At 46.1% G+C, this 57065-nt stretch carries 59 protein-coding genes, 1 tRNA gene, 4 pseudogenes and 1 riboswitch (1 of these 65 only partly in view); of the genes and pseudogenes, 16 read left to right on the top strand and 48 right to left on the bottom strand.

Features of this window, described 5'->3' with window-relative positions; translation table 11 throughout:
- Positions 1-117: 117 nt before the first annotated feature.
- Positions 118-1845 carry an iron uptake porin gene (locus QH73_RS14180; protein ID WP_039713279.1) on the top strand — a complete coding sequence of 576 codons (1728 nt, stop codon included), beginning with the start codon at positions 118-120 and terminating at the stop codon, positions 1843-1845.
- Between the two features lie 38 nt (positions 1846-1883).
- Here the strand turns inward: QH73_RS14180 and uraD are convergent, their stop codons facing one another.
- Positions 1884-2420 carry a 2-oxo-4-hydroxy-4-carboxy-5-ureidoimidazoline decarboxylase gene (gene uraD / locus QH73_RS14175; protein ID WP_201278142.1) on the bottom strand — a complete coding sequence of 179 codons (537 nt, stop codon included), beginning with the start codon at positions 2418-2420 and terminating at the stop codon, positions 1884-1886.
- Between the two features lie 112 nt (positions 2421-2532).
- Positions 2533-2892, bottom strand: a complete 360-nt coding sequence (gene uraH / locus QH73_RS14170) for a hydroxyisourate hydrolase (RefSeq protein WP_039713281.1) — start codon at positions 2890-2892, stop codon at positions 2533-2535.
- A 292-nt stretch (positions 2893-3184) separates the two neighbouring features.
- Positions 3185-3264, top strand: a riboswitch (Glutamine riboswitch).
- Positions 3265-3303: 39 nt separating this feature from the next.
- On the opposite strand from uraH, the gene QH73_RS14165 reads away from it, so the two are divergent.
- Positions 3304-3618, top strand: a complete 315-nt coding sequence (locus QH73_RS14165) for a hypothetical protein (RefSeq protein ID WP_132867036.1) — start codon at positions 3304-3306, stop codon at positions 3616-3618.
- A 38-nt stretch (positions 3619-3656) separates the two neighbouring features.
- Here QH73_RS14165 and QH73_RS14160 read toward each other — a convergent pair whose 3' ends face one another.
- Together QH73_RS14160 and QH73_RS14155 are read right to left on the bottom strand one after the other, a co-directional pair.
- Entirely contained in the window at positions 3657-4154 is a 498-nt protein-coding gene (locus QH73_RS14160; protein WP_039714460.1) for an AAA family ATPase, read from the bottom strand.
- Between the two features lie 105 nt (positions 4155-4259).
- The gene (locus QH73_RS14155) at positions 4260-5561 is read right to left on the bottom strand and encodes a glucose-1-phosphate adenylyltransferase (RefSeq protein WP_039714461.1); all 1302 of its coding nucleotides are present in this window, start codon (positions 5559-5561) and stop codon (positions 4260-4262) included.
- Between the two features lie 213 nt (positions 5562-5774).
- On the opposite strand from QH73_RS14155, the gene QH73_RS14150 reads away from it, so the two are divergent.
- Complete coding sequence (locus QH73_RS14150; RefSeq protein WP_165587699.1) at positions 5775-5921, top strand: hypothetical protein; 147 nt, start codon at positions 5775-5777, stop codon at positions 5919-5921.
- Between the two features lie 92 nt (positions 5922-6013).
- Positions 6014-7465: a glycoside hydrolase family 13 protein gene (locus tag QH73_RS14145; protein ID WP_039713282.1), complete on the top strand. Its 1452-nt coding sequence runs from the start codon at positions 6014-6016 to the stop codon at positions 7463-7465.
- A 52-nt stretch (positions 7466-7517) separates the two neighbouring features.
- On the opposite strand, the gene QH73_RS14140 is transcribed toward QH73_RS14145, so the two are convergent.
- The 10 genes from QH73_RS14140 to QH73_RS14095 all read right to left on the bottom strand — a co-directional run bounded on the left by QH73_RS14140 (position 7518) and on the right by QH73_RS14095 (position 14613).
- Positions 7518-8123 (bottom strand): exopolysaccharide biosynthesis protein, encoded by a 606-nt coding sequence (locus QH73_RS14140; protein ID WP_039713283.1) that lies wholly within the window; start codon positions 8121-8123, stop codon positions 7518-7520.
- A gap of 109 nt (positions 8124-8232) precedes the next feature.
- Entirely contained in the window at positions 8233-9189 is a 957-nt protein-coding gene (locus QH73_RS14135; RefSeq protein ID WP_052289736.1) for a lipid kinase, read from the bottom strand.
- Positions 9190-9521: 332 nt separating this feature from the next.
- Positions 9522-10181: a Na(+)/H(+) antiporter subunit B gene (locus tag QH73_RS14130; protein WP_039713284.1), complete on the bottom strand. Its 660-nt coding sequence runs from the start codon at positions 10179-10181 to the stop codon at positions 9522-9524.
- On the bottom strand, positions 10178-10756 hold the full coding sequence (locus QH73_RS14125; protein ID WP_039713285.1) for a DUF4040 domain-containing protein: 579 nt from the start codon (positions 10754-10756) through the stop codon (positions 10178-10180). Before QH73_RS14125 ends, QH73_RS14130 begins: the two co-directional genes overlap by 4 nt.
- On the bottom strand, positions 10749-11033 hold the full coding sequence (locus QH73_RS14120) for a monovalent cation/H(+) antiporter subunit G (protein WP_039713286.1): 285 nt from the start codon (positions 11031-11033) through the stop codon (positions 10749-10751). The genes QH73_RS14125 and QH73_RS14120 overlap by 8 nt, the downstream gene beginning before the upstream one ends.
- Positions 11034-11148: 115 nt before the next feature.
- On the bottom strand, positions 11149-11409 hold the full coding sequence (locus QH73_RS14115; protein ID WP_039713287.1) for a hypothetical protein: 261 nt from the start codon (positions 11407-11409) through the stop codon (positions 11149-11151).
- Positions 11406-11798 (bottom strand): Na+/H+ antiporter subunit E, encoded by a 393-nt coding sequence (locus tag QH73_RS14110; protein WP_039713288.1) that lies wholly within the window; start codon positions 11796-11798, stop codon positions 11406-11408. Before QH73_RS14110 ends, QH73_RS14115 begins: the two co-directional genes overlap by 4 nt.
- The gene (locus QH73_RS14105) at positions 11777-13222 is read right to left on the bottom strand and encodes a cation:proton antiporter (protein ID WP_039713289.1); all 1446 of its coding nucleotides are present in this window, start codon (positions 13220-13222) and stop codon (positions 11777-11779) included. Before QH73_RS14105 ends, QH73_RS14110 begins: the two co-directional genes overlap by 22 nt.
- Positions 13219-13554: a cation:proton antiporter subunit C gene (locus QH73_RS14100; RefSeq protein ID WP_039714463.1), complete on the bottom strand. Its 336-nt coding sequence runs from the start codon at positions 13552-13554 to the stop codon at positions 13219-13221. Before QH73_RS14100 ends, QH73_RS14105 begins: the two co-directional genes overlap by 4 nt.
- A 579-nt stretch (positions 13555-14133) precedes the next feature.
- Positions 14134-14613, bottom strand: a complete 480-nt coding sequence (locus QH73_RS14095; protein ID WP_039713290.1) for a phosphate-starvation-inducible PsiE family protein — start codon at positions 14611-14613, stop codon at positions 14134-14136.
- Positions 14614-14999: 386 nt separating this feature from the next.
- Between QH73_RS14095 and QH73_RS14090 the strand changes: the two are divergent.
- Positions 15000-15443, top strand: a pseudogene (locus QH73_RS14090) (IS1/IS1595 family N-terminal zinc-binding domain-containing protein); the annotation flags it as partial.
- A gap of 151 nt (positions 15444-15594) precedes the next feature.
- Here QH73_RS14090 and QH73_RS14085 read toward each other — a convergent pair.
- From QH73_RS14085 to QH73_RS14035, 11 genes and pseudogenes are all read right to left on the bottom strand, one after another.
- Entirely contained in the window at positions 15595-15927 is a 333-nt protein-coding gene (locus QH73_RS14085; RefSeq protein ID WP_039713291.1) for a P-II family nitrogen regulator, read from the bottom strand.
- 97 nt (positions 15928-16024) lie between these two features.
- Positions 16025-17155, bottom strand: coding sequence for a sodium-dependent bicarbonate transport family permease (locus QH73_RS14080; RefSeq protein ID WP_039713292.1), 1131 nt, complete (start codon positions 17153-17155; stop codon positions 16025-16027).
- A gap of 140 nt (positions 17156-17295) precedes the next feature.
- Positions 17296-17517 (bottom strand): annotated as a pseudogene (locus QH73_RS14075) (SulP family inorganic anion transporter); the annotation flags it as partial.
- A gap of 712 nt (positions 17518-18229) precedes the next feature.
- Complete coding sequence (locus QH73_RS14070; RefSeq protein ID WP_052289737.1) at positions 18230-19096, bottom strand: nitrate ABC transporter ATP-binding protein; 867 nt, start codon at positions 19094-19096, stop codon at positions 18230-18232.
- A gap of 99 nt (positions 19097-19195) precedes the next feature.
- A complete protein-coding gene (locus QH73_RS14065) occupies positions 19196-21199 on the bottom strand; it encodes an ABC transporter ATP-binding/substrate-binding protein (RefSeq protein ID WP_039713293.1) in 2004 nt (667 codons plus the stop codon).
- A gap of 70 nt (positions 21200-21269) precedes the next feature.
- A complete protein-coding gene (gene ntrB / locus QH73_RS14060; RefSeq protein ID WP_039713294.1) occupies positions 21270-22106 on the bottom strand; it encodes a nitrate ABC transporter permease in 837 nt (278 codons plus the stop codon).
- A gap of 83 nt (positions 22107-22189) precedes the next feature.
- Positions 22190-23536, bottom strand: coding sequence for a CmpA/NrtA family ABC transporter substrate-binding protein (locus tag QH73_RS14055; protein WP_039714465.1), 1347 nt, complete (start codon positions 23534-23536; stop codon positions 22190-22192).
- 767 nt (positions 23537-24303) lie between these two features.
- Entirely contained in the window at positions 24304-27198 is a 2895-nt protein-coding gene (locus tag QH73_RS14050) for a glycerol-3-phosphate acyltransferase (protein ID WP_039713295.1), read from the bottom strand.
- A gap of 107 nt (positions 27199-27305) precedes the next feature.
- Complete coding sequence (locus tag QH73_RS14045; protein ID WP_165587698.1) at positions 27306-27443, bottom strand: hypothetical protein; 138 nt, start codon at positions 27441-27443, stop codon at positions 27306-27308.
- A gap of 150 nt (positions 27444-27593) precedes the next feature.
- Positions 27594-27920 carry a hypothetical protein gene (locus tag QH73_RS14040; protein ID WP_039713296.1) on the bottom strand — a complete coding sequence of 109 codons (327 nt, stop codon included), beginning with the start codon at positions 27918-27920 and terminating at the stop codon, positions 27594-27596.
- Between the two features lie 466 nt (positions 27921-28386).
- A complete protein-coding gene (locus QH73_RS14035; protein WP_039713297.1) occupies positions 28387-29445 on the bottom strand; it encodes a Gfo/Idh/MocA family protein in 1059 nt (352 codons plus the stop codon).
- A 338-nt stretch (positions 29446-29783) separates the two neighbouring features.
- Here QH73_RS14035 and QH73_RS14030 point away from each other — a divergent pair, with 338 nt between their 5' ends.
- Complete coding sequence (locus QH73_RS14030) at positions 29784-30047, top strand: hypothetical protein (protein ID WP_165587697.1); 264 nt, start codon at positions 29784-29786, stop codon at positions 30045-30047.
- 3 nt (positions 30048-30050) lie between these two features.
- Positions 30051-30740 carry a 7-cyano-7-deazaguanine synthase QueC gene (gene queC / locus QH73_RS14025; RefSeq protein WP_039713298.1) on the top strand — a complete coding sequence of 230 codons (690 nt, stop codon included), beginning with the start codon at positions 30051-30053 and terminating at the stop codon, positions 30738-30740.
- Between the two features lie 60 nt (positions 30741-30800).
- Here the strand turns inward: queC and QH73_RS14020 are convergent, their stop codons facing one another.
- Together QH73_RS14020 and QH73_RS14015 are read right to left on the bottom strand one after the other, a co-directional pair.
- Positions 30801-32243, bottom strand: a complete 1443-nt coding sequence (locus tag QH73_RS14020) for a hemolysin family protein (RefSeq protein ID WP_052289738.1) — start codon at positions 32241-32243, stop codon at positions 30801-30803.
- 177 nt (positions 32244-32420) lie between these two features.
- Positions 32421-33143 carry a hypothetical protein gene (locus QH73_RS14015; protein WP_039713299.1) on the bottom strand — a complete coding sequence of 241 codons (723 nt, stop codon included), beginning with the start codon at positions 33141-33143 and terminating at the stop codon, positions 32421-32423.
- A gap of 146 nt (positions 33144-33289) precedes the next feature.
- On the opposite strand from QH73_RS14015, the gene QH73_RS14010 reads away from it, so the two are divergent.
- Positions 33290-33362: transfer RNA gene (locus QH73_RS14010), tRNA-Ile, on the top strand.
- A 283-nt stretch (positions 33363-33645) separates the two neighbouring features.
- Here the strand turns inward: QH73_RS14010 and QH73_RS14005 are convergent.
- On the bottom strand, positions 33646-34011 hold the full coding sequence (locus tag QH73_RS14005; RefSeq protein WP_039713300.1) for a hypothetical protein: 366 nt from the start codon (positions 34009-34011) through the stop codon (positions 33646-33648).
- Between the two features lie 234 nt (positions 34012-34245).
- Between QH73_RS14005 and pyrE the strand changes: the two genes are divergently transcribed.
- Positions 34246-34821 (top strand): orotate phosphoribosyltransferase, encoded by a 576-nt coding sequence (gene pyrE / locus QH73_RS14000; RefSeq protein ID WP_052289739.1) that lies wholly within the window; start codon positions 34246-34248, stop codon positions 34819-34821.
- Between the two features lie 196 nt (positions 34822-35017).
- Here pyrE and QH73_RS13995 read toward each other — a convergent pair whose 3' ends face one another.
- The 3 genes and pseudogenes from QH73_RS13995 to glpK all read right to left on the bottom strand — a co-directional run bounded on the left by QH73_RS13995 (position 35018) and on the right by glpK (position 37736).
- Entirely contained in the window at positions 35018-35671 is a 654-nt protein-coding gene (locus QH73_RS13995; RefSeq protein WP_039713301.1) for a cadmium resistance transporter, read from the bottom strand.
- Positions 35672-35782: 111 nt separating this feature from the next.
- Positions 35783-36138: pseudogene (locus QH73_RS13990) on the bottom strand (DOPA 4,5-dioxygenase family protein).
- Between the two features lie 89 nt (positions 36139-36227).
- Positions 36228-37736: a glycerol kinase GlpK gene (gene glpK, locus QH73_RS13985; RefSeq protein ID WP_039713302.1), complete on the bottom strand. Its 1509-nt coding sequence runs from the start codon at positions 37734-37736 to the stop codon at positions 36228-36230.
- 184 nt (positions 37737-37920) lie between these two features.
- On the opposite strand from glpK, the gene QH73_RS28820 reads away from it, so the two are divergent.
- From QH73_RS28820 to QH73_RS13975, 3 genes are all read left to right on the top strand, one after another.
- The gene (locus QH73_RS28820; RefSeq protein ID WP_286194111.1) at positions 37921-38055 is read left to right on the top strand and encodes a hypothetical protein; all 135 of its coding nucleotides are present in this window, start codon (positions 37921-37923) and stop codon (positions 38053-38055) included.
- A complete protein-coding gene (locus QH73_RS13980) occupies positions 38052-38291 on the top strand; it encodes a hypothetical protein (protein WP_039713303.1) in 240 nt (79 codons plus the stop codon). Before QH73_RS28820 ends, QH73_RS13980 begins: the two co-directional genes overlap by 4 nt.
- Before the next feature lie 66 nt (positions 38292-38357).
- A complete protein-coding gene (locus QH73_RS13975) occupies positions 38358-38507 on the top strand; it encodes a hypothetical protein (protein WP_165587696.1) in 150 nt (49 codons plus the stop codon).
- Here the strand turns inward: QH73_RS13975 and QH73_RS13970 are convergent.
- The 14 genes from QH73_RS13970 to QH73_RS13910 all read right to left on the bottom strand — a co-directional run bounded on the left by QH73_RS13970 (position 38504) and on the right by QH73_RS13910 (position 51128).
- A complete protein-coding gene (locus QH73_RS13970) occupies positions 38504-39103 on the bottom strand; it encodes a GUN4 domain-containing protein (RefSeq protein ID WP_039713304.1) in 600 nt (199 codons plus the stop codon). The genes QH73_RS13975 and QH73_RS13970 overlap by 4 nt on opposite strands.
- Positions 39104-39288: 185 nt before the next feature.
- Complete coding sequence (locus QH73_RS13965; RefSeq protein ID WP_039713305.1) at positions 39289-40254, bottom strand: TIGR03885 family FMN-dependent LLM class oxidoreductase; 966 nt, start codon at positions 40252-40254, stop codon at positions 39289-39291.
- A 116-nt stretch (positions 40255-40370) separates the two neighbouring features.
- Entirely contained in the window at positions 40371-41552 is a 1182-nt protein-coding gene (locus QH73_RS13960) for an ABC transporter permease (RefSeq protein ID WP_039713306.1), read from the bottom strand.
- A 205-nt stretch (positions 41553-41757) separates the two neighbouring features.
- A complete protein-coding gene (locus QH73_RS13955; RefSeq protein WP_201278139.1) occupies positions 41758-42897 on the bottom strand; it encodes an efflux RND transporter periplasmic adaptor subunit in 1140 nt (379 codons plus the stop codon).
- Entirely contained in the window at positions 42875-43441 is a 567-nt protein-coding gene (locus QH73_RS13950) for an acyltransferase (RefSeq protein ID WP_039713307.1), read from the bottom strand. The genes QH73_RS13955 and QH73_RS13950 overlap by 23 nt, the downstream gene beginning before the upstream one ends.
- Entirely contained in the window at positions 43441-44019 is a 579-nt protein-coding gene (locus QH73_RS28815) for an acyltransferase (RefSeq protein ID WP_039713308.1), read from the bottom strand. The genes QH73_RS13950 and QH73_RS28815 overlap by 1 nt, the downstream gene beginning before the upstream one ends.
- A gap of 133 nt (positions 44020-44152) precedes the next feature.
- On the bottom strand, positions 44153-45316 hold the full coding sequence (locus QH73_RS13940) for a hypothetical protein (RefSeq protein ID WP_039713309.1): 1164 nt from the start codon (positions 45314-45316) through the stop codon (positions 44153-44155).
- Between the two features lie 17 nt (positions 45317-45333).
- On the bottom strand, positions 45334-45870 hold the full coding sequence (locus QH73_RS13935) for a glycosyltransferase (RefSeq protein ID WP_052289740.1): 537 nt from the start codon (positions 45868-45870) through the stop codon (positions 45334-45336).
- Between the two features lie 435 nt (positions 45871-46305).
- Positions 46306-47556, bottom strand: coding sequence for a sensor histidine kinase (locus QH73_RS13930; protein ID WP_201278138.1), 1251 nt, complete (start codon positions 47554-47556; stop codon positions 46306-46308).
- On the bottom strand, positions 47474-47707 hold the full coding sequence (locus tag QH73_RS28185; RefSeq protein ID WP_236147009.1) for a hypothetical protein: 234 nt from the start codon (positions 47705-47707) through the stop codon (positions 47474-47476). Before QH73_RS28185 ends, QH73_RS13930 begins: the two co-directional genes overlap by 83 nt.
- Positions 47704-48504 (bottom strand): response regulator transcription factor, encoded by an 801-nt coding sequence (locus QH73_RS13925; RefSeq protein WP_201278137.1) that lies wholly within the window; start codon positions 48502-48504, stop codon positions 47704-47706. Before QH73_RS13925 ends, QH73_RS28185 begins: the two co-directional genes overlap by 4 nt.
- Before the next feature lie 54 nt (positions 48505-48558).
- Positions 48559-50121 (bottom strand): alpha-amylase family protein, encoded by a 1563-nt coding sequence (locus QH73_RS13920; protein ID WP_236147008.1) that lies wholly within the window; start codon positions 50119-50121, stop codon positions 48559-48561.
- 13 nt (positions 50122-50134) lie between these two features.
- Positions 50135-50347, bottom strand: coding sequence for a hypothetical protein (locus tag QH73_RS13915; protein ID WP_132867032.1), 213 nt, complete (start codon positions 50345-50347; stop codon positions 50135-50137).
- A gap of 16 nt (positions 50348-50363) precedes the next feature.
- A complete protein-coding gene (locus tag QH73_RS13910) occupies positions 50364-51128 on the bottom strand; it encodes a M48 family metallopeptidase (RefSeq protein WP_039713310.1) in 765 nt (254 codons plus the stop codon).
- A gap of 321 nt (positions 51129-51449) precedes the next feature.
- Between QH73_RS13910 and QH73_RS13905 the strand changes: the two genes are divergently transcribed.
- The 3 genes and pseudogenes from QH73_RS13905 to QH73_RS13895 all read left to right on the top strand — a co-directional run.
- On the top strand, positions 51450-51602 hold the full coding sequence (locus QH73_RS13905) for a hypothetical protein (RefSeq protein ID WP_165587695.1): 153 nt from the start codon (positions 51450-51452) through the stop codon (positions 51600-51602).
- Complete coding sequence (locus QH73_RS13900) at positions 51599-52327, top strand: GDSL-type esterase/lipase family protein (RefSeq protein WP_039713311.1); 729 nt, start codon at positions 51599-51601, stop codon at positions 52325-52327. The genes QH73_RS13905 and QH73_RS13900 overlap by 4 nt, the downstream gene beginning before the upstream one ends.
- A 53-nt stretch (positions 52328-52380) precedes the next feature.
- Positions 52381-52512, top strand: a pseudogene (locus QH73_RS13895) (IS630 transposase-related protein); the annotation flags it as partial.
- 195 nt (positions 52513-52707) lie between these two features.
- Here QH73_RS13895 and QH73_RS13885 read toward each other — a convergent pair.
- The 3 genes from QH73_RS13885 to QH73_RS13875 form a co-directional block, all read right to left on the bottom strand.
- Positions 52708-53328, bottom strand: coding sequence for a TMEM165/GDT1 family protein (locus QH73_RS13885; RefSeq protein ID WP_039713312.1), 621 nt, complete (start codon positions 53326-53328; stop codon positions 52708-52710).
- Between the two features lie 379 nt (positions 53329-53707).
- Positions 53708-55435, bottom strand: a complete 1728-nt coding sequence (locus tag QH73_RS13880; RefSeq protein ID WP_039713313.1) for a succinate dehydrogenase/fumarate reductase flavoprotein subunit — start codon at positions 55433-55435, stop codon at positions 53708-53710.
- A gap of 138 nt (positions 55436-55573) precedes the next feature.
- Positions 55574-55888, bottom strand: a complete 315-nt coding sequence (locus QH73_RS13875; protein ID WP_015152727.1) for a hypothetical protein — start codon at positions 55886-55888, stop codon at positions 55574-55576.
- A gap of 422 nt (positions 55889-56310) precedes the next feature.
- Here QH73_RS13875 and pstS point away from each other — a divergent pair, with 422 nt between their 5' ends.
- Positions 56311-57065, top strand: partial view of a phosphate ABC transporter substrate-binding protein PstS gene (gene pstS, locus QH73_RS13870; protein WP_039713314.1) — the 5' portion only. 295 nt of this gene lie beyond the right edge of the window; 755 of the gene's 1050 nt are visible here — the first part of the coding sequence; it begins with the start codon at positions 56311-56313; its stop codon lies off the right edge, out of view.

Raw genomic sequence — 57065 nt, 5'->3', positions numbered from 1 at the left:
CGAGTCTAATTCTAGAGTGCGATCGCCACTCTCAAGCTATTTTTTTTCAATTTTAATTGTGGTCATAGCAAGACAGGATACTATCTGTCATTGCTAAGTTTGTGTGTGTGAGGAGTTATGAATTCAGCTTGTGTTTGTCAAGTCAAAGCGACAGCTAAAATTTCATTATGGGTGAATTTATTAGTAGTAGGTCTTTCAATTGGCGTGCTACCAGTAGAGGCAAATGAGAATAATTTAGAATTATCTCAGACCGATACAGATACAATGGCACAAGTCACATCTGTATCTCAGCTTTCAGACGTACAGCCTACAGATTGGGCATTTCAAGCATTACAATCTTTAGTAGAAAGATACGGTTGCATTGCTGGCTATCCCGATGGAACTTATCGCGGTAATCGCGCTTTAACTAGATATGAATTTGCGGCTGGGTTGAGTGCTTGTTTAGACAGAGTTAACGAGCTGATTGCTACAGCCAGCGCCGATGTAGACAAACAGGACTTAGACACTTTGCAAGCTCTGCAAGCAGAATTTGCGGCAGAAATTGCTACTATGCGCCGTCGCGTCGATGCTTTGGAAACACAAACAGCAGAATTAGAAGCAAATCAATTTTCCACGACGACAAAACTCACTGCTAATATTTTCCTCAACGTGACTGGAGCTTTTGCTGATGAAGATATAACGGCAGAGGGAACCAGTGTTTTTGTTCCGGCGCGGGGAGCCGATGGTAGACCTGTACGCCGGACGATTACTGACGACCCTAATGTTACCTTCAGTGACTACCTTTTCCTCAATTTCAATACTTCATTTACAGGTAAAGATAGCCTCGTCACTCAACTCGTAGCCGGGAATGGGAATTCTCCTGCAAATACATTTGCTTCCGCTGGTTTATTTAATACCTTTGGCGTACCTTACACGGATCAAAAAGGTGTCACGGGTGCGGATAATAATGTCGTCGTGCGCGAATTATTTTATAGTTTTCCTGTTGGGAAAAGTCTACAATTTACAGTTGGTCCTCGCGTTAACTGGTTTCGTCATTTTGATAATAACCGCTTCACTTTTTATTTAAACGGAGCAAGTAGCTACAACTCGATTGGTAGTACTTTACTCAATTCTGTCGATCGCGGTTCGGGAGCAGTCGTAGCCTGGGAAATTAACGACCAATTTAAGTTAACTACTGGTTATTTAGGCGAGAATACAGAATTTCTTTCCGGTTCTGCGTTCAATACTTCTAGTAATCCTAGCCAAGGTTTATTTAAACCAACTAATACAATTACAGCAGAATTAGCCTTTGCTCCTAGCAAAAATCTGAACTTGAGATTTCTCTACAACCGTTCCCATATTCAAGCAGTAAACGGACGAGTAGGTGGCGCAATTGGCGAACCGATTTATGGTTTTGTCGATGATGGGTTTGGCGGTTCAATTGAAGATGCCACAGCTGACACTTTGAACTTTAACTTTGACTGGTTAGTAACTCAAGGCATTGGTTTATTTGGACGTTATACCTATGCCAGCACTGATATTAAACCCACAACTGCCGGACGACCGGATGGAGAAGTTGACGTACAAGCAATTCAAGCAGGGTTAGCATTTCCCGATTTAGGTAAAGAAGGAGCGCTGTTAACATTTTCATATCTCAGACCATTTGCTGTTTTAGACGGTCGAAACTTTTTAGTTTCTGGTGGTGGCGATGGCGGCATACAATATGAGTTTGAGGCAACTTACTATTATCCAATTACGGATAATATTGCTCTGGTTCCTGCGTTTTATTTGATTGCCAATCCGAATAATTTCAGCGACAACCCTAATATTTATGTAGGGAATTTACGCGCTCAATTTAAGTTTTAAAAAATCAAACATTGGTAGGGGCGCACAGATGTGCGCCCCTACTGTGATACGATCGCGTCTAAACGAAATTTAGCGATTTGAAATATTTCTGCTAGTGCTTGGTTTCTTTCTATGTCACTAGAATTCTGCAACCGTTGTTCAAAAGTGTCGAGAATGCTATCTTTTGTGTGGTTTTTAACAGCAATAATAAACGGAAAATCAAACTTCTTTTTATAAGCGTGGTTTAGAGATAAAAAGCGATCGTATTCTTCAGGTGTAAGACGGTCTAATCCTACACCAGCCTGTTCTTGTACCGATGTCATCGCCATTTTTGCTTTACTACCTAAGTCAGGATGTGCCTGAATGAGTTCTATTTGTGCGTCTTGACTGGCAGTTCTGACAACATCTACCATTTTCTGATGTAACTGAGCTATATTTTGAAAAGGTCGCTCGTACCAAGCATGATAAGCGATCGCAGGTGTATCTTCAAACACCGCTCCCAAGGTTTTTACAAACTCATCTTGGCTCATTTGGTTCAGTTCTGCCAGAGATTTCATCATCAAGTTACCTAGAAAAGAATTGTCACGCAAAGACACATACGCGAAGCGTTCTCGAAAAGTATTCTTTGCGCCTTCGCGCGGACACTTTCCTCAACGGGGGGAACCCCCGCACGGAAGTGTCCTTGTCTTTGCGTGACCCAAATTAAGCTTAGCTACCTCGATACGTACTATAAGACCAAGGAGAAACGAGTAAGGGAACGTGATAGTGAGAATTAGGATCGGCGATTCCGAATTGTAGCGGTATGCGATCGAGAAAAGCTGGCTGAGGTAGGTTATCTATATGTTTGGTAAAATAATCACCGACTGAAAAGATGAGTTCGTAAACACCAGTTTTCAGTTCTTCATCAGCTAATAATGGTGCGTCTGTACGACCATCGTTATTCGTATGAATGGTTTTCAATAGTTGTCTTTTTCCGTCTGAGCTAATCGACCACAATTCAATTGTCATTTGTCTAGCGGGACAACCTTGAGCTGTGTCTAAGACATGAGTAGTAAGTTTGCCTGCCATAGTTATAAATATAAATATAAATTGCGATCGCGCCAACTACGTGTAACAGCTTGGCTATAAGAATATTAATTTTCACTCAGTTACATAATTTTGAATACTGTATACACTTCTCGCATTTTGTTCTGTGTAGATCGATACACGTTGCTCTTGAAAACAGAATAAATGTAGATAAATCTGAAAATGCGAAGAGTAATATCGTACTTATTTGCTATTGTGTCAAGTTTTCCTGACTATTTAGTCGATATTTCGACCGATTTGAAGAAGATTTAGTTACAATAGATACAGAAAACAAATCGTTCATCTCTCTAAAAAACACTCTTCATTAGATGCTGAGAGAGACGGAAGTAAGGAGATATCCAGAAGGAACGCACGCGAAGTTATTACCTGATTCCTTCAGGAGGCGAGATTGTAATGAATTATCACCAAAACATTCAAAAACTAGAACAAATTTACAACTACAAACCAGAACCGCAGCACAATCGACCAACTTGCAAATCGTGGTTGAAAAAGATATGGCGATCGCTCGTTACAGCTTTAAGTCAGAATGCAGAAATGCGAGTATGGAAAACCGAAGATAAAACAGGTCGTTTGTTGTGGAAGCTTTACGACCCGATAACAGGCGAAACGTTTGATTTTAACTCAGAGAATGAAGTTAGAACTTGGATTGAAGAATCATACAATCGTCCGCCAGTGGCAGAAAGATGCTTCCGACCCTTTTGCAGCTAGATAGGCGGTGGGAGCGCAGGCTGTGCGTTCCTACTACCCTAATTTGGTAAAGCGGCTGAAGTGCAAGCCGACAATCGACTGGAACGTAGCAAACAATCTAATCCTTCCGATAAACTCGGTGGAGCATCGCGCAGTTGACGATGCATTCGTAATATAACCTCTTCAGGCACTTGGCGATCGCGTCGTCGATTCCGCGCCAGACACAACCATACAGGAGTATCGACCCACAGTCCTACAATCTGCTCGAACCCCGCAGCACGGGCGTAAACGATAACTTCTCGCCGATGTCTGCGTTGGGCATTAGTCGCATCGTAAATTGCTGCACCGATCTCGCCGCGAGAGATTTGAATCGTAGCTTGGTGAAATTGTCGTTGCACCTCGCGCCAAACTAGCATCCACTCGCCCTGAATTATCTCATCACCGAATAGGCTTTTTCTAATTTTGTCAGTCGAGATGAGTTTTAGTTTTGGGTTTGCTACGACAAACTGTCGTGCCAACGTTGATTTCCCACTCCCTGGTAAACCAACGAGCAAAATGAGGGAGCGGGGAGTAGAGAGTAAACCCGCGTACGACTTATCTACTGCCCCCGAGCTTGCGGGGGTTGGGGGATCGTGCTTCCACTCACCACTCACCACTCACCACTAAATCACAGTTCCATCGGAAATCACGGCGTTTTTCAGCACGACTACGATGCCACTGCGGATATAGAAACCTTCGCTTTCTCGATCTGCTTCTTCGATCCGGTCTTTATTGATGATGCGGACATCACAACCGATCCGGGCATTTTTGTCAATAATTGCCCGCCGGATAATGGTGTTAGCACCAATTCCCAGGGGAACGTTCTCGATTTCGCCATCTGCACAGACTGTCTGTCTTTCTTCTATATGGGGATCGTAGAAATCTGCCCCCATGAGTAGCGCATCTTCTACAATTGAGCCAGCTTGGATGATCGATCGCACGCCCAAGACTGAATGATGTACGCGACAGTTTTTCAAAATACAACCGTCACCGACGATTGATTCTGTCACCTGACAATCCATCATTTTAGTAGGAGGCAAGTAACGAGCGCGAGTGTAAATGGGCGCTTCTTCCTCGTAGAAGCTAAAAGCCGGATAGGGTTGTTTTGTTAACGATAAGTTAGCATCGTAGAACGCCTCAATCGTTCCGATGTCTTCCCAGTAATCGTTAAATAAGTAAGCTTGAATGTTGTACTCTTTTGCACAAGCTGGCAGAATTTCCTTTCCGAAATCAGTTTGTTCTGGCGCTTCTTTCAGCAACTTGATTAAGACATCGCGCTTGAAAACATAAATTCCCATCGAAGCAATGTATGGTTTTTGCTTCGCCTCTTCTGGATCTAGCCCCAATACTGTAGTATCGACCTGCATGTTCAGCAGTGCATCACCTTTGGGTTTTTCGCTAAAGTCGATTACCCGTCCCGCACTGTCAATTTTCATCAAGCCAAAGTCAGAAGCGCGACGTTGTTCGATTGGGATGACGGAGAGAGTCACATCAGCACCAGTTTCGCGGTGACGCTCGACAAATTGGCGATAGTCCATGCGATAAAGGTGATCTCCCGATAAGATCAAATATTCGTCCACGTTCCACTCTTCCATCAACCAGAGATACTGACGCACTGCATCTGCCGTACCCTGGAACCAGTTAGTGCTGTACTGCGTTTGTTGAGCCGCCAGGACTTCTACAAAGCCTTCAGTAAAACCAGAAAAGGTGTATGCACGGGCGATGTGGCGATTGAGTGAAGCCGAGTTGAATTGTGTTAATACGTATATCTTGTAGATCTCTGAGTTAATACAATTACTGACAGGAATATCGATTAAGCGGTACTTCCCTGCTAATGGTACGGCTGGCTTAGCTCGCAGCTTAGTCAGCGGATAAAGACGAGTTCCGGCACCGCCACCGAGAATAATTCCTAGTACTTTTTTCACAAATTCCTCCCGACTGCCTTTCGTTCCCAAAATTAGTGTAGAGGACTAGGTGTAAAAGTTGTTAAGAATCTAGAGGCAGAAATTTGTCAGCACTACAAATAAAGAATTCCTGGGAGTCTGGGGCGATCGCATCAACTCGGCTTTGGCAGGCATAGAGTAGATGAGTAGCAGCGATCGCACTTCCCAAACCCCAAAATCATCGTAAAATTTGGTGTGGTGTTACCGCTAGTCGTAGTTTTCCCCATCTTTAGGGAGCGGGGAGCCGGGAGCAGGGAGCTGAGGGAGCTGAGGGAGCTGAGGGAGCTGAGGGAGAGAGCGATGACCAACTACCAACTACCAACTACCATTGACAACCGATAACGGTCAAAAAGCGATCGCGACATTCACCCCCTGGTTAGAGCCGCAGAATGGAGAGTATTTGTACCTTGTCAATGAAGGGCTAGAAAGTGACTATGGAGATTACCACCCCAGACTGGGTAAAACACGCTGTTTTCTATCAAATTTTTCCCGATCGCTTTGCTAAGAGTCAACAACCCCGCAAGCGGCTGTTAAAGAACGCTACTTGGGAAGAATGGGAAGAAATGCCCACTCTCCAAGGCTACAAGGGTGGCGATCTCTGGGGTGTGATGGAGCAATTAGATTATTTGCAAACATTAGGCATTAACGCCATCTACTTCACCCCGATCTTTCAATCTGCTAGCAATCACCGCTATCACACCCACGACTACTATCGAGTCGATCCGATGTTAGGCGGAGATGAAGCTTTTCAAGAATTGCTAGAAGCCTGTCACAGTCGCGATATTAAGGTGGTTTTGGATGGAGTATTCAATCATGCCAGTCGGGGCTTTTTCTTTTTTCACGACATTCTCGAAAATGGTTCCTACTCTCCTTGGGTAGATTGGTTCAAGATTGAAAAATGGCCCCTGTGTCCCTATGATGGCGATCGCCCCGCTAATTACGAAGGCTGGGCAGGAAATCGCGCTTTACCCGTGTTCAATCACGATCATCCAGAAGTGCGAGAATACATTATGGAGATTGCCGAATATTGGCTGAAATTCGGCATCGACGGCTGGCGGTTAGATGTGCCGTTTGAAATTAGAACACCTGGTTTTTGGCAAGAGTTTCGCGATCGCGTCAAAGCCATCAACCCCGATGCTTATATTGTTGGCGAAGTGTGGGAAGATTCGCGCGAGTGGCTGGACGGCACGCAATTTGACGGTGTGATGAATTACTTGTTTGCCGCACCGACAATCGCTTTTACGGCTGGCGATCGCGTGGATATGACACAAGTACAAGACCGTTCCTACTATCCCTATCCACCCTTGTTTGCGGCTGAATATGCCACAAAAATGCAAGAATTACTGCAATTGTATCCTTGGGAAATTCAGTTAACGCAGTTGAATTTACTCGCCAGCCACGACACGGCGAGGCTAATCTCTATTGCTGGGGGCGATCGCCCTAGTGTTGAACTTGCTACCCTATTGCTACTAACATTTCCTGGCGCTCCCAGCATCTACTATGGTGATGAAGTTGGTTTACCAGGCAAGATCGATCCAGACTCTCGACGCGGTTTTCCCCTCGAAGCCACTTGGGATCGGGAAATTCTCGAATACCACCGTCAATTGATCGCCTTACGCCATGAATTCCCGGCTTTGCGTACGGGAGATTATCAAGTGTTATACGCACAGGGTTTGGTCTATGTTTTTGCGAGAACTTTAGGCTCAGAAGAAATTGTCGTAGCTGTCAATGCTGGTACTGACTCGGCACAAGTTAACTTGGACACAAGTAAGTTGCGATCGCACCCCAGCAAGTTGTTATTCGGTAGTGCAGAAATCGAGTCGGTTGCCGATGGATCGCAGGTGAATTTGAATCTATCTCCAAGGACAGGTTGCATTTTGAAGTAAAAATTTCGCTCTAAAAATGTAGAGACGTTACATGTAATGTCTCTATATTTTTTCATTGAAATAAACTTGGTAATAGACTAGAACCTCGCCAGAAAGCATAAATTAAAAAGGCAAACACTAAAGTAATTAAAATAGTATATATGTAACTAACACACATCAATAATCCGTCATCTTCTAGCGTTGCTACTGCTAGTACTAAAATGCCAATCGTCGGAAAAGAGTTGGTCAGCGGAATTGGTAACATTAATAAAACAGCCAACCAAGCAATGCAAAGACCGTTAAACTGCCAAATATAAGGATTTCCCGCTATCTTTAACATGCGAGGACGAACGATTCTTTCTAGCAATCTGGTACACCTTTTCAAATTTTGTAACAATTGCTGAGCGAACCAACGAGGAAATTTGAATTGAGCGACTTTTTTCGGCAACCAAGGCGATCGCCTACCTAATGCCATTTGCAACGATAAAATTAAGCAGGCTGTTCCAGGTATGCCGGTGAAACCAGGCGGATGAGGAAATAAAAATGGTAATACAAGTAAGGCAATAACAAGGCTAAACCCTCGTTCTGAAGTTCCTGCCAAAATATCGCTTAAAGTTAAAGGTTGTTGAGATAGTTTTTCTAGTAAAGATTTAATATCTTGCGAAAATTTTAAATGCATGTTAACTAAGTCGTAATTCGTAATTCGTAAGTCGTAAGTTGGAAAGAAAAAACTCTACATTTGTCATTATCTCCTCACCCCCTCAGCTCTCTTCTATTCCCTTGTCCTCTTATCCTGAAAACCCCTTACTCCTCACTCCTCGCTCCTCTTCTGGTACTAAAACTGCTACGGCTTGGGGAATGACGCGAAATTCGGCAGGGGTGTAAGCGGTGATTTCTCCATCGGTATTAATGGGGCGGGGTTTTCTAGTCGAAATGCGGATTTTTTGACCGTGTAAGGTACGAACTCCAGGTAAAGCTGTATGCCTACCTTGACGCATTGCGGGTAATAAACGAATCATCTGCCACCAGTGACGCAATTCCAGACTGTATAAGTCTAGCCTGCGATCGTCGATCGCCGCATCGTGAGTGACTGCCATGCCACCACCGTAGTAGCGTCCGTTCCCAACAGCAATTTGTACGGTTTTGACTCGAATCGCATCTTGGTTATTTATCCGAATTTCAGCTCTGAAGGGTCGAGATTGCCAGAGAACCTGAATTGCTGCCATTGCATAGGCTAAAACTCCCCAACGACGTTTAGACTCTTTTGTTAGTTTTTGAGCAATTTGGACGCTCAGACCGAGGCTAGCAACGTTAAAAAAATGCTTGCCATTCACCCAACCTAAGTCAATCCAACGGACTTTTTGACTCGCAATAATCTCGCACGCTTCAGGTAGAGAATTGGGAATTTCTAACGTCCGAGCTAAGTCATTAGCCGTCCCTAAAGGTAATATTCCTAAAGGTAATCTCGTCTCGACTAAGGCATCTACTGCCGCGTTGAGCGTTCCATCTCCACCACCAATGATGACTAAGTCTACTTGATGGCGATAGTAACGGATAAGTTCGGGTAATTGCCGAGGATGTTCTATCGGCTTTTCTAATAACTCTAAATCTAACTGCTGTAACTGTTCTATGGCAGCAGCAATCCGCTGCTGTCCGTGACGGGCATGACGATTGACTAGCAGTAAGGCTCGCTGTTTCACGATCGCTTGCAGGTGAAGGTTGCTGCCATGCCTTTGAACGCGCATTGAAAGGCGATCGCGGGTAAGGCTTAATACTAATTTTATCTAAATTAAATCTTTTGATAAATTTATTTTGCTCCGTGACAAGTTAAAAGCAATTTAATTCACAATATCTGACATAAAAATGGTAGGGCAAGCATTGCCCACCCTACTATACTTCTGACTTCTTATAGATATATAAACACTTGAAAGATTTAGATGAAACTGCATTCATGCTAATTTTCGAGAGTCATGCCGTTGTCTGCTTTAGATAACTTGGCAAAATCTCTTGATTAACAAGATAAATCGATAGAATTAAGTACAGTAGGGTGCGTTATTAACGCACCCTACACAACTAGTCACAACAACCCGCGATAACGAATAAAAACTAATATAACCGCCCAAGAACCCAAGGCGACTTTGACTGCTACTAAAAAGTTGAGTATGGGGAGAACTCCACCACTGACAAGTGCGCCCATTTCTCCGTGCGGTAGTTCAAATCCAGACAGAGTTATCGCCGCTAGGACAACGAAAATCAGCACCGAAACTTTCTCCCATGTAGCAGCGTGCCAGCGCTTGTAAATACTTTGCATCTTCTCTGGTGATGAAGTGATTGCCACTAGACCGATCGCCGTTCCGCCCGCTACCCCAGCCGCAAAACCCCCACCTGGGCTGAGATGACCCCGAATCGCCAGTTCAATCCCCACCAAAGCTGCAATTGTCGCTCCTAATCGTGCCAGCACAATTGATGGTTGATCTATAAAACGATAGACTTTGGTGGATGGTTGTTCGTTCGCTAGCAAATAATGAGCGCCCATAATGGCGATCGTAAATACCACCACCTCAAAAATGGTGTCGTACAGCCGATTTCTAAAAATAATCCCTGAAACCGCATTGGGTACTCCACTATCTTGAACGACCGATTCGACAATTGACAGTGACAAGTCTGGTGCTGGATTGGACATGACAAGCATTTTGACAAATAGCGCTAGCCCAGCTGCAATATAGACCCATTTCATGAATGCTTCTCCTCTGACGCGCTGACATAGGTAAGGCTTGTTGCAGGTGATGAAAGTTCGGCTTGCATGATGTCATAGATCCGCCGCACTCTGGTGACGGTATGGTAGGGGTATTTTTCAGGATCGGGCGTTGTGCAATCTACGTCTTCGGGTCGCGTACAAGTTGCATGAACTTCTTTCTCCATCAGCGCTTGGTGCAAGTCCTGTCGATCTTTGTATGTCACTAACTCAAGTCGCATGTGACGTTTGCCCAAAATTGCCCGTAAGTCATCTAGCAGTTGCCCATAATGGCGATCGCCTTCGCTATCCGTCGCGATCGCTCCTTCTGCAAGTACGCCCAGACGCATCACCATTGACGATCGCACCGCCACTGCATAGAGAGTAATTGCTAGCATCGTACCGACTAATGCTTCGGTCAAAGACACATCCGCCGCCCCCAAAACTGCATAGACCATTGCTGCCACAGCTCCCAAAATGCCACGAATCACTAGGGCATGATATGGATTGACTTGAAACACTACCATCGACGCGGACAGCGGAAGCAGAGCAACTATGACGTAGATATAGCTATCCATCGTTGCTCCCCCCACTCGTGGAACAGTATGCCAACACGTAACCCAGTACTGTATTCCAAATCGCTAGGGAAATAATGGCAAGGATCAGTAACGGTGATTCGTTGGGTCGTTGCAGCAGCAGCCCAATGATGATACTCATCGATCCGAGCGTATCTGCAACCGAAAGACCGTGCAGCTTAAATAATAGCGATCGCTTGCCTAGCAGGGGGAAAGTTCCCCAAAACCAGAAAAAGATTCCTATTCCTATGCAGATGTAACTCAATAAGTCGATCGCCATAAATTGCTCCACATTTAGTTTGCCTACAGGCAACAGTCAAAAGCCTTACCTGAACTACATTTTGACTTTTAACTTTTGACTTTTAACTTTTGACTTTTAACTTTTGACTTGCTTGTCACCCATTTAAGACATCGCTCATTCGTTTAATAACTTGTGCCAGCAGCATGAGTGAAGCATTCCCTACACTCAGAATAATTACCCCGACAACACCAATCCACCAATCATCTCGTAAGACCGATACGACCAGAATCATGACCGATGTTTTGGTGGCGATACTGGCAAACGCCAACATTGTCTGCCAAATATTTTCATCCCTACATGCCACGTAGAAAGGGATGAGCAGCGCCAGAATCATTGCAATTAATACCAGGTTCATGTCTTCCTCCGTCGAACCCGATGAACTTCGTACCAGCCATCTTCGCGGTATTTCAAAACAATTGTCTTTGGTGTAAAAGTAATCAAGAAAATATCTAGAAATATCAAACCGGGTGTTCGTCGCGGTGGCACTCGTTCCAGGGTGACTTCTTCTTCGTTATGCGGGCGGAAGATAATTTCAAATGCCTCAATATACGCCTGTGGAATTGCCAAGATAATCTTCCCCAGCGCCCGCAGCCAATCCTTTAATGCTGCTCGCGATTTGGGGCTTCCTGGCAACAGGAGGGCAACGGCAACGCCGATGATGATATTTGCCACACTAAAATTGGCAGTGAGCAAAAACCAGATAGCCAGTCGCAATATTAGGTTTAGATAACCGATCGTGTCCATACCATCCAGAAAAGCAGGATTAACATCAAACTCATTACACCGATGAGATGCTCGAATTGTTCGAGCATACGCGGTAGCTTGAGGACTGAGCGTCGAAAGACCAAAAAGTACGCCAACCAGCCAATACCGACGATCGCCAGTGGTTTCGCGATATTCTCAAGGGTATACGCCTCGTAGTACGCGACATTTGCCACAATCAACCCACCAATTAGAAGTATGACTGCCGACCAGAAACCGGGTGATACGTTCTCTCCTCCCTCTCTTTTCTGATGCGGCAAAAAAATAAATTTAGCAAACGAGATCGCTGTCCCTACAGCCGCAACGTTCATGGCGATCGTTTGCCAGGGCAGCAAATTTTTCGTTGTCAACACCTTCGCCCCAAAGCCAGACAGCATGGGAAAGCCGGAAATTGAGAAGCTAGCCATAACTAGGGCAATCCAGATTGAGGTAGCGATCGGCTGATGTTGCAGTTCCTTAAAGTTTCGGCTGGGTAAAACACCCGCGATGAGAAACAGTGCCGATTTGACCAACCCGTGTGTCAAGGCATAAAAGCCACCAACTCCAGGCGCAGCCAAAATAAAGCCTAGCTGTGAAACCGTATGAAATGCCAGCATCCGCTTAGTGTCCTTTTCAAAAACTGCATAGAACACTCCTAGAAGCGCCGTTCCCACTCCAAAGAATCTGACGATTGGATCGACCTCCTCCAACGTCAGCGCACAACGCACTAGCGGATAGACACCCGCTTTGACCACAATTCCCGACAGCATAGCCGATACTGGCGTTTCCGATTCGGAGTGAGTTAACGGCAACCACAATCCAGATACAAAAACTCCCCCTTTTACCAAAAGCCCTAAAAAGATCAGGGCAAGCGCCTCGGGAGGTGCGCCGCGCAATCCGGCAAAAGCGAACGAATGATGTGCTTTATAGACAAGCACCGCGCCAACTAGATAAAACAGCATTGCCACGTTGCTGACAAATAGATAGCGCAAGCCAACCCAAATCGAGCGATCGCTGCGAGGATAAGCAATTAAGAGAAACGCTGCAATTCCGCTGACTTCCAGTGCCACGTATAAACTAATAAAATCCACACAGACAAACGCAGCATTGACGCTGCCATGCAGAATGATAGTCTGGGCGTAAAAAAAAGCTGTCTTGCCACTGCGCCAACAGTAGAGGATGACTGCTGCCGTTACCAGCGCATTTGTCAAGATAAAGTAGCCGCTTAATTGGTCGATCGCTAACGTCACGCCGAAATTATCGAGTAAATTCAGTGTCAGTGGAGGCTCGATAAATAACAACAACGCATATCCGGCAGAAGCACAAGCCATGCCCAATGCAAGATACCGATCGAGTTTGGGGATGAGAGAAGCGACAAACCCCACAAAAAACGGTAGGGCAATCCAGGCGATCGAAATGGTATTCATGGCGTGTTACTCTTCTCGATCTCGCTACTTTCTAAAGTCGGATTATCTCGCGACAACTTCATCACGCCAACTAGCATCACAGCTTGAATCGAAAAGCCAATGACGATCGCCGTCAATATCACTGCCTGGGGAACCGGATCGGAGTAAGCGATATTTTTGGTATCTGAAATAATTGGTACAAATACACCATCTCGCGATGCAATGACCACGTAATAGGAGATCACCCCCGTACTCATAACATCCATCGAGACGATCTTCATCACCAGATTCTTTTTAAAGATGATGCCGAAAAATCCGCACAATATTGTTGCTAATACACACGCTTCTAACACGAGAATTGCCTGTTGAAGTAATGGTCGGTCGTAAGTTGTCATTCGTCAGTCGTCATTTGTCAGTCGTCATTTGTCATTTGTCAAAGTGTAGTTAGCGCGGCACGCTCCGAGAAATGACATTTTCTCAATTAACATTAGAACTGCAATACCACTTTTTTTTGACTTTTGACTTTTGACTTTTGACTTTTGACGGCTAATTGCTGCTACAGCGATTTGCTTGAAGCAAAGCTATTCCGCAGGAAATCGCCCCCACACACTTCACACTTCATGGCACAAGAATTTGCGAGCAATGACAATCGTTTGCCAGTTCTTCTGGTAAGGTTGGCATTGCCCACCCTACTGCTTGATTACTGCTTGACTAGCACAAAATCTACTTACGCGATTCACATAACACAATATAATAGCTTGTACAGTCATGAATCTCATTCGCTCAAACTTAGAAAAAGTTTTGAGTTCTTGCTATAGTTAAATATTAATATATATTAACTTAAGACTTTTGTAAATTATCTAAATTGAGGCGATCGCTCTCAAATTCAATCACCACTAGACTTATTAGGATTTATACTTTTTTTCTATATCTTACCTACGATCTTCTCTATGCTTTCTGTTCATTTGACGAATTAACCAGTAGCTAATAGAGAGGGCAAAACTAGCTGTTGCCAGACCAATTAAATCTATACCTGTAGCTTTACTAAAATCAAAAATAATCAGTTTGCGAGCTACAGCAATCAAGGCAGTTACAATCACGAGTTCAACTTGAACGACGTGTTTTCTCAGATAAGCAGTAATATTTTCCAATAATTCTAAAGCAATCAAAATATTCAGGAACATCCCGAAAATTTCAATCAGCGTTTTATTAAAAAAACCAACTGGCTCTCTAAATAAGTCTTGATATAAAAATATAATTAAATCGACTAGTGAAACTAGAATTACGCCAACTAAAGCTATAGACAAAACTTTTGAAACTAGGTTCTCAATGACATGAATGCTTTTGAGAAAACCTTCGTCGGCAAATAGCTCTTTAGTTGAGATGACTAGTTGTTTCCAAGATCTCATCATGCCGCTTGAACTCAAATTAGATGGAAAGCGATCGCGTTTCTGCCTACCGATACTAACTAATATCTCATTGTTTCGGTGCGTTAGTATAGCGATCGCCTGAGAAATCAGTTGTCAGTTATCAGTTATCTATTGACCAGTGGCTAAACCACAACTAGAATCTGGTTCCACCAGCTACTCACCAATGACAAATGACAAATGACATTAAAGTTACTGTTGCAGTGCCGGATCGCTGAAATCGCTCAAACCTTGGCGTGAGGCATTTCCAACATCGGCAGTAACCCTATCGTTACCATTTACAAATGCAATTGCTTGTTGCAATGCAGGATAGTGACTCAGGCAAGTGTGGGTTTGTGAGACTAGAGCATAGTAAAATGTTCTAAAAAACCATGCAGTGTCCTTTGTGTAGTCATCCCAAAACTCATAAACACGGAAAAACGAGTAAGGGTAGTCAACGCTATTGTTGCCCAAACAGAAGCGCAAACATTGACTGATACCTTTGACACAATTTACTATCGGCGGCAAGTCACAGAGGAGGAAGTACGGATTGTCTTACAGTCGCATTGTGAGGGAACTAGCTTACAAGGTATTGGTCGGGTGAGTGGACTTTCCTACAACTATTGAGTTAGTTTGGTTCGAGCTGAAGCGTCAAAAAGCCCAACTAGTTCATAATGCTGAAGTACAAGCTGTCGATCCGGATGCCGTTGCTGCGGATGAATTGTGGTCATTTATTAAAAAAAGCACTTCATCACTGCTTGCCCGAAGAACTTGAAGCAGGAGACTGTTGGATAGCCCTAAGTCTAGCTCAGTTGAGTGGATTAATTCTCTCTGGTGCTCAAAGGGCAGACCTAACCTCAGAACCTTGGACTTGGAAAGATATAGCAGTTTATCCCACGCTTTGCTGAGTCACTATCCATAAAACTCCGCTTGAACACCAAAAATCCGGGGTCATGACCCGGCTTTTTGAGTTGGTGTCGTCTCGATTCAACAGCCGTCTGGCCCGCAGAAACTATGCCCGTACAGGACCTCCGCATCACAGATGTAGATCATGCCCGCATAATCGAGGAAAAACTTCACTGCGACCTGATCCGCGATATCCTCGGCCATATCCCGATCGGGGGTGAGTATCTCGAACTTCACATTAGCCTGGGTGTCAGAAACGATCGGTTGTCCCGAAGATCGCACGTTGCGACTGCCTTTACCGCCAGTCTCCACCACCGTATAACCGGTCGCCCCAGATTCATCGATGATCTTGGCGATCTTTTTCAGCAGAACCTTTTCCGTGACGATGACGAGCTTTTTGGCTGGCTTGGCCATGTTAGTTACCTCCTTACCTATCTATATCAATCTTATACATTGAGCTACTGGATCTGCCGGACCAAGGGAGCGCCGACAGACCGCGACCAGTCTAGGATTAGAGTCCGCCGATCGCTTGGGCGAGACCGACGAAGAACGGGATGCACAAGCCGATCGCAATTGGCGTACCGATGGCTGTGGACGCGCCTATATAGGCGGAGGGATTGGCCGACGGGATGCCAGCTCGCAACGTGGGCGGACCTGAAATGTCTGAACTAGAGGCGGCAATGACAGCCAGAATCACAACGCCGCCCATGCTGAAGTTCATGGTGTAGTGGGCAATCATGCCGAGACCGAAGGCGAGCAGCCCATGAATAAACGGTGCCACCACGCTATACACGACATACCACTGAGCCACCTTGCGCAGTTCGCCAATCCTTGACCAAGCCTCCATACCCATGACTAGCATCAAGATCGAAAGCAAGCCGCGAAAGAGGGGATCGTAGAAGCTTTTATAGACACTTTCCGGCTGGGTGAATATGCCAAGAGCGAGACCTAACAACATTGCCGATAAGGCAGGACCCCGAAGGCTTTCCTCGATGATCGGCCATATCTTGACCCGATTATCCGCAGGAGCCTGCTGCTGGCTGAGATACTCCTGGCGGCTGCTGGGATAATCCTGTTTATCGGCATAATCGCCCGCAGCAATGGGCTGCTTGCTGAGATACTCCTGCTTGGTAGCTTTGGCTGCTGCCCTATGCTTCTTCTTGTTAAGATAAATGTTGGCTACAACAATTGCAGTTACGAGCGCTGGGATGTCCATGAAGGGATAGAGTGCGCCAGCCCAAGCCTCGTATGAAATTTTTTGTTCTTCCAGTACCGTCAGACCAGCAGCCATAGTGGAGCCACTCACGGCTCCAAACAACCCCCCAGTCGCGATCGCATCGACGACTTTGACCTTCGGCAGCTTGGCTAATGTATAACGCGCGATGAATACAACAGTAATCCCTACTACTACAGCACAGATCATGGGTAACACCATATCCGCCAGGTTGGAATTACGGATGGCAATTCCACCGGTCAGACCGATTTTGGTGAGCAGCATGAAGACGATGATCGCACAAATCGACTCGGGAATTACCAATTCGCTCCCGAGAGCAGCAATGACCATCCCACCAATCAAAAAGGCGAGTGTTGGGGACTGTAACTGCTTGACGAAGTCCATTACAAAAAAGGACCAAAAATCCACGAATACCTCCTTGTGCCTCCTCTGATGAGGAGTATTGCAATAAGTGAACTAAACGAACGTTTCAAGAGTTAAAGAGAGTAAGAGCGAGCCACTTCACCCCCTACAACACAGGTGTTGCACGATAACCTATAAACAGGGCTTACGGTCATTGCCTCGATCGGTTTAGAGAGCAACGTTGGGATACCGCCAAACAACGCTGCAAAAAAACCAACGCAGACTGCACCGTAAAGCCCAGCAACGGCTCCAGCACCAGAGGCAACGCCGAATGCCAACGCTAGGGGCAAGGAAACGATCGCAGTGGTTAAACCACCAAATAAATCGCCCCGTAAATTTCTGAAATGAATTTTGTTTGTTATTTGCATGAGAAAGAGACGAAAGACAACCGCAAACTAAGCGACCTGATTACATAGAGTCAAAGCTATTTACAACCATGAAAATAATTTGATGCTGGGTAGATTTTTTAACAACAACTTGCCGAGTTAGAATATATCCAAGGTTAGATATCGGCTTTTGAAATTCAATATCTAAAGTGGCATTCTTTGAAAAATCTCCACAGTAAATTGATTGAATAATAAGTTGCTACTTTGCAACTAAAAAACAAAGCAAAATGTATGTTTTTTTCAACCACATGGCAATAGTCACCGTATCTTGTTTTGAGAGGTTAAAGTAATTGCAAGTAACTTGAAACTGGATCGGCTAAGATCAAAACCAAAATGCAATTCCAGGTATAAGCCACAATTAACAACGAGTTAATCGCCAGGTATTTATTCCGGTTTCAGGCAGTCATCAACTTCAAAGACTACGTGTTTTGAAGCTTTTGTATCTGCTTGAAAAGTTGCATTAAAAATAGATTACAACCTTTAGTGCAAAATTAGTTAATTTAATGAAACAAAAATTGAATAAATCTTATATAGTTTCGATAGATAAGATCCTATATGCAAGCAGCTCGACTAGCTTCTATATAGGGAATTTACCCATATAATTAGAACCTATTATTAAATCTATTGAACCTAATTATTGTGCCAATTCTTACTTCTTGCTCAGCAGGGTAGGCAATGCCCACCCTACTAATAACTAACCTACATCGTCGTGGGCGAAACGATTGTAGAGGAAGTCTAAAGCATAGTTGCGGAGTTGATAGTATTGCGGATCTTCCATAATGCGAGCGCGATCGCGGGGACGGGCGAAAGGAATATCCAAAACCTCGCCAATTTTAGCGTGAGGTCCATTGGTCATCATTACCAGGCGATCGGCTAAGAATAGCGCCTCGTCAATATCGTGGGTGATCATTAACACGGTGCATTTATGGTCGTTCCAGATTTTCAGCAACTCTTCCTGCAACTCCTCTTTGGTAATTGCATCCAACGCCCCGAAAGGTTCGTCTAAAATCATCACCTTGGGACGAATTGCCAAAGCACGGGCGATCGAAACCCGCTGTTTCATCCCCCCAGATAGTTGCGGTGGCTTCTTATCTGCGGCTTCCGCCAGTCCGACCATTGCCAAATGTTCCCGCACGATCGCCCGCTTTTCTGCTTCTGGCTTGCTGGGATGTACGGCATTCACTGCCAAATAGACATTTTCAAACGCAGTCCGCCAAGGTAGCAAGGCGTAGTTTTGAAACACCACCATCCGGTCTGGACCTGGTTTAGTTACGGGACTACCATCAACTAAAACATCACCCGTAGTTGGATGAGCAAAACCAGACACCATATTCAACAGCGTACTCTTACCGCAACCGGAGTGACCGATCACGCAAATAAACTCCCCTTCATAAACACTGAGATTCACCCCATCAAGGACGGTGAAGGGACCGTTTTTGGTGGGATAGACTTTACAAACGTCCTTAATCTGTACGAAAGCCTGGCGATTAGACTGCACTGTAGAAAGTGGCTTGCCTAAACGATTTCTGGCGATGTCTGTATAAGCAAAAGCGTTGTTCATTGTAGTGTCATTTGTCATTGGTCATTTGTCATTGGTCATTCGTAGTTGACAGTTGACAGTTAACCGTTAACCGTCAACTGTCAGCCATTAGCAATTCAGCTACGCTGCTCTGCGGATTGGTGCGTCGAGAATGACTTCGGCTACGGAGAAGTCGCGTTTGATCGCTAGACTGTTGAGATAGCCGAGTGGGTCGTCGGCATTAAATACAGTCCCGTCAAAGAGTTTGAGCGGCTGGCGGGTGTAGCTGACATCTAAGCCGAGTTCTCTGGCAGCTGTGCTGAAGACTCCAACACGACAGATCCGTTCGATAATTTCTACCCAATTTCTGGGGAAGGGAGTGTGACCCCAGCGTGCTAGTTGAGTCACGATCCAAGTTTGTTCCGTACGGCTGGGGCGATTGATTGCAGCTTCAGAAAAGAATTGGTGGTGAGCATACTCCCGCATGGGACTACTCAGATCGCAACTGCTGCTATCGGGGTCTAGCAACTGAATATAATCGACGCTGGTGCTGACATATTCCCGTCGTGCCAAAATTTGACGAATTTCTTCAGCATTTTCTGGCAAAGAGCAATAGTAGCAAGCTTCTAAAAGTGCTTTGACCAAAGCAATATGCGTGTTAGGATAGGCGGCTGCCCATTCTTCTCGCACGCCCAAAACTTTTCCTGGGTGTCCCAGCCAAATTTCTAAATCGGTAGCAGCGGTAAAGCCAATTCCTTCTTCAGCAGCGCGGTAGTTCCAAGGTTCGCCAACGCAGAATCCATCGATACTACCCGCTTTGAGGTCGGCAACCATTTGGGCTGGGGGAATGGTGTGAACGTCAACATCTAAATCGGGGTCGATACCACCTGCGGCTAGCCAGTAGCGCAAGAGGACGCTGTGCATTGAGGAAGGATGTACGACCCCCATCGTATGCCGCTGGTCGCGGGTACGCAGCAAGTGCTGTTTGAAGTCGGTGAGGTTGTAAACTCCTTGGTCGTAAAAGCGTTTTGATAAGGTGATGGCGTTGCCATTACGAGTCATGGTTAAGGCAGTCACCGTAGGTATGGGTTTGTCCTCGTGACCCCCCAAAGTCAACCACATGGGCATCCCCGAAGGCATTTGGGCAGCATCGATGTAACCGCCTGCAATTCCATCGACAATCCCGCGCCAGCTGGTTTCCCGTACTAGAGTAACTTCATCTAAGCCATGCTTGGCAAAGAAACCTTTTTCTTGAGCGATCGCCAGTGGTGCGCAAGCGGTTAAGGGAACGAAGCCAATTTCCAAATTGACTTTTTCCAACCCGTGACGGGTAACAGCGGTCTTTTTCCGCGCCCGAATTTGCTTAACTCGTTTTTGCTGGTTTAAAAAGTAGATCATTTCGCTCCGCAGACTGTAATAGCTGGGATGTTCTACAACCTGCATCCGCTTACGGGGTCTGGGGATATCTACTTCTAAAATGCCACCAATTTTCGATTCGGGTCCGTTGGTTAACATGACGATGCGATCGCTCAGCAATACGGCTTCGTCTACGTCGTGCGTCACCATTACGGCTGTGACTTGGTTTTCTTGGCAAATTTGCATCAGCTGTTCTTGCAAGTTACCTCGCGTCAGCGCATCTAACGCGCCAAAGGGTTCGTCGAGTAACAGCAACTTCGGACGCAGCGATAAGGCACGGGCGATCGCTACCCGTTGTTTTTGTCCGCCCGATAGCATTGTTGGCGGCTTATCGGCATGGGGACGCAAACCCACCATATCGATGTGCTTTTCGACAATGGCGCGGCGTTCTCCCGCAGGTGCGCCCTTCATGACGGCATCTACAGCCAGGGCAATGTTTTCCCGTACCGTCCGCCAAGGTAGAAGGGAGTAATTTTGAAACACCACCATCCGATCTGGACCTGGCTTGGTGATTCTTTGTCCTTCTAGGGTGACAATTCCCTCACTAGGTAAGTCTAGCCCTGCAATCATGTTGAGTAGCGTCGATTTACCGCAGCCAGAGTGACCGATCAGCGATACAAACTCACCCTTTTTAATCTGAAGGTCAATGCCTTTGAGGGCAATGTATTGTCCCCCACCGACGAGATTGAAAACCTTATCTATTTGGTCAACAGCAACGAATACAGACATGGCTATTTGGTAATTAGTAGTTGGTAATTGGTTGACGGTTGACGGTTGACGGTTAACTGTCAACTACTAGCTATTTTTGTTCTGCTGGCAAGATCAGCGTTTGTATCCAAGCCATGAGTTTGTCGAGTAATAGACCAACTATACCGATGTAAATTAGGGCAAGAATAACTTCGCTGACGTTGTTGTTTTGATAAGCTTCCCAGATGAAGAAACCAATGCCAACGATACCGGACATGACGATTTCAGCAGCGATAATTGCCAACCAAGCTAGACCGATCGCAATTCGCAGACCTGTGAAAATGTAGGGTAGTGCCGCAGGGATGAGAATGTTGAAGAAGTATTCTTTTTTAGTTAATTGCAGTACTTTGGCGACGTTGTTGTAATCGCTGGGAATTTCTTTGACTCCTACTGCCGTATTGATCAAAATGGGCCAAATTGCCGTGATGAAGATAACGAATAAGGCAGCGGGTTCGTTTTGTCTGAGGGCAGCTAAAGAGATGGGAACCCAAGCTAGAGGTGGCACTGTTCTGAGTAATTGGAAGAGTGGGTCTAGTGCTTTGGACATCACTTTCGACGTACCAATTAAGATGCCCAAACCAATTCCCACAATTGCCGCTAGGGTATAACTGATTGCTACCCGTTGCAAGCTCGCCCAGATCTGCCAAAATAAGCCTTTATCCGTGCCACCTCGGTCGTAGAAGGGCCAGAAAATTAATATCCAAGTGTCTTGAATGACTTTTATAGGTCCAGGTAATGTGGCTCCTGGCGTGAGAGAAAAGAGTTGCCAAATTGCTAAAAAGATGGCGATCGCAATAACTGGAGGTAAAATATCCGGCAGTCTTTTTTGCAAGCCTGCTAAAAAGCTATTATCTGTGCTAGCCCGTCTTCTAGGAGAATATGTAGTCATCGATCGTCTGTTCCTCAGATTTACATGGATAGTTAGTAATTGCTAATTCCGAATTCCGAATTCCGAATTCCGAATTCTAGACGTTAGGCTTTTTTGATCTTCAAACTCTTCAAGTAAGCCGTGGGATTTTCTGGGTCAAACTTGACTCCATCGAAAAATGTCTCGACACCACGGGATGTACTGGTGGGAATATCGGCAGCTGCAACGCCTAATTCTTTGGCTGCTTCTTTCCACAAGTCTTCGCGGTTGACTTTATCGATTAATGCTTTAGCCTTTGTTAGGCTGTCTGCTGGTAAAAAGCCCCAGCGGACGCTTTCTGTTAAGAACCAAAGGTCGTGACTCTTGTAGGGATAGGAAACGCTACCTCTGGGATCTTTCCAGTAAAGTACGGCTTTGTTGCGATCGTCAACTGTCCGACCTTCACCCATGTCGTATTTACCTGCAAAGGGTCCGGCGAGAATTTCAGACGGCAAGTTGAAGTAGTTCCGTCCGCCGAGGATTTTGGCGGCTTCTTCACGGTTGTCGAAGTTATCTAACCACTGTTGCGCTTCCATGATGCCTTTGAGTAGCGCCTTGGTTGCTTTGGGATGTTTGTCAACCCAATCTGCTCGCAATGCAAGATATTCTTCTGGGTGAAACTCCCACATGTCTGCGGTTAGCATTGCCAAGAAACCGATTTTATCTTTGACAATGCGGTAGGGCCAGGGGTCGCCCGTACTAAAAGCATCCATCGTGCCTGTTTTCATGTTGGCAACAGTTTGGGCGGCTGGTACGGGGATTAATTTGACATCGCTATCAGGGTTGACACCGCCAGCAGCTAGCCAGTAGCGAATCCAAAAATCTTGGTTGACTTGAGCAAATGTATAGGCAGCGGTGAAAGGAGTATTGGCTGATTTGAGTTGACCGAATAGGTTTTTGCCACCTTTGGCTAGTTCTAGTTCTATTCCTTTTCCTCGGTGTTTCTCAGCGATCGCAATGCCATTTCCTTGCGTGTTTAATTGCGCTAACACATACATTGGAATCGGCTTGTTGCCTTTGGTGATCCGCCCTTCTGTAATTAGATGCGGCATCGGCATTTGATATTGTCCGCCATCAACACCACCACCAGCTGCACCAATTTCTGTATTGTCTCGCATCGAACCCCAAGAGGCTTGTTTGGAAACATCTACATCGGTCATGCCATACTTCGCAAAGAAGCCTTTTTCTTTAGCAATTACTATAGGTGCTGCTTCAACAATGGGGATATATCCCAGCTTGACTCTTGTTGTTTCTGGTGCTTGTTCGGGACTAACATTCACTGCTGCAACTTGTTGCACCTGAGTCCCAGTCACGGAATCTGGTGGATTCCCCAAACAACCTTTCAGAAACACTGAACCAACCGCAGAAGCACCAGCAGTTATGATAAATTTCCGGCGAGAAAACTCTGTCATAAAACCTTCCTCAAGCACATTCAATGGTTTATATCAAGGCAAATCTATGCAATGAAACTGTTGAGTTTCTTGCATATAAAATGCATGGTTCGATCTAAAATACTGGTTTGGCTCAGCGAAATAGGTGGTCGTAGCTGGGAAGTTGCAAAGTTGAAATTTCACAACTTAGCTACATACAAATCGAGTCTTTAAGAGACAACGAAAACCAAAATTCATGTTGTTTTAATAAGCTTACAGCTTTTAGTGCAAAATTTGTTAACTTTTAACGAGTGACAGTTAAATAAATCTAATATCGCTTTGATAAGCAAAAGTTTATGGTTTTTCAATTGCCTATTGAACTATCTATAGTTAATATTGGTTACCTCTGAACAACCGCTGCGATCGCCTATTTATTCCTATAGCAGTGCAAGTTGTTTATCATAACTATCAATCGATCCCAATGTATTTTTGCTTGTCGAGCGTTAAATGAGATTTAATGAGTATAATTGCTGGTATTAGCTTTTTAAATTCCTTAAACTTTTAGAAGTCTACGATTTACGCTTTGTACTAAATCGAACATTAATTCACATCTAAAGTTAAGTTTTACAACTATGTATTCTGTGATTCAGAACAAAATGACCGAAACAGGGAGTAGGGAACAGGGAGTAGGGAGCAGGGGGTAGAAAAAATTTATCAGAGATCTGGAGGAAGAGACATGATTGGTCTATGTTTCAATCCCATACTTTTAAGTATGGGTTCCCCTACTCCCTACTCCCTTTGAAATTTATTCAATCGCTGTCGAGAATCTCTACCGTACCCTGTTGACCGTCGAGCCGCACCTGCTGACCGTCGCGCAATAAATGAGTTGCGTCGCGCACATCCATCACCGCAGGAATGCCATACTCTCGCGCTACGATCGCCCCATGAGATAATCTTCCTCCGACTTCGGCGATCAATCCTCCAGCCCTAGCGATCGCGGCTACCCAACCGGAATCGGTGTAAGGTACGACTAAAATTGTTGTTTTATCGATCTCTGGCAGCATTTGCCAATCGTGCAACACGACGATCGTTCCCGTGACTTGACCGGAACTAGCGGGAATTCCTTGGAGGAGTGAGGAGTGAGGAGTGAGGGAAGGTAGGGGCGCACTGCTGTGCGCCCGTACAAGAGTTGGGGGAGAATTGCCGTAAATGAGGGGAGGTATGGGGTTGAGTTGACTGTCTCGATCGAATTGCGATCGCCTCGCTTCGACTAATTGTGTTAATTGAGATATAAACTCCACATCTTCAGCAACAACTCGTTGAACTTCAGGAAATTCTAAAAAGAAAATATCACCAGGTTGAGATAATTGCCCTGAGTGCAAAGATATCTCCTCTAGTCGCACGAAACACCAGCGTAATTCTGCTAATAAGCGGCTGTATACTTGCGTAACTCGCCCTTTAAGATCTATGCGTTGCTGAACTCTCGTTGTACTGCGTTGCATTTCTAAGCGATCGCTTCTAAAACTGCCTTCCTCCACGCTCAACATCTGCATAAATAATTCTCGTACTACCTGCGGTTCCTCCTTCCAAGTGGGAACCGCGATATCTGTGCCTACCTGACTCAAATAGCCGTAGCGATCGAGCAATTGCTCGAACTGCTGCAAAATTTCTCTCCCGGGCGCAGTGTCCTCCAACTGCTCAAATGCTCGTTCTGGAGATAATTGCGGCGCGATTTTTCGAGCTTTTTTTGCCAAAGCTGCAATTTCGCGCAATGCGGCTACTTCTGGCGTTTTGCTGTTGTCGATTTTGTCATCTCGGACTCGAAATACCGCTTGTCGTAGGGCAGCGCTTAAGGGAGCCAAAATACTATAATAAGTAGCCCGTTTGAGGAGTGATAAAATTCCTTCTATCCGTTCTAGCAATTCTTGTGTAGAGAGTTCTTGTAGCGATCGCTGCTCTAATTTTGCCAAACCAGGACGAAAATACTGCCGCTCGTCTTGTTGAAAATCTCGGACTAAACTCAATTCACGACCTAGTAACCGCAGCAACCCAGGTACATTTTTTAACGTAGAACTTAAAGGCGGTTTACTAAACTTAGCTCCCCTGGTCAAAAACTCCAGGCTTTCCGCAGGCAAACCCATCAATCGAAAAATTTGTCCTAACAACGACGCATTGAAATAGGCGCGGGAGTAGTGCAGTGTTGCTGTTTCGTTAAAGTCTAATCCTTGCGAGCGATCGCCCAAAACAATTGTAAAAATCTCCCCCCACACGCCACAAGTTAGCGGACGGTTGATCGACCAAGTTAACGGGCGAATTGCCCCAGGAATCACTTCAGCCGCAATCTTGCGCGTCCAAATTGGCAGAAGAGTTGTAATCGGACGCGATTGCAGCAGCCACAATTGGCTCCCGTCGTAACTCCACTCAATATCTTGAGGAATACCGTGGTATCGATCTTCGATTTTGCGGGCGAGGAGGGCAACTTGTTTAATCAGTTCTAGCGGTACGTCTCCTTCACCATTCATTTGTAAAGACGTTACATTTAATGTCTCTACATCTGCGATCGCAACCCGATATTGTTCTGGAGTCAATCGTCCCGAAACTACCTGTTGCGCTTCACCGGGCAAAGCTTCTATCGCAACAGCATTCCCTTGCTGGGTAATTGGGTCGCGGCTAAAAGCTACGCCAGAAAAAACTCCCTGAACTTGCTTTTGAATCAACACAGCCATTGCTGCATCGATTTGCCCCCTAGCACGACGATACTCTACTGCATTTGGCAAGTCATAAGAAGCTTGAGTACGGGCGATCGCCTGCCGTAACATAGAGCGACTGGTAACTTGCAGTACGGTTTCATACTGTCCCGCCGCCGCCGCTTGTTCCGAGTCTTCTCCAATTGCTGAGGAACGAACTACCAGCGGTTGGGTAGCTGAAGGTTGCAAAGCTTGAATTAGAGGTTCTGGGTCGTCTCCTGGCACGAGTACCCATCCCATCGGTACGGGATAACCCCAGCTTTTCAGTTGAGACAAAGTAGCTGCTTTATCGCCGACTTTTTGAGGATCGAGTCGGTCGTCGAGAGAAACAATTGCCTTATCACCGCGAAAAAAGCGAAACATTTTTTCAGATCCGGCTTGTCCTGCTGTTGGAGATAAATCTAGATCGTCGGGAATCTTTTTGTAAATCCAGCCAATTAATATTGCTAAGGCGATCGCGGCGACTATTCTGCCAAAATCATTTAAGTGTAACAGTGCCGTAATTGTGGCAAAGAGAAATAATACGCCAAATCTTCCCAGCTCTTTTTCCCGCAGCAGAGTAAAACTAATCCCTCCAATTAAAAATACCAAAAGCGCGACTCGCCAATCATGGACGACATAACCCCAAACAACATTTGTGGTTCCCGCGCCTTTCCCAACCCAGTAACGACCCATGACCAAGGCAATTAGGGCAATTAATTCCCACGCTGGTTGAGTTGGGAAAAATGCCCGTGCTAGCAGAACTGCGGCAATACCTTTCAATGCCTCCGATAGTACCGCTAAAATGCCCGCTAACTTCCCACCATGATAAAAAGCGGCTGAGACACTGATATTACCAGTTCCCACCCGCTCCAGTTGTCGCCCTGTTAAGGCGCGAGTTATCCAAGCAATTAACGGTAGTCCGCCCAAACAGGGGCAGAGAATGAAAATCGCAAGTACACCCCAAACTTGCTGCATGTTAGTCATCGATTGCTAATGAGTGGTTAGTAGTTAGTGGCTTGTGGCTAGATTCTTATTTTGGTCTAACCACTAGTCACCAGTCACTAGCCACTGATAACTAATAACTAAACAGCATAAGCTACTCGTAGCGCCCAAAAGATTAAGGCGGCGATCGCTCCTAATAGTAGTGTGGTAGAAATAATCACTACCTTGGGGCTATCTGCCCCATCGAACTTCATAATTCCTCGGTTCAAGTCGGACATACTTGATGTAAATCCTCCCATGTTAAGAATGCTAAAATCTCCGTATTCGATTTTAGTCTTTCTTTTTCAATTTGGCTTGATGATAACGTAGAATAATCTTCTTTGTCTGCTTGTTTTACCTGGCAAAGCCTAAAATAATCAGTATCGTTGCTACTTTCGAGGACTGAAATTTAGCTCTACTTTCTCCCGTCTAATTGGCATATCTACAGTATTTGCATCTGCAATCTTGATGGTTATTTCATCACCGACTTCGAGATTGAGATCGAGCCATCTGAGAAATTCTCGACTACCTTCTGCAATATTCAACATCCCACCCACATATAATCTCAAATCTTCAGCATCTATTTCTTCAGGGTTTGCAGTTGAAGCGTCTGCTTGACGCTGTCTCCAGTTCAAAATTGCTGTAAGAACGCTTAAATCTCTCAAACCTGCTGTACAAAGCTTTTCTCCGTTTAAATAGACTTCAAAAGCGATCATTATTTTTAGTTTTTCAAGCTATTTAAATACAATACCGTTTAGTTGTGTATAATTATAGGTTGGGTTAAACAAGCATTCAACCCTACAAAGTTCTGAAAAAGTCAGGTTTTATTTCTCAAATGCTGCTTACTTGAAGCTGAGTCACTCGTTCGGCGTAATGGTTCCCCATCCTACGACGCAACCTAAGGCGATTGACTCTATCTAAGAGTGTTATTGATTTAAGATATTTAAGCTAGAGCGATCGCAATAGATTTACAGAGCGATCGCCATAGATTTATATTTCATAGCAATTCTCGATTGCGTGCGTGACATTTGTAGGGGCGCACAGAGAAAGCGCCCCTACAGAGCGCGTATTTTACCCACTCGAAAACCGCTATCAGTCAGGGCGATCGCAGTATCTTCATATATAAAGAAGAAGCACGCGGCTGCGTGCTTCTACCAACAATATCCTATTGAAACTAAATCGTTAAACGGCAACGATTGGATATTCGTACTCCCGTTCTGGTAGCTTCCAGGCATGACCATCTACAGCCATTTGCTCGATTAAACTTGCCAAGCGCAAAGCTTTCAGTGCTTGTTCTCCTCCTACAGAGGGCTGGCTACCACCACGCACGCAGCTCACAAAATGTTCTAATTCGGCGCAAAGTTTATCGGCGTTGCTCGTGTAAACTTTTTCAATCAAGCCATCTTGACGGTAAAGCACCTGACCGTGTTCTGTCATACAGTTAGCAGTGGTTTGACGGTGGATCAGAATTTCATTGTTCAGAAAATCTGCCTCAGTCAAGGAATTTTTACAATGGGCAGCGATGCGACGAATTTTGCGGTGAGTCACTTTACTAGCTGTCAGCGTTGCTACGATTCCATTCGCAAAACCTAGAGTTGCCGTTACGTAATCTAAATATCCTGAATCAGAACCACAGCTACCACTGGCAGTTAGCTTCACTACTGGCGCGTCAGCTAATTCTAACAATAGGTCAATGTCATGAATCATTAAATCTAACACGACCGAGACATCATTGGCTCTTTGAGCAGCGGGACTCATGCGACGAGCCTCGATTGCCATCAATTGCTCCGTCTTTAAAACTTTGCTTAATTCTTGAAATGCTGGGCTGAAGCGTTCGATATGACCGACTTGAAGAATTCTTTGAGCTTGAGCAGCTGTATTGACCAGAGATTCTGCTTCAGAAATACTAGCAGCGATCGGCTTTTCAATCAGGACGTGAACCCCTTCTTTTAGGCAGGTCATCCCAACAGCATAATGGGCGCGAGTGGGGACAGCTACGCAAACTGCCTCGACATGAGGCAGTAAATCTCGATAGTCTTCAAAAAAACGCACTCTATACTTACTAGCAATATCGAGTCCTCGCTCGACATTGATATCTGCTATACCCACAAGTTCCACGTCCTTGAGTAAACTTAGGACGCGGGCGTGATGTTGCCCCATATTACCCACTCCAACCACGCCAATCTTAATTGCTTCAGGTTGGTTGCGCTGCATCTGCGGGACTACTTGCCCCTTAGACATGGTATTTTGCACTCAGTCTTCTCCTCCACCACCAAAAGTTATCGTCGCTACTGCACTGCTTCTGTAATCTACATTCCAGTTATTAAGGTTTCATCTCTCAACTGTTAGAATTCAGCCAGATGATACCATAATTCTTGTCTTTGTGTAGAATCTCAAAGATTGTTAGATTTTTTTTGAGATTGTCTTGATTTTGTTACGGTTATACCTTTTTTAATTGTGATTTTACCGATGTTTCTGCGATAGCGGTATTGTGTCACTTTTTTTCCCGTCCATTATTTTGAAGGGAGCAGGGAGCAGGGAGCAGGGAGCAGTGACCAGTTATCAGTGACCAGTTATCAGTGACTAGTAATTTCTCCTCTACCCCTCAGCTCCCGATCGCTCCCTCAGCTCTCTTTCCCCCACACCCTACACCCCACACCCTACACCCCACAGCCCACACTTCCCACACTTCCCACACTTCCCACACACCCTACACCCTACACCCCACAGCCCACACTTCCCACACACCCTACACCCTACACTCCACACTCCACACTCCACACTCCACACCCTATTTACTTCTAGCCACTAGCCACCAGCCACTAGCCACTTATAACAAATGACCAATGACAAATAACAAAGCCGTAATTTTGCTATCTGGGGGATTGGACTCATCTACGGTGCTATACCAAGCACGGGCAGATGGCTATGATTGCTATGCGATTTCTTTTGATTATCAACAGCGACATCGCCGAGAATTAGAGGCAGCTAAGACGATCGCACAGTCGGCTGAAGTGGTTGACCATCAACTCATATCTTTCGATCTACGGCAGTGGGGCGGTTCTGCTTTAACTGATGACAGCATCAATTTACCCCAAGCGCGATCGCTGGACGAAATGGCGCAAAATATACCCGTTACCTACGTACCAGCCCGCAATACAATCTTTTTGAGTTTTGCTCTGGCTTATGCTGAAACTTTAAACGCTAGCCGCGTCTACATTGGCGTAAATGCCCTCGATTACTCCGGCTACCCTGATTGCCGTCCCGATTATATCCAAGCTATGCAAGAGGTATTTCGTTTAGGCACGAAACAAGGGCGAGAAGGAAACGCGATCGCAATTGTTGCTCCTCTGATTCAGCTGAAAAAAACCGAAATTATTCAACTGGGCGATCGATTGGGCGTACCTTGGGAAAAAACCTGGTCTTGCTACGCAGGCGACGAACTTGCTTGCGGCGTTTGTGATTCATGCCGTCTGCGCCTAGCTGCATTTGCTGCTCTAGGGATGGAAGATCCTTTGCCTTATAGGAGGGAGTAGGGAGCAGTTATCAGTTATCAGTTATCAGTTATCAGTTATCAGTGACTAGTAATTTCTCCTCTACCCCTCAGCTCTCTTTTCTCCCTCAGCTCCCTCAGCTCCCTCAGCTCCCTCAGCTCTCTTTCCCCTGCTCCCTGCTCCCTTCAAAAGGTGAATCTTAATCTCGTCAAGGCGAGGTCCTTCAACAGAAACAATTGTAAATTCTAGGTTTTGATAATTTAAGGTTGTGCCGACGGCAGGAATTTCTTGTAGTTGATACAAAATAAATCCCCCCAAGGTTTGATAATCTTGTCTCAGAGGCAAATCTAAATTCAATAACTTGTTGAGGTCTTCTAGGTTCATTTGTGCCTGTACCAAGTATGTTCTGTCGTCTAAACTCTGGATCAACAGCTCATCGGTGCTTTCTATCGCCCCTGCATCGCCAATAATTTCGGCGATTAAATCTTGTAGCGTCACTAGTCCTACGGTTCCACCAAACTCGTTGACAACTATAATCGTGGCTCGTTCCGCACGGATGGAATGTCTCAGGCTTTGCTGCATGATGGGCAGCAGTTCGCCTAATGAGGTGTGTTCCGGTACAAATTGGGCAGGACGCATCCAGGGATAAATTTCTGTTGATAGGGAAATTTTTCCTAGAGCGAGTGGTTCTGCTAGGTCTTTGAGGTGAATAATGCCCCGTACTTCGTCCAACGATTTACCAATAATGGGGTAGCGAGAGTGTCCCGTAGCTGCAACTGCTTGCAACAGAGTTTGTAACGTGGCGTTCATGGATAAAGCAATAATTTGCGGACGCTGTACCATGACTGCCCCAACTTTGACCGTACCGAATTCAAAAATATTATTCAGTAACGCTCGTTCTTCTGCTTCTAAGCCAGTCGATTCTCGCTCGGTAGAAATAATCAGTTGTAACTCTTCGGGAGTGACTGGTGGTCTCCAAGCTTGTCCCGTGTATTGAATACCCACCAAACGCAACAGAAAGCGCGTGGATTGGTTGAGAATCCAGACAAAGGGCGTAAAAATGCGGGCGATCGCTTTGAGGGGTGAACCCAACAATCGCGCCAGTTGCTCGGAGTAGAGCAGCGCGACTGACTTGGGACACAATTCTCCCAGCACGATTTGCAAGTAGGCAACTAGAAAAAAAGCAACTGAAATGGAGATCGCATGGGTAATAAAAGCTCGCTCTCCCGCAGGTAGGGGTAACTGCTCTAACCAAGCAGCAACCAGTACGCCCATCGTACTCTCGCCAATCCAACCCAAGGCAAGACTAGAAAGAGTGATCCCGAGTTGGGTAGTAGAGAGGACGCGATCGAGACTGCGTTGTAGCGATTGTACTGTCAGCGCTTGCCAGTCTCCCGCTTCTACCAACTGATAAATCCGCGATCGCCTCACGGAAACAAGGGAAAACTCAGCCGTGACAAAAAAAGCATTAATTGCAATCAACAACAGCACAGATAACAATCTGAGCCAAATATCTGCCCAATTCAGGGGAGGAAAAGCACTCATCTTTGATGGAGGGAGTAGGGAGTAGGGAGCAGAGAGCAGGGAGCCGGAAAAGGTTGTAGGGTATAGGGTGTAGGGTGTAGTGAGTCATTAATTGCGAATTGCGACTTGATTTTGTCTCCCTTGTCTTCCTTGTCCTCCTTGTCCTCCTTGTCCTCCTTGTCTCCCTTGTCCCGTTATTTACCTAACTACAGGAATATTTAACATTTGTAACTGCAATCGCTGTTCGGGATAATCGGTCAGATGTAAAGAAATTTTCTGTACATTGTCGAGCAGAGCAGTGGAAATGCTGAGCGTGCTGGCAACAGTTTTGCCGTTAGCTGGTAATTCCTCAGGAAAGCCTTCCGTGTTGGCGCTGAGTGTTTGTCCTCGTTCGTTGGTTATGTCTAAAAAGCTAGATAGAAACCTCACGGTTCTATCTCCTTCGTTTTTGAAGTTCATCTTCAACTGTAATGCCCCGCCAGAAAAACGTGCAGATGCAATTTCTAATGATACTCCTTCGGTTTTATGAATCATCGGAAATCCAGGCTGAGGAGTCTCAGTCTCAGCCACCAACTTTGGTTTTGTAGACGATCGCTTGTCGTCCTGTGGATTTTCAATTAACGGCTTCTCCGGCTTGGCTTTTTTTCCTTTGCCGTCAATTCTAGCTTTTACGGCAGCTAAGACATCGGCTTCTTTGAGCATCACCACGCCTTGCTGCTGTTGAGACTTATTTTTGCGAAATCCGATTTTTCCGGCGGGACGAGAATCAGGTTGATTTACGCCCTCGATCGCCTCATGTCCGATCGCATACCCCCAGATTGCACTTATGTAACCCCCGATCAACATCAGAAGTAACAAGATCAACGTCAGGGCGACGGTTGAATTGACTTTTCTTAACGATGCTCGCTTAATCCAGAGCATTGACTCCTTGCACCAGTTGTTTGCTAACGAATGAGCTAGTTATATCATTGCGGTTATGTAAATTATGTACTATTTGTCTTGTGGCGATATTAAGTATTGAGACTAAATAGTTTACCTTGACAATCTAAGTTACAATATAAACTCCTCCAGGGTTGGCCGAGCGGTTGAGGCAGCGAACTCATAATTCGCCTTAGGCAGGTTCAACTCCTGCACCCTGGATTTTTAAGGGTCAACACTCAGCAAAAATTACTCAGCGAAAAATTACCAGACTGGCTACTGGTAATGAGCGGCGATCGCCACAGAATCTATGATTGCTTGTGGGAATTTAGAGCGCTCCCCTATTCCCGACTCAATACTTCTCGGTTATGATTGCACAGCCTTTGGAAGATCCCCCTTAATCCCCCTTCAAAAGGGGAAAACGAAGCTGTCTTTAGCCTCCCTTTTTAAGGGAGGTTGGAGGGATCGAATTCTAACCAAGAAGTATTGATTCCCGACTGGCAAATTACTTTGGATTACTAGACTTATTAGACTCCAAAACTGAAGTTCTGTATGGATTGGGCAGATCTCGCGTGCGGATGACCGGATCGCTAGAAACTTGCTGTTCTAGTGCAGCGCGGTAGAGATCGTCAGTCCGTTTTGCATCGCGATTAATTTCGTTGTCGGGAAATCCGTTTGTGCCTAAAAGCCAATCAAATTGTCGTCCGAAGGAACGATTTTGGAAGAAATCAGGGTCGCTGGTGAACATTGTTTGCTCAAAGAGATCGGCAAGAGTATGGTTGCTTGGTTGGGCGATCGCGCTAGCTTGAAATCCAGCGACAGCAGCGATCGCGAGTAAAATACCACTGAAGCGGTTGAATTTGATGGGCATAGAATGTCCTCTATACTGTGGCAATTTTGACTTATACTGAACTGTTGCATCAGTCTTAGCCTATTCTTCCCCGTTTTAGCAATCAGCGATCGGTGGAGAGTGAGGAGTTAGGAGCGAGGAGTTAGGAGTGAGGGGTAAGAGGTATTTTCCCCCTTGTCCCCCTTGTCTCCCTGCTCCCTACTCCCTACTCCCTACTCCCTACTCCCTGCTCCCTGCTCCCTGCTCCCTCAATTTATGACAACCGATTTAACTGCACTACGCCAAGAACTACTCGATCTATTCTGTCAACTTGCCTACAAGGAGGGTGATTTCGTCCTGTCTTCGGGTCAACGCAGTTCCTATTACATTAATGGCAAATTAGTCACGTTACACCCTCAAGGTGCTTTGGCGATCGGTCGTTTGTTATTATCTCTGCTACCACCAGACACGCAAGCAGTAGCAGGATTGACACTGGGAGCCGATCCTATTGTTAGTGCTGTAAGTGTGGTTTCTGCGATTGAAAATCGTCCCATACCAGCTTTGATTATTCGTAAAGAAACTAAAGGACATGGTACGAGAGCGTATATTGAAGGTCCAGTATTACCAGATGGTGCTTTGGTTGTGGTTCTAGAAGATGTTGTCACGACTGGACAATCGGCAATGAAAGCAGTGGAAAGATTGCAAGAGGCGGGTTACAAAGTCGAGGAAGTTATATCGTTGGTAGATCGAAAGCAAGGTGGTACTGAGTTATATGCAGCGCAAGGATTGAAGTTTCGGACATTATTTTCCATTGAGGAGCTTCAAGCGCGATATCAACAAATGAATTCTTAATTATCAACAGTTAATCTAGCAGTACAAAATTGGCGTTACAGCTCTGTTTAGTGAGGGCGTATCTGAGCAAGTTATACCAGTTCTTTTTGACTTGCGCCATAGAAGATCCCCCAACCCCCTTAAAAAGGGGGGCTACAAGGGAACGGAATCTATGCAAAAACACATGGAATTGGTATTAGCGCAATCAATTGTAAGTTTAAGCTGAGAATATTAGCCCGAATGTGCCTCTTTCATACATAATAAATAACCCTAAGCCAATCAATATGAAAGGAACTATCGGTTGACCGTAACGACTTAAAAGATTGGCAAGAGTAGGTTGGCGAGTTAATAAATATGCGATCGCACACCAAACTCCTACCATCAAAAAAAATACAGCAAGAATTATCCCTAAACTAGTCAGTTTAGTGCCAGCAAATAAGGGAATATAGATACTAATATTATCGCCACCGTTAGCAACTGTTACTGCTGCAACCTTATAAGTCTGAGGGTTTAAAAGACTTAAAAGCAAAGAGACTGAGGGGTTAGGATAACTAGAATTTTCAAAGCTGGTTACTGTTTGTACTTGTGCGGCTTCTGTGTCGCGATCCACGAGTTGCTTAATCCCAATTATTATGGGCAAGAGTCCTAATAAACCAATCCATTCTCGCGGTACGATTAAACCACCAAAAAAACCTGGTAAGCTAGCAAAAACAATAGTTGTAAAACCCAGATACTGACCGATAATGATATGCCGAGGACGAAAATTAGCACTTATTTGAGAGAAAAAGAGTAGCAAGACAATAATATCATCGATATTTGTAGCAACAAAGGCAATTAAACCTTCTGCAAAAGCCATGCCAATTCCGATCATTACTGGTCAAATTTGTTCGATCCAAAACAGGCAGATGTCAGCATATAGAATTGATGCAATATGACTATTTTGAGTTCATCTGTATTCTAGAATTTGTATTCCCCCTTGAAATTAAGTCGTTTTAATGGCTCGAAGAAATTCTATATTTAGCTCTAACTTTTCTCCCAACCATAGGGCATGGTTTGTATGGTCTGCAACATCATTACCTGTGGTTGGATGGACTAAAATATCCAATCCTTGACGATGCAACATTAACCAGGAAACAATCGCACCAAATTGTTCTGGTAAAAAGGCAGCTTGATACATAGGTTTGGGATGGGGACCAATAGGATTGTCATGCAGCGCCCAAGCCTCACATCGAATTTTGTACTCAATTCTTCACGTACACGCGCCGCTACTTCGCGACTTTGGCAATCGTAATAGACATGAGCGTGAAAATCTGCTATTTCTTTTGTATCTTCTAGCATCACTGTTCGCTCCACTCATACTCAACACTAGTTTGACAAATCAGAGATGGGATCGCTCAAAGATCGCAACAGCAAATAAGAGCATAAACTCAGAGATGAGATTCATCAACCCAATGCTGAGCGCGGTGGACAGCTTTCAGCCAAGTGTCAAAATTTTCTTGTGCTTGAATTGCCCCCGTTCCTGGCTCAAAAATTCGGTCGATTTTCCGACTGCGACACAACTTTTGATAATCAGTCCAATAACCGATCGCCAATCCGGCACCAAAGGCTGCGCCTTGAGCCGTTGCTTCTAACACAACCGGACGCTCGATCGGAATTCCGAGTGCATCGGCTTGGAACTGCATTAAAAAGTCATTTTGACAAGCACCCCCGTCAACTTTCAACACTTCGATCGCTTTGCTAGAATCTCGATTCATCGCCTCGATCGCCTCTTTTACCTGATAAGCGATCGCTTCTAAAACGGCTCTAACCATATGTTCGCGCTGTACGCCGCCTGTAATTCCCATAAAAGCACCCCTGGCGCCCATATCCCAGCGAGGCGCACCCAATCCACTTAATGCCGGGACGAAGTAAACACCGTTATTATCTGTAACTTGACGTGCCAGGTATTCGGTTTCGGCGGCTGAATCGATCAGCTTCAAACCATCTCGCAACCACTGAATGCAAGCGCCTGTCGTAAACATAGCCGCTTCTAAAGCGTAACTCGTCACCGTTTTTCCGTTTGCTAAAACTTGCGTCCAGGCAACAGTTGATAATAACTGGTGATGCGATCGCGTCAGTTCTTCACCTGTATGGGCAATTAAAAAACATCCCGTCCCATACGTACATTTCACCATCCCAGGGCGATCGCACCCGTGGGCAAATAGCGCCGCCTGTTGATCGCCAAATACTGCTGCGATCGGAATTGGCGTTCCGAATAGCTGCGGATCGGTTTCGCCAAATATGCCCAAACTAGGCTGAATTTGCGGCATGATGCGATCGGGAATTTGAAATAAATCGAGTAGTTGCGAATCCCATTTTCCCTCAGCCAGATTCATTAACATCGTGCGGCTGGCATTACTGCGATCGGTAGCGTGAACCTTGCCACCCGTTAACTTCCATAAGATCCAAGTGTCGATCGTCCCAGCCAGAATATTATCCAAATTTATATTTTGATTCCGTACCCAATCGAGCAACCACGCGAATTTAGTTGCCGAAAAGTAGGCATCGACAATCAATCCAGTCCGTGCTTGAATTATCTTGGCTTGTCCTTTTGCTTGTAATTGCCGACACATAGACGCGGTACGCCGATCTTGCCAGACAATTGCTTTATGCAAGGGTTTACCTGTTGTCTTATCCCACAATAAACAGGTTTCTCGCTGCACCGACAACCCAATCGCCGCGATCGCACTGGCTGAAATACCTGTTTGTTTGAAAACTTGTTGTATACAAGTATAAGTATCTTGCCAAATCTCTTCTGGATCGTGTTCTAAATAACCAGGTTGAGGATAATATTGCGTTAGTTCTTTATAGGCTTGACCGGCGATCGCACCTTCAGCATCAAACAAAATTGCTCGATTCCCTGTCGTGCCTAGATCTAATCCTAGAATGTATTGCATCAGTTATCAGTGGTCAGTTATCAGTTATCAGTTATCAGTTATTGTAAAGGCGCTCTTTAGGCAAAAGACTCATCGGTAGAGCAATAAATCTTCGCTTCATACCCGCCCGTACATGAGTTAGTTATCAGCGATCGGTTATTGAATGAGAAATTCTAAATTATGAATTATTTTGTCAGTTTTTGGCATGACGTGCAGCGATCTTGACAAAATACAAATATCAGTTATCAGTTATCAGTTATCAGTTACCAGTGACCGCGCACTACTCAACTACCAACTACCAACTACCAACTACCAACTACCAACTACCACTCTCCCATGAACCTGAGAGCAATTATCTTTTCATCTGTAGTGACTGCTGCAATCGGTGCAGTCATTGGTCTAGCGGCAGCGAGAATCGGTCAACGTGACTTTAATCAGTTACGATTTGAGGGGAAACATTATGAAGGAATGCAAAATAGATATGTTTTAGTTGGTGCTAGCGTAGGTTTAGCTGTAGGGTTGGGACAAGAGTGCGTCCGCCAACTCAAGGCAGAAAGAGATCGAGAGACGGAGTAAGTCAAAAGTTAAAAGTCAAAAGCCAAAGGTCAAAAGTCAAAAATTCCGACTTTGAGATTATTATCTATGCCACCTAAACTAAAATTTGGCTTCATCGGCTTGCTGGCAATTGGTACAGCAGCAACGTTCGCGACATCCTACTCGTACTTGGGGATGGCTGGAATTACTGTATTTTTGCTAGCTTATTTGTCCAAAGGGATTAGAAAACACAGTTAAAGCTGGCAGGTTATTAGCCGATTAAAGAAATAGTTGGTCATTTTTGCGCCAAAGGGAGAATTCCACCAACGGGAGGGATGGCAACCAATAGGTGCTGTGAGAGTATAGTCTAGATCGTCACATTTGAGCCATTTACGATTCGATCGCCAACCGACGCGATCGCCAAAGGACTCGATGATTTGATAATCTTGATTAATTGTGGTCTCTATAGAGCCGCCAATGGTTTGATAAATTTGCGTTTGGACGCTGAAGCCAAAGCGACCGTTACTATACTTGCGCCAAAGGTTATCTATAACTTGTAGTTCGTTACAGGGAAAACTTCTGATTTGTTCGGGAGTAATGGATTCTAGTTCTAACTCTCCCGTCACAGCTTGAATGAGACGAATCGTTTCCCAGTCCGCTGCATGGAAATTTCCAGCAGCCAGCAGTTCTTGCAACTTTTTGTAGCGGTAGACATCAGCCACTAGCAGAAAACTTTCCTCCGACCGAGCTAGGCGATCGCTCAAATTTGATAGCATTTGAGTCATCTGCTGGAGTTGCGCTTCTATGATTGCTAAACGGGCGATCGCTTCCGATTCTTTAATTTCACTAGACATGGAAAACCTCACAATGATTTGTCATTAGTCATTGGTCATTGGTCATTGGTCGTTGGGATACAACTCACGATGAATGACAGTTGTGATGAACCATTCAGGGGGATTAAGACAGCCAACTGGGTTTTCTATATCTTTCTATAGATTGACGAAAATTTAAAGCTAAAAGTGATGATTTATAGATAAATTTAATTACCAAACACGGGTAACACTTTTTCGCCAAAAACCTGAATAAATTGTTGTTGTTCGCGGTTGACGTTGTGCAACAGCAATTCGTCAAAGCCTAACTCTACATCTTGCTGTAACCATTCTATATGTTGCTGCGGGTCGGCAGAGATACGGACGTGTTCGTTCATTTCTTCCGGTTTGACAAACTCTCCAGCTGCATCAAATTGCTGGGGCGATCGCAGTTCGGTCATGAGAATATTTTTGAAAATATTATTGCGCCACTGTTGATGGGCTTTTTGCCGTGCCAGATCTTCTGTGCGATCGTAAGATAGCTGAACTTTCAATAGCATTGGTTTACCTTCTCCCCCACCCCGACGAAAGGCATCGACGACTGGTTTGAGTTTCTCTGGCGGACGAGAAATTGTAATTAACCCATCTGCCCAACTTCCTAGCCACTCGGCAGTTTGAGCCGTAACAGCAGCACCGATAATTAAGGGTGGAGTTTCGGGACGCGAATAAAGTTTTGCTTCTTCAACGCAAACTAGACCTTTGTGAGTTACGGTTTCCCCGCGCCACAAAGCACGCATAATATCAACGCATTCTTTTAAACGAGTATTGCGATCGCTTTTACACAACCACTTATCACCTGTAATGCTCTCATTAAGTGCCTGACCGCTACCTACAGTTATCCAAAAACGCTGCGGAAACATTTCTGCTAATGTAGCCGCCGCCTGAGCGATAATTGCCGGATGGTATCGCTGCCCTGGGGCGCAGACCACGCGATAATTTAATCCAGGAGTCGCTTGCATCGCCGCACCCAACCAAGACCAAGCAAAACCGCTTTGACCTTGTTGTTCGCTCCAAGGGTGAAAATGGTCGGAGGAAAGAGCATGAGTGAAACCTGCTTGTTGAGCTATTTGCACGTAATGCAACAATTCGCTGGGCTTGAATTGTTCGTGGGAAGCGTGATAGCCGATTTTTGCCATAGTTGGAAGTCAGGAATGAAGGGGCGTTATCCGCCATCGAGTCAGACAGTTCGATCGCAATTTAGCGCCAGCGAGACTTTTTGTACTCCTCCCCAGGTTAAAACGTAGAGATATATTTACTGCGATCGCAAAGCTTGCACCGGATCGAGTTGGCTGGCTCGTAATGCTGGGGGAAATCCGGCTCCGACACCGACTACCAAAGCTGAACCCAAAGCCAGTGCAGCGATTCTGCCTTCAAATTCGTAGGGTAAATCGAACACGTCGGCAACATTTACCGCAACAACATGCACGACGACCAAAGCGACCGTACCGCTAACTAAACTGAGCAACGCCGCCTCTAAAACGAATTGGAGTGCGATTTCGCGTTGAGTCGCTCCTACGGCTCGGCGAATGCCAATTTCAGACGTGCGTTCGGTAACGGAGGCAATGGTAATATTAGCAATTCCCACACCTCCAACCAATAGGGCGATCGCTCCCACTACCATTAGTCCTCGCGTTGCTAGTTCCAACGTTTGTTGCTGCTGGATCAGATCGTCTACGTTATTCCAAGCCCAAAAGCTAAAACCAGGATAGCGTTGTTCTAGCACTTCAATGGCGCGATCGCTTAAATCTGGCAAATCTTCTAGTCTGTAGGGACGAATTTGAATGCTGCCAATGTCTTGTTTACCGCGCAGGGCATTATAAATCGCCATCGGGACGAGAATTTGACCTTCGGGAGGAGAATCATCATCTGGGCGCGTTTCTAGCACTCCTACAACGATATAGGGTCTGCGCCCAACTACAATTTGCTCTCCTACCGGATTGCGATCGCCAAATAGTTCTTTGACCAAAAATTCATCAATCACCGCTACGGGTCGATATTTGGCAAAATCTGAGGTAGTAAAAAACCGTCCTCTCACCAAGTTTTTTCCCGAAGTCAGCAAATAATCTTGGGTGACGAGCGACACGGAAGGGAGATATGCTTTATCTTGAAATACCGTGGGCATCTGTCCCGCCCAGTTAAAAGCGCTAGTAGCTTGCACCCCCGTGAGTCGCTGGCGTAGGAACTCCAAGTCTTCCAAACGCAGTTGCAAGACAATGCGATCGGGTTCCCACTGGGGATAAACTGTAATTTGCGGTGCGCCGCGTTCTGCTAATTGTCGGGCAATGACAGCGCGGCTGATGCTACCAGCTTGTAGCGTTGCGCTTACTGCCGCTACCCCCATAAACACCCCTAGCATGAACAAGGTAGAGCGTAAAGGGTGGCTGCGTAGGGAGTGGTAGGCAAGATTGAGCGAATCGAATGGTGAGATACCCATAATTTAGAGCTGAGGGAGCTGAGGAGGCTGAGGGAGGTGAGGAGGAATTTAATTTTGAATTGTGAATTCTTCAGTTTTTCTACTTAGAAACTACTGGCATTCCTGGCTCTAGTGAGGAATCGGATGGGGGTTGAATGACGCGATCGCCTGTTTGCAAGCCAGAAGTGACTTCGGCACTCATCAATCCTTCCAAACCCAACTTTACTTAGCGTTTTTGAGCGTTACCTTGGCTGTCTCGCACCCAGACAAACGGCTCGGAATCGTCATCGTCACGTTGCACGATTTCAGTCGGTAAGACGATGACGTTTTGCCTCTGTTCGAGCAAAATCTCGACATTGACGCGGCTACCTGGAATTAGCGTGCGCGTGGGAGTATCTAGCAGCACTATAGATGGAACTACTGGCTGATCCGAGCTACTCGATTGACTCGATTCCTTGGAACCACCCGACGAGCTTTGCTCCTCTTCATCCTCCCCGACTGCTTGCGGATACAGACTTTGAATCCGACCTGTAAATGTTTGGCGATCGGGACCGATAACGCTAACGCGAGCCAATTGGTTAGGACGGATTTGAGTTGCGTTTAGGGTGGAAAGCTGAAGTTTTACTAAAACTTGCCTTGGATCGCCGATCGTGAGGAGATTCGTACGGAATTCGACACCATCGCCGTTTTTAACGTTGACCCCCAATACAACACCATCAATCGGTGCAGTCACGATCGAGTCTCGCACTTCTTGCTGAACTCGTTTGCGTTCCAGTTGAAATGCTTCTAATTCGAGGTCAGCAGTTCGCGCATCTGCTTCGGCATCGCGCAAGGTTGCCCGTGTCTCGCGCAGCTTGTCTTGTTGCTCGTAAACTTGTTCTCGCGCGATCGCCCCCTCTCTGGCTCCTGCAAGCAAAGGGCGGAGTTTTATTTCATCGGCGACAATTTGTTCTTTCGCTTCAGCAATTTTCAGCCGATGGCGTTCTAAAATCCTTCGCTGCTGCTGAATTTTGACTTCCCGATCGGCAAGGGCAGTTTCTCGCTCTGGGTAGCGCAGAGTAATCAGCGTTTGTCCAGCCTTAACGCGATCGCCAGGTTTCACTAAAACTCGATCTACCGCTCCCTCTGTTGGTGAAGTCAGGATTCGCTGGTCGCGCAGTTCCACAACACCACTTTCGTTGATGGTAGATTCTACAGTGCCTCGTTTGACTGGAAGCAAGCGGACTGCCACTGGTTCCTCGCGATCGAGAAAGAGATTGGATTGCCAACTGCCTACCCCGATAACAGCTAACATGGCAGCACCAACAAACCATCGACCGTGGCGCTGAAAAAATTTGTCTAGCTTAGGATTGCCCTTGCCGCGCATGGCTTCCTCCTATTTTGCTTGAACCGACAATGCGAGCTGGATTACCAGCGACGATCGCATGGGCGGGGACTTCAAAATCGACAACTGCACCCACACCGACGATCGCGCCGTCTCCAATGCAAGCGCCCTGCAACAAAACTGCCCGCGTCCCAATCCAGGCATCGTTACCAATTTCAATGCTAGTGGGTGGTACGGTCGAGCGATAATCTTCAGACATCCGAGCGGGCATAGCGGCGAAAGTATCTGCGATCGTCACCTCGCGAGAAATCAAGGCGAAATTGCCAATCGTGACGCGGCGATTAGTCGCAATAATTGCTCCAGCGATCGTGCAGTAATCGCCAATTTCCACCTCGCTGCAGGGTCCGAGATCGAAAAAAGAATCGATATAAATTCCGGTATCGTTGCCGACGCGCAGACCGCAAGGGCGCTGACTGCGATAATGTAGAAAGACATAAGTGCTGTGCAACCAACTGCGATCGCCGATTATTACGTTAGGTGGTAGCGATCGCCCGAACCAGTCATGAGCCAGCCATAGAGAATTCATCAGCTCACCTCCAACAAGCTCGTGACTCTGGCAGGGTTTCCCGTCACAAACGCCCCCGCAGGCACGTTAGAAGTGACGACAGAACCCGCCCCAATCCTCGCCCCCGCACCAATTTGCACGCCCTTGAGGATAATTGCACCAATCCCGATTTGCACGTCATCGCCAATAACTACAGGCTTTGCTACCAACGGCGGGCGCTGCTTTGGATCGCCTGCGGGAGAGATGGCGATCGCATCCAGTCGTCGCAAGTCAGGATCGCGAGGATGAAAGTCACTATCGGCGATCGTCACGTTGTAGGAAATGAGGACGCGCCTGCCGACTGTAATCGATTCAGCACACCAAAACACCGCACCAACGAGGACGGAATCATGACCGACAATCAGCCTGCCTGCTGGCTCTACCGAAAATGCCGACCAGGTGTAAACTTGTACGCCTTTGCCCAGAACTAAACCTGGATTTTGTTGGCTGCAAAACGGCTGAAAGCTCTCTTGACGCTCTAGGTAGCAACCTTGTCCGATCCAGATATTACTGGGTAGCGTATTGTAATCCCACTCCCCAGTAAACTCGCGGGTGTCCATACTTATCCCTCCTAAGTAAGTCAAAAGTCAAAAGTCAAAAATCGTCGGGGCGGGTTCACCCGCAATCTTTGTCGAAGTCATAGTTTTTTGGTAAACCCGCCCGTACAAAAGTCAAAAAGGAAAGTGGAATGACTTACTCAATGTGTTCTAAGATCTCGCTCAGTACCAAGCGGGAGTCAAACCAAGTTTGCGCCAGTTCCCGTGCAGCCTGCTGGTGGGTGTCGTAGTCTCGTTCGATCGCCTCAATTGCCTTGACTGCCCCATTTAAATCGATAAATGCCATCAACCCAAGTCCGGTGGGAATGTATTTGGAAAAGCCCGTGTCCTGCACCACTACAGGGCGACCAGCTGCTAAATAGCAGACCGAACGGCAACTAAACCAACCGCAGCGGGTAGCGACATAAACGTTCTTGGCAACGCCAAATTCGCCGCGAGACTGTTCGATATATTTGCGGTAGATGGCAGCTGAAGCAGAGGTAGCTTCGGCATCCACGACCGACCAACCAAGCGATCGCCAGCGGTCGAGCGGTGCTTCACCGTTGACGTCGATCGTCACTTCAAATGATGCAGGGTGGTGGATTGGCAGTGCTTCAATTTGCTCGAACTCTAGTTCCCTAGAGCCGTACCTGATACCGTTGTGCATAATCGGTTGCTGGTAATGATTCCAAGTCATTACCGTCGTCCATTGCTGCGCGGGCGGTTGCGGTTGCCAACAATCTAGAACGACTGGGGGGCGCGTTGGCAGCCAAGGAATGCCAAATGTCGGTAACAGGCAATCTGGCTGTACTAGGTGCAGGGCATAGGTAAAAAAGAGATCGTGCGATCGCCAGCCCCAACGCTGTTGTTCGGCAGGCTGTTTATCCCATTGGGGAAAAATGACAAAGTGATTCCAGCCTGGATCGGTGTCGATTAATATCTTGTTACGACAGCGCAGATATTCATCCCGCAACACGCTGCCGCCAGAAACGTTCAGCAACAAAGTTGCTTCCGCCGCTACCTCTGCCATCGTCGCGGTATCTAGCCCGTAGGTTTGCCCATCGACGGCGCGATAGTGCCAGCGTTGCGCCAGGGTGGGAGAAAGCAGGGCAAGCGATCGCTTCAGAAATTCAATCCCGTAACTGGGGTCTTCTTCATACATGCCCGTCTCTGGTTTGTAGCTGTAGGAAGGAATGCCAGGATCTTCAAGATAGTACACCTCAAACCCCAGTTGTTCCAATCCCAGCGCGTACTGTCCGTAATCCCAAGCTACGCCGCCTACAGGACTGGCGACAATCATACCAGTGACGATCGCTTTCATTGCCGCACCTCCAGCACTTAGCGATAGAGCGATTCGTAGTCATCTACCATGCGGCGGTAGTCAAAACGGGCGATCGCCTGTCGCACTTTGTGGCGGTCTAAAGCCAGCGTCTCAGGAATCAGCGTGGCAAGGGCATCGACATCAGCGGCGTAATATCCCGTCACGCCTGGTTCGACGATTTCCGCAACAGCACAGCGATCGATCGCGGCAACGGGAGTCCCACACGCCATTGCTTCCACCATGACTAAACCGAAGGGTTCGGAGCCATTAATCGGAAACAGTAGCGCCGCCGCTTCTGAGAGTAATTTGTTTCGTTCTGGTACGTTGACAACTCCGATGTATTCCACCTGCTTGCCGTCTACCAGAGGTTCAACCTCAGTGTGGAAGTAATCGCCTGCCTGTCCTGCCATCACCAGCCGCATTCCTACTTTTTTCGCGATTTGAATCGCTTCTACAGGTCCTTTCCGGTGGATTAAATGTCCCAAGAAAACGAGGTAGTCGCCACTTTTGGCTTGAAAAGGAAAGGCATCGATATCTATGCCGTTGTAAACCACAGGGACGCGATCGAGGGTGGGAAATTTACTGCGGTGATATTGAGAGACTGCGGCAACTTGAGTTTCAGGGTAGCGGCTGTAGCAACCGAGGATATCTTTCGTAGGGTTGATATGGTAAGTGTGGACGACAGGTTGTTACCTTCTCGAACCGCATAAGGAAAAGAAATTGGCAAAAGAATGAATGATTCCAGGTTATAAGTCGATCCTTTAAAAAACCTTAAGTCAAACTTTAAATAGACTTAAACTTAAAGTTTTCTTGGTCAGCTTTTAACCTTGGCAAAAATTAGAAAGCTAAGGGAGACGAGGGAGACAAGGGAGACTTGAATGAAGCAGAGGAGCAGAGGGGCAGAGGAGAAAATCAATCAAAAATCCAAAATCTAAAATCTAAAATTTTCTAGCTACCAGCCACCAGCCACTAGTCACTTTCCCGACTCCTTATGAATACAACGGTAGCTCGACAATAAAACACGCACCTCCCATCGGCTGATTAAACGCCAAAATCGTACCGCCGTGGGCTTCTACGATCGCCCTGGCAATTGCTAATCCCAGCCCCGTGCCTTGCTGCTGACTGCTATGAAAGCGTTCAAAGATGTTTGACAGGAAATCGGTAGGAATCCCCCGACCCGTATCGGCAATTTCAATCCATGCCGAGTTCCCAATGACTTTGAGTCGCAGATCGATGCGCGTCCCTTCGGGGGTATGGCGGATGGCATTGTCTAAAATGTTCGACAACACTTGCTCGATCCGGTCTGGATCGCCCAACACCACAACTTTCTTAGCAATAGCGGTCTGGAAGACGCGCTGTCCCATCATCAGACGAAACTGGGCGGCAATTTCAGTACATAATTCCGATAGATCGACTGCTTGCATCTCAAAAGTCGCCGCGCGATCGCTGCGTACCAGTAATAATAAATCCCTGACTAGTCGCTCAGTACGGTTGATTTCGCGACGCATCGCCCGCAACAGGCGCGTGCTTTCTTCAGGAGTCTTTGCCACTCCTCGTAGCAGCAGATCGGCATAGCCACCAACGACTGTCAGCGGTGTCCGTAGTTCGTGCGATACATCTCCTAAAAACTGGCGCAGTCTATCTTCTGATTGCGTCTTAACTGCTAGGGCGTTTTGCAATCGCTCGACCATTTGATCGAAAGAGCGAGCCAACTGTCCAATTTCATTCGTCCCTGGTTGGAGGTCGCTCCGCAGAGCCAAATCGCCCTGTGCAATCCGATCCGCTATGACAGTCATGCGTTCTAGGGGTCTTAGGGTGCTGCGAACCATGAGAAAAATTGCGATGGTAACGATCGCTAACAAGATCGGACAAGCTACAACGGTAGAAAAGACGTGCTGGCGTACCAATTGATAGCTGCTTTCTAGCGACGTACTTAGCATCGCTACACCTAGTGGTTTTTGACGTGGGGGAATCGGCACGAGCGCCACTAAGATATCGCTGCCATTTTTATCCTTGACAATGTAGTCTTGCTTCAGCCCCCCTGCTAAAGCTGGCGCGTACCAATCTTGCGGCAACTGGGGTGCAGGCGGTTCGCCTATCCTGCTATTGTGGCGACCGATTTCTCGACCGTAGCGATCGACAATTAATGCTGCTGTTTCAACTGAGGTAAGGTCTGTAGCCAGTCGATTGGCAATTGCTCGGAGTTGGCTCGTCGAATGTGCGATTGAGTAGTTCTGCATCGATAATCGGCTTTGCCTGCGCTCGCAGACGGGTGCTTTCGCGTTCGATCAGAAAGCTACGTAAGTTGTAAAGGTCGTGGCTGAATAAGAACAGTAGTAAAGGCGCAACCAACGCCAGGGTACTTAGCGTTAAGCGCCAGCGCAGTTTCATAAGCTGGTTTGAATATCTGAATCGCTCTCAACTGCGCTTGAATTAGTTATAGGTGGAACTTTGAACATATAGCCAATTCCGCGCACAGTCCGAATTAAACCATGCGGATCGCGGTCTAGCTTGTTTCGCAAATTGCTAATGTAAACTTCGATTACCGTCGTGTCATCGTAGTAATCATAGCCCCAGACGCGATCGAGAATTGTTTGGCGCTCTAAGACGCGATCGGGATGCTGCATCAGCAGGTGCAACAGATTAAACTCTTTACGAGTTAGTTCTACGGGCATACCTGCACGCCAAACCTCTCGCGTATCAGCATTCAGTGTTAGCGATCCCACAGTTAATATACTGCTCGTTGGAGCTAAATATCGCCGCAATGCAGCTCTAATGCGAGCAAGCAATTCGGAAAAATGAAAGGGTTTGGTGAGATAATCATCAGCACCAAGTTCTAAACCCTTAATTTTATCTGCTAACTCGTCGCGTACCGTCAGCATCACGATCGGCACGTCACTATACTGACGGATACGATGACATAAACTAAAGCCATCTAGATCGGGCAAATTTCCATCTAGAATTATTAGATGTGGACACCAAGCATTGACCAGCTCAATGCCAGCATAGCCGCTCTGCACCGACTGCACTTCAAATCCTTCGTAGCGCAAACCTAGTTCGATCAAGTCAATGATTGATTGTTCGTCATCTACGACTAGCACTCGAATCGTTGGGTTGCTAGGATCTGGTGTCGATCGCTGAAAATGCTCGGAGCGTAAATTATTTGATGCAGCTGAGTTATTCATCATCTGGGCAGATCTAATGAGATTCCGAACGATGCAACTCGCTTGCGTGTATTGTCTCTAATTTACCTGAAACCAGCGATAGCCGTAGCCAGAAATTTCGATCTCTTTAGAATTACAATCCATTTGTTCGTAGAGGCGATCGCTAAATACATCCAATAGATGCGGGTATTCTGCCGATTGCAACCTAACCGTGCATGACTGCGCAGATAAGTTGTGAACGGCAATAACTGTATTTCCATTGTGTTGAGAACTGTGAGCAAATACGCTTGGTTCCTCTGTAGCGATAATTTCCCACTTACCAGAGCCAAATTCTGGATACTGCTTGCGGGTGCGGATCGCTCGTTCCATCCAACTGAGAATTGAATTAGGGTCGCGCTGTTGGGAAGTTACGTTGAGTTTCTGGTAGCCGTATTCTCCTTTGGCGATCGCCGGACGCGCTAATTTGTCTGCTGGTGCAGACGAGAACCCACCATTTGCTCTACTTGACCATTGCATCACCGTGCGAACGCTGCCGCGACCCTCTAAGGAGAGATCGTCACCCATACCAATTTCTTCGCCATAACGCAGCATTGGCGTACCAGGTAGAGTCAATAACAGACTGTACACTAGTTCTACTCGCTGGCGATCGCCCCCAAACATGGGTGGTAGCCTGCGCCGAATTCCTCGCCCCCACATCTGCATATTTTCTTCGGGAGCAAAAGCTTGAAAGATTTCTTGGATTTCGGATTCGTTGAGGCGATCGAGCGTTAATTCGTCGTGGTGGCGGACGAAGTTGAGCCATTGACAGCTATGATGAGCGTCGGGTAGGATATTAAGTCCGTCAATCAGAGTCGCTGCATCTTGCCGCGCCAATGCCAAAAACATATGCTGGTTCAACAGGAAGCTGAATAGCAATTGCATTTTGTCGCCATTGCCAAAATATACGGGAATTTGGTCTGCATCGACATTAGCTTCAGCAAGTAAAACCGCATCAGCTCGCCGCGAGACGAGAAATGCTCGCATTTCGATCAAAAACCCTTCTAAGTCTTCCGCCTTTGCCTCGGGAATGCCAATTCCCATAATTAGAAAAGGCGCGGCATCAATCCGAAAGCCAGAAACCCCCAACTCCAACCAAAAGCCCATGATTTTACAAATTTCTTCCCTCACGGCTGGGTTGGCAATATTTAAATCTGGCTGTTCTTTGTAGAAATGATGCAGGTAATACGCTCCTGCTTGCTCGTCATAATCCCAAAGGCTATCTTCCACATCGGGAAAAGCAATGTGCTTGGGATCGGCTGGCGGGGGATTGTCCGACCATACATAATAATCGCGATATTTGGAGTGGCGATCGCTCCTTGCAGCTTGAAACCAAGGATGCGCGATCGACGTGTGATTGACGACGAGATCGACTATAACTCTAATTCCTCGTTCCCGCGCCTTGTGCATGAACTCGACAAAATCACCCAACGTCCCCAACCGAGGATCGACGCTGTAATAGTCCATCACATCGTAGCCGTTATCGCGGTTAGGCGAGGGATAAAAAGGTAGCAACCACAAACAAGTGATTCCCAACCCTGCAAGATAATCTAACTTTTGGGTCAGTCCTGGGAAATCACCCACGCCATCTCCATCCGAGTCCATAAATGTCTCGACATCAAGCGAATAGACAATCGCGTTTTTGTACCAAAGGTTTTGCATGATGAAGTGAGTCGTGAAGGATTGGGAGTCGGGAGTCGTAGGGGCGGGTTTTGAGCGAAGATCGATTGCCATCAACCATGATTCTTTTACTAAACCCGCCCGTACGGGAGTCGGGTATTAGTTGTTTTGGTAATTGGTAATTGGTAATTGGTAATTGGTAACTGGTCATTGGTCACTGGTCACTGTCAATCGTCGCCTTGGAGTCTGGCAATGCGATCGCTGGTGGCTGGGTGGGTACTTAAAAAGGCTGGTACTGAAGATTGGTTGCGTAGTTTTTCTAGAAAGGCAATCATCTGATTTTGGTCGTAGCCAGCTCGTTGCATATTCTCAAATCCCAGACGATCTGCTTCAAATTCTGCTTGACGGCTGCGCGGACGGCGCACGCCGAATTCAACTCCCAATGCTACGACTTTGTTGCGATCGACTCCCGCCGCATTTGCTAACCCTTGAGCGATCGCAGCTTGTCGCATTTGCTCTACTGTATGACGCGCCGCAATGTGACCGATTTCGTGAGCCAACACGCCAGCAAGTTGTGCGTCGTTGTCTACGGCTTCTAGTAAGCCTGTGGTGACGTAAACAAAACCCCCAGCAGTGGCAAAAGCATTGATGCTTTTATCCTGTACCACTTGAAAGGTATAGGGAATATCGGGACGAGAGCTAGTTTGAGCTAATTTTTGACCGATGCGATTGACTTTGCTATTTAAGGCGCGATCGCGCACGGGTTGAAACTGAGTACTAAGGAGTTGTTGGTTAATTTGCTTACCTAACTCTACTTCATCTCGGTCAGAAATCCTGTAGAGTTGGATGACTTGCGCTCCTTGCTGGAATAACTCTGCCCACGGAACCGATAAGGCTACTTCGGGAGTACCTACACTAACACCTAATGCAGCTATCGAGCCAAGTACTGGATAATACCAAGTACGACGAGCAGATCTAGAAGTCTCAATCATATGTAAATTGGGAGAAACAGCTACAACACAATCTCCAAGCTAACCAACCCGAGCAAATTGCTCTCTATCTTTACTCGTTAGATTCTGTAGCTTTTCTTTTCTCAATGTCATCCTACTACTTATAGAGTTTTTGAATCAGGGAGCAGGGAGCGCACGAGCAGAGAGCAGGGGAGCAGAGACAATACGGTTCAGATAAGACGATCCCCCCAACCCACGGACACTTTGCTCAAGTCGGGAAACCCTTCCTGTGCAAGTGTCCTCCCCTTCAAAAGGAGGGCTAGGGAGGATCTTCGAGGATCGATCGCATTTAACTAAACCGTATTGGGAGCAGAGAGAGCTGGGGGAGCAATTCTAGCCACTAGCCACCAGCCACTAGTCACTCTCTACTGTCAACAGTCTTCACGCAGTGTAGCGGAGCGCGTTTACTGTCAACCGTCAACTATCAACCAATTACCCATTATCCATTACCAATGAAAGTTTTATTTTTTTCTCTCGGATTTAATGTTATAGGTTTAGTTTTGGCAACATTATTTATTGCTAAAAAAGGTGGTATTTCTTATTTACAACTCAAACTTTCAAGGCTTAAACAAAAACCCGATCGCCTTCGTCTTCAAGTTGCTAACCCGGTCTATTACTTGCAAAGAATTAGTCAATTCCAACTTGCACCAATATCCAATTCAGATATTGTGTTTTTGGGAGATAGTATTACTGATGAATGCGAATGGTCTGAGTTGTTAGAAAATCCTCACATTAAAAATCGCGGTATCTCTGGCGATACTACTATGGGAGTGTTAAATCGTCTTGAGGACATTGTGAGTTCTCAGCCAGCCAAAATTTTCATGATGATTGGAATTAATAATTTTATTCATTATCAGCAATCGGCAGCAGAAATTTTAGGAGATTATCAAAAGATTATCGTTGGGATTTGCGAGCGCAGTCCTAATACAGAAGTATTTCTTCAAAGTGTTTTGCCAATCAATCGGGCTAAATCTGGTTTGAATGTCAGCGATCGCGAGATCTTACAATTAAATTCTGCTCTCCAAAAACTAGCAACAGAATATTCACTCACCTATATCGATTTGTCTTCTTACCTCTCAGACGAACAGCATCAACTAAAGGAATGTTACACGCTAGATGGAGTGCATTTAAACGGTCAAGCTTACTCAATTTGGAAGCATGTTATAGAAAAGTATGTATAGCACTTGAAGCAAAGATTAGGACATAATAGAGTTGGAGCGAATCGGAGCAAAAAATGCCAGCCCCCTACAGCTATGACTTGAGAAGAAAAGTCATTGAGGCAATAGATAGTGGCATGGGAAAAACCTCAGCTAGTAAAATCTTCAAAATTAGTCGTAATACGCTCAATTTGTGGCTTCAAAAAAGAGAATAAACAGGAGATTATCGTCAAATGGGTTGGTTAATCGATCCAGAAGAACAAACAGTATTTGTCGATCTTCGCTAACCAACAACCAGAAGTATTTGACGAACCAGAACAACAGATTCCTGTTCCATCTTTTGCACAAAAAGTTAAACTAACTGTGGGAAACCTATTTGGTTAGTTAATGGTGTGATATTTATCTCATGCTGCTTCAACTACTGCCATCACACCAAAGATAATAAAGAGAATTCCTCCAGCAATAGTTAACTTTCGCTCCGAGATCCGTCCAGCTAACATGCGTCCGCAAACGACTGCAAGCGCCGCGCATAAAGCATGACCTAAAATTGCTCCAATAGTCACGCCTACAACTGGATATCGAGTTGCTAAAGCAATAGTTGCAATTTGAGTGCGATCGCCCCATTCTGATAAAAAAGTTAGCGTAAAAGCCTCAGCAATAATTGCTCCAGCATTTTGAGTTTTCGGTAAATTAAATTCTGCTTTCTCAACAGCAGTTTTTGCCTCTTGAATAATTTCTGTATCGCAAGAACTCACTGGCATTTTACTTGCTTCGTAAAGCAACTTCAAACCAAAACCCAGAAACAAGGCAATTTCTGCATATTGAATGTATGTTTTAGGCAACAAAGCCGCAACTTGTCCCACTAAAACAGAAAGTATTGTCATCGCTGCTAAAGCTGACACCGCACCAGCAAACACCAGCCGTCGCGAATGACGCATCGCCAAAATTGCAGCGATGAAAAAAGTTTTATCCCCTAATTCTGAAACCGCAATCAGTAAAAAACTGGCAATGAAGGCTGCTAGCACTCTCTCAAGCTCCTTTGTAGCTGACTAACTTGAGCTTGCGAGCTTGACGAGTTCCGCTAGACCTCACCAAGCTCACAATCTTCCTCTGTGAACTTAGTGAAGGTCTCACTGACAAATAGTTGTTAGCTGTTAGCTTTTGTTCAAGTGCTAATTGCTAATTGCTAATCGCCGATCTGTCACCTGAACCAGGCAGCAAGCCAGTATGTTGATTCAGGTATCTGGCAAGGTTGTGATGCCAGTAGCTACTCCCCTTCAAATTTATTTAATCCTTAACATATCACTGCTGAGATGCGTCGTCAAATGTGATGATTGGTAGTTGGTAGTTGACAGTTGACAGTTGACGGTTAACTGTTAACTGTCAGCCGTCAACCATTTCCTATTAGTACTTTCGTTCTTGCGGTTCAAACATAGTAATTGCGACGGGTTTGTATTGCAGGTCAATACCAGCAGGGGAATAATACGATAGGGTGTGTTTGAGGAAATTACTGTCGTCCCGTTGCGGAAAGTCTTCGCGGAAGTGAGCGCCACGGCTTTCTTGACGGTTGAGGGCTGAATTTAAAATGAGTTGTCCGACGACAATTAAACTTCCCAGTTCTAAGGCTTCAATAATTTCCGTATTCCAACAACTGCCTTTATCATCTAAATATATTTGCGCGGATTGCTGTTGCAGTTGTTGCAATTGTTGTAAGCCTTCTTGCATCAAGCTTTCCGTCCGAAATACACCGCAGTGCTGCGTCATGGCATCTTGAAAAGCCGTACGGACTTGCTCGATCCGGTACTTTCCTGGCTGTTCTAACAAGGCTTGAATTTGCTGTTTTGCCTCGTTAATATAGCGTTGCTCTTGGATATCCGGTAATTTACGATTTTGGACGTATTGCGCGATCGCAGCTCCCGTACGCCGTCCGTAGACTACGCACTCCAACAAAGAATTGCTGCCCAAACGATTAGCACCGTGGACGGAAACGCAAGCACACTCCCCAGCTGCGAAAAAGCCTTCTACTAACTGTTCGGCGCTACGACGCACCTGTCCGTCTGTATTCACTGGTATCCCACCCATAGAATAGTGGACTGTAGGACGCACGGGCATCGGTTGATGGACGGCATCAACTCCTACGAGTCGATGGGCTTCTTCCCAGCAAAAAGGGACGCGGCTCATAATTTTTTCCTTGCCCATGTGCCGTAAGTCGAGATACACGCAGGGACCACCTGCCCGACCATCGGGATAAACGCCGCGTCCGGCACGAATTTCATAGGCGATCGCCCGAGAGGTAATATCCCGTGGCGCTAATTCCATCCTTGAGGGGGCGTAGGTTGCCATAAAACGCTCTCCCTCGGCATTAATTAAATACGCTCCTTCCCCTCGTACGGCTTCCGAGATCAATACGCCGACTGGATACAATCCCGTAGGGTGAAATTGGACGAATTCCATGTCTTCTAAAGGCAGACCTGCGATCGCCGCCATTGCCAATCCGTCGCCTGTCGAAGCATAATCGTTAGAAGTCGTGTTGTAAACTCGACCGTAACCGCCCGTAGCAAACATCACCGCTTTGGCGCGTACGACTTCGATGTGTCCGTCGAGAATGCTGTACATGACTACGCCCTTAGCTTGACCGTCCTCCAAAATCAGACGCATCACGTACCATTCTTCATAAACCTGTACGCCATATCGCCGTAAATTATTGACGAGTTCGTGTAGAATGGCGTGTCCGGTCTTATCTGCGGCATAGCAGGTACGATTGTGAGAATGTCCGCCGAAGGCTCTTTGAGCGATGCGACCGTCAGGCAAGCGAGAAAATAACACTCCCATGTGTTCTAGATCTATCACCACATCGGGGGCTTCACGGGCTAGCAACTCCACCGCATCTTGATCGGCTAGATAGTCGGAACCTTTCACAGTATCAAAGGCGTGAGCTTCCCAGCTATCTTTATCATCCACATTCTTCAGCGTTGCAGCAATTCCTCCTTGAGCGGCGACAGAATGAGAGCGGATCGGGTGAGTTTTCGCCACTACAGCCACATTCAAACTCGGATCGAGGCGGGCAATTTCTACTGCGGCACGACAGCCAGCTAGTCCGCCGCCAACAATAATGACATCGTGTTCTAGCATTTATACATTGTTTGCTAAAAAAGTGTTCTCTAGCTCTATAGTGGCTTAACAAGGGGCGAGGAGTGAGGGTGAGAAATTTTATATTTTGAATCGGAGTTGCTTCCTTGTCCCCCTTGTCCTTTCCCTCACCCCCGATCCCTAGCTAACTGGCGCTGGTTGTTGCTGCGAAACGTTACCAGGAATAGGTTCAGATTTTGTACCTGGTTCTGTTGCTGTCAGTTCGATATGGTTGAGCAGGGTTGTGACGAAGGCAAACAGTAGGAAAGGTAGAGATAGTAGTACAATCAACCCCACAGTGGCTAAGGCGTAGATTGGTTTTCTCGCACCCATCATTGCCATTGCCGCAGCCAAACTAACGGTAATAGTGATCAACCAGACAATAATTTGACCGTAAATATCCCCAAAGGTCAGAGTGCAGACAAAGCGATACTTTTGAATGTTATTCATATTCATCAGATTTCCTTTTAACATCTCTTATTTTTCTAGGTTAAAGCTCTGATAGGTTTCTGGACAGTTTCTAAACATTTTTGACAGTTTTGCAACAGTTATTTACATTTTGCTTGACGGTTTTCTCGCGATTTATCTCTCCAGCTAAAAGTTGCTATCCCTTGCTTTTTTATAGATTGGCATTGACAGATAATATTTAGTTAAATTTGCTACTCAGTAGCCACGGAATTCTTGTTTACACGTAACTGCTTGTATTGGCATTCAATTGATAGACTTAGCGTTAGAAGCAGCTCCCTGCTTAAACTTTACTTAATCCATAATTAACCAACTATTAAGCTTGAGATAATGAGTTCATCCACTATGTGCGTGATCATTAAGATTGTCTGTGCGATTGACTACTATTAGTGGATGAGGAGACTCAGAGAAATATGCTGCTATCTGGAATTACGCTGAAGCGTGTAGTTGCGACTTCAGCAGTCGCAGCTACAGTGACCTTGGGAGCGGGTTTAACGGGAATTGCGCAACAAGCTGCTACCCTCAATGGTGCTGGTGCAACTTTCCCAGAACCCTTGTATCAGCGCTGGGCTAGCGAATTGCGTAAAGCTAACCCGCCACTTCAAGTCAACTATCAGGGAATTGGTAGCGGTGGCGGGGTGAGACAATTTATTGCTGGCTCGGTTGATTTTGGCGCTAGCGATAACGCCATGACCGATGAAGAAGTGAAAAAAGTCAAGAACGGCGTGGTATTCGTCCCCACAGCTGGTGGTCCTGTTGCTGTGGTTTACAATGCACCTGGCGTTACCGATCTCAGACTATCTCGGAAAGTCTTACCACAGATTTTTGCAGGTCAAGTTAAGAATTGGAACGATCCGGCGATCGCCGCTGATAATCCTGGGGCAAAATTACCGAACCAGCCAATTAGACTTGCTGTACGTGCTGATTCTAGCGGGACGAGCTTTATCTTCACCAACGCCCTCAGCGCCATGAGTCCCTACTTTAAAGGTAGGATTGGTCCTAATCGCGCTCCTTCTTGGGCTGGTAGTCCCCTCAAAGGCAAAGGCAATCCTGGTGTAGCTCAAATCGTGCAGCGGACTCCTGGCAGCATTGGCTATGTAGAAGCTGCTTTTGCCAGACAGAACAAAATTCCGATGGCACAAGTGCAGAATAGTCAAGGTGAATTTGT

The organism is Scytonema millei VB511283, assembly GCF_000817735.3.
In the GTDB taxonomy this organism is placed as follows: Bacteria; Cyanobacteriota; Cyanobacteriia; order Cyanobacteriales; family Chroococcidiopsidaceae; genus Chroococcidiopsis; species Chroococcidiopsis millei_B.
This window is presented reverse-complemented; position numbering and strand designations above follow the sequence as displayed.

Coding starts and splice junctions, on each gene's coding strand:
- QH73_RS14140 (WP_039713283.1), bottom strand. CDS start 8,123: ATGCATTTAAAATTTTCGCAAGATATTAAATCTTTACTAGAAAAACTA.
- queC (WP_039713298.1), top strand. CDS start 30,051: ATGACAAATAACAAAGCCGTAATTTTGCTATCTGGGGGATTGGACTCA.
- uraH (WP_039713281.1), bottom strand. CDS start 2,892: ATGGCAGGCAAACTTACTACTCATGTCTTAGACACAGCTCAAGGTTGT.
- QH73_RS13910 (WP_039713310.1), bottom strand. CDS start 51,128: ATGATTGAGACTTCTAGATCTGCTCGTCGTACTTGGTATTATCCAGTA.
- QH73_RS13955 (WP_201278139.1), bottom strand. CDS start 42,897: ATGCGCGGCAAGGGCAATCCTAAGCTAGACAAATTTTTTCAGCGCCAC.
- QH73_RS13975 (WP_165587696.1), top strand. CDS start 38,358: ATGCCACCTAAACTAAAATTTGGCTTCATCGGCTTGCTGGCAATTGGT.
- QH73_RS13965 (WP_039713305.1), bottom strand. CDS start 40,254: ATGGCAAAAATCGGCTATCACGCTTCCCACGAACAATTCAAGCCCAGC.
- QH73_RS13970 (WP_039713304.1), bottom strand. CDS start 39,103: ATGTCTAGTGAAATTAAAGAATCGGAAGCGATCGCCCGTTTAGCAATC.
- QH73_RS14145 (WP_039713282.1), top strand. CDS start 6,014: ATGGAGATTACCACCCCAGACTGGGTAAAACACGCTGTTTTCTATCAA.
- QH73_RS14020 (WP_052289738.1), bottom strand. CDS start 32,243: ATGAGTGCTTTTCCTCCCCTGAATTGGGCAGATATTTGGCTCAGATTG.
- QH73_RS13880 (WP_039713313.1), bottom strand. CDS start 55,435: ATGCTAGAACACGATGTCATTATTGTTGGCGGCGGACTAGCTGGCTGT.
- QH73_RS13995 (WP_039713301.1), bottom strand. CDS start 35,671: ATGATCGGAATTGGCATGGCTTTTGCAGAAGGTTTAATTGCCTTTGTT.
- QH73_RS14055 (WP_039714465.1), bottom strand. CDS start 23,536: ATGACAGAGTTTTCTCGCCGGAAATTTATCATAACTGCTGGTGCTTCT.
- QH73_RS14110 (WP_039713288.1), bottom strand. CDS start 11,798: ATGGACACGATCGGTTATCTAAACCTAATATTGCGACTGGCTATCTGG.
- QH73_RS13915 (WP_132867032.1), bottom strand. CDS start 50,347: ATGACCAGTTACCAATTACCAATTACCAATTACCAATTACCAAAACAA.
- QH73_RS14045 (WP_165587698.1), bottom strand. CDS start 27,443: ATGTCCGACTTGAACCGAGGAATTATGAAGTTCGATGGGGCAGATAGC.
- ntrB (WP_039713294.1), bottom strand. CDS start 22,106: ATGACTACATATTCTCCTAGAAGACGGGCTAGCACAGATAATAGCTTT.
- QH73_RS14115 (WP_039713287.1), bottom strand. CDS start 11,409: ATGAACCTGGTATTAATTGCAATGATTCTGGCGCTGCTCATCCCTTTC.
- QH73_RS14105 (WP_039713289.1), bottom strand. CDS start 13,222: ATGAATACCATTTCGATCGCCTGGATTGCCCTACCGTTTTTTGTGGGG.
- QH73_RS13930 (WP_201278138.1), bottom strand. CDS start 47,556: ATGCAGAACTACTCAATCGCACATTCGACGAGCCAACTCCGAGCAATT.
- glpK (WP_039713302.1), bottom strand. CDS start 37,736: ATGCAATACATTCTAGGATTAGATCTAGGCACGACAGGGAATCGAGCA.
- QH73_RS14015 (WP_039713299.1), bottom strand. CDS start 33,143: ATGCTCTGGATTAAGCGAGCATCGTTAAGAAAAGTCAATTCAACCGTC.
- QH73_RS14095 (WP_039713290.1), bottom strand. CDS start 14,613: ATGATGAGATCTTGGAAACAACTAGTCATCTCAACTAAAGAGCTATTT.
- QH73_RS28185 (WP_236147009.1), bottom strand. CDS start 47,707: ATGAAACTGCGCTGGCGCTTAACGCTAAGTACCCTGGCGTTGGTTGCG.
- QH73_RS13900 (WP_039713311.1), top strand. CDS start 51,599: ATGAAAGTTTTATTTTTTTCTCTCGGATTTAATGTTATAGGTTTAGTT.
- QH73_RS13960 (WP_039713306.1), bottom strand. CDS start 41,552: ATGGGTATCTCACCATTCGATTCGCTCAATCTTGCCTACCACTCCCTA.
- QH73_RS14050 (WP_039713295.1), bottom strand. CDS start 27,198: ATGCAGCAAGTTTGGGGTGTACTTGCGATTTTCATTCTCTGCCCCTGT.
- QH73_RS14135 (WP_052289736.1), bottom strand. CDS start 9,189: ATGCGCGTTCAAAGGCATGGCAGCAACCTTCACCTGCAAGCGATCGTG.
- QH73_RS14065 (WP_039713293.1), bottom strand. CDS start 21,199: ATGTCTGTATTCGTTGCTGTTGACCAAATAGATAAGGTTTTCAATCTC.
- QH73_RS13875 (WP_015152727.1), bottom strand. CDS start 55,888: ATGAATATGAATAACATTCAAAAGTATCGCTTTGTCTGCACTCTGACC.
- QH73_RS13925 (WP_201278137.1), bottom strand. CDS start 48,504: ATGATGAATAACTCAGCTGCATCAAATAATTTACGCTCCGAGCATTTT.
- QH73_RS14085 (WP_039713291.1), bottom strand. CDS start 15,927: ATGGCCAAGCCAGCCAAAAAGCTCGTCATCGTCACGGAAAAGGTTCTG.
- QH73_RS14165 (WP_132867036.1), top strand. CDS start 3,304: ATGAATTATCACCAAAACATTCAAAAACTAGAACAAATTTACAACTAC.
- QH73_RS28815 (WP_039713308.1), bottom strand. CDS start 44,019: ATGGACACCCGCGAGTTTACTGGGGAGTGGGATTACAATACGCTACCC.
- QH73_RS14130 (WP_039713284.1), bottom strand. CDS start 10,181: ATGAAATGGGTCTATATTGCAGCTGGGCTAGCGCTATTTGTCAAAATG.
- QH73_RS14120 (WP_039713286.1), bottom strand. CDS start 11,033: ATGGCGATCGACTTATTGAGTTACATCTGCATAGGAATAGGAATCTTT.
- QH73_RS14005 (WP_039713300.1), bottom strand. CDS start 34,011: ATGCCCATCAAATTCAACCGCTTCAGTGGTATTTTACTCGCGATCGCT.
- QH73_RS14035 (WP_039713297.1), bottom strand. CDS start 29,445: ATGTCTAAGGGGCAAGTAGTCCCGCAGATGCAGCGCAACCAACCTGAA.
- QH73_RS13980 (WP_039713303.1), top strand. CDS start 38,052: ATGAACCTGAGAGCAATTATCTTTTCATCTGTAGTGACTGCTGCAATC.
- QH73_RS14040 (WP_039713296.1), bottom strand. CDS start 27,920: ATGATCGCTTTTGAAGTCTATTTAAACGGAGAAAAGCTTTGTACAGCA.
- QH73_RS13920 (WP_236147008.1), bottom strand. CDS start 50,121: ATGGACTCGGATGGAGATGGCGTGGGTGATTTCCCAGGACTGACCCAA.
- QH73_RS13940 (WP_039713309.1), bottom strand. CDS start 45,316: ATGAAAGCGATCGTCACTGGTATGATTGTCGCCAGTCCTGTAGGCGGC.
- QH73_RS14125 (WP_039713285.1), bottom strand. CDS start 10,756: ATGGATAGCTATATCTACGTCATAGTTGCTCTGCTTCCGCTGTCCGCG.
- QH73_RS14070 (WP_052289737.1), bottom strand. CDS start 19,096: ATGAACAACGCTTTTGCTTATACAGACATCGCCAGAAATCGTTTAGGC.
- QH73_RS14180 (WP_039713279.1), top strand. CDS start 118: ATGAATTCAGCTTGTGTTTGTCAAGTCAAAGCGACAGCTAAAATTTCA.
- pyrE (WP_052289739.1), top strand. CDS start 34,246: ATGACAACCGATTTAACTGCACTACGCCAAGAACTACTCGATCTATTC.
- QH73_RS13950 (WP_039713307.1), bottom strand. CDS start 43,441: ATGAATTCTCTATGGCTGGCTCATGACTGGTTCGGGCGATCGCTACCA.
- QH73_RS28820 (WP_286194111.1), top strand. CDS start 37,921: ATGACGTGCAGCGATCTTGACAAAATACAAATATCAGTTATCAGTTAT.